General features: G+C 39.8%; 43 protein-coding genes and 2 pseudogenes (1 of these 45 running past the window's edge). 41 read left to right on the top strand and 4 right to left on the bottom strand.

The features are described 5' to 3' along the window. The 15 genes from NMM19_RS06065 to NMM19_RS05995 all read left to right on the top strand — a co-directional run. Positions 1 to 326, top strand: the 3' portion of a protein-coding gene (locus tag NMM19_RS06065) for a hypothetical protein (RefSeq protein WP_254730581.1). Its footprint begins 316 nt before the window's first position; the window shows 326 of its 642 coding nt (coding positions 317-642); its start codon lies off the left edge, out of view; it ends in the stop codon at positions 324 to 326. A gap of 9 nt (positions 327 to 335) precedes the next feature. Further along, positions 336 to 1385 (top strand): hypothetical protein, encoded by a 1050-nt coding sequence (locus tag NMM19_RS06060; protein ID WP_254730578.1) that lies wholly within the window; start codon positions 336 to 338, stop codon positions 1383 to 1385. Between the two features lie 110 nt (positions 1386 to 1495). Beyond that, positions 1496 to 4474: a type I restriction endonuclease subunit R gene (locus tag NMM19_RS06055; protein ID WP_254730575.1), complete on the top strand. Its 2979-nt coding sequence runs from the start codon at positions 1496 to 1498 to the stop codon at positions 4472 to 4474. 112 nt (positions 4475 to 4586) lie between these two features. Next, positions 4587 to 6200, top strand: coding sequence for a ribonuclease Y (locus NMM19_RS06050; protein WP_254730572.1), 1614 nt, complete (start codon positions 4587 to 4589; stop codon positions 6198 to 6200). Between the two features lie 135 nt (positions 6201 to 6335). Further along, on the top strand, positions 6336 to 6962 hold the full coding sequence (gmk, locus tag NMM19_RS06045; protein WP_000775049.1) for a guanylate kinase: 627 nt from the start codon (positions 6336 to 6338) through the stop codon (positions 6960 to 6962). A 24-nt stretch (positions 6963 to 6986) separates the two neighbouring features. After that, positions 6987 to 7301, top strand: a complete 315-nt coding sequence (gene rpoZ, locus NMM19_RS06040; RefSeq protein WP_006149960.1) for a DNA-directed RNA polymerase subunit omega — start codon at positions 6987 to 6989, stop codon at positions 7299 to 7301. Positions 7302 to 7385: 84 nt separating this feature from the next. Next, on the top strand, positions 7386 to 9782 hold the full coding sequence (locus tag NMM19_RS06035) for a primosomal protein N' (RefSeq protein ID WP_254730569.1): 2397 nt from the start codon (positions 7386 to 7388) through the stop codon (positions 9780 to 9782). 11 nt (positions 9783 to 9793) lie between these two features. Beyond that, the gene (fmt, locus tag NMM19_RS06030; protein ID WP_178894682.1) at positions 9794 to 10729 is read left to right on the top strand and encodes a methionyl-tRNA formyltransferase; all 936 of its coding nucleotides are present in this window, start codon (positions 9794 to 9796) and stop codon (positions 10727 to 10729) included. Further along, complete coding sequence (gene rsmB, locus NMM19_RS06025; protein WP_178894683.1) at positions 10722 to 12035, top strand: 16S rRNA (cytosine(967)-C(5))-methyltransferase RsmB; 1314 nt, start codon at positions 10722 to 10724, stop codon at positions 12033 to 12035. Before fmt ends, rsmB begins: the two co-directional genes overlap by 8 nt. A gap of 15 nt (positions 12036 to 12050) precedes the next feature. After that, positions 12051 to 12788: a Stp1/IreP family PP2C-type Ser/Thr phosphatase gene (locus tag NMM19_RS06020; protein WP_178894684.1), complete on the top strand. Its 738-nt coding sequence runs from the start codon at positions 12051 to 12053 to the stop codon at positions 12786 to 12788. After that, positions 12785 to 14635 carry a Stk1 family PASTA domain-containing Ser/Thr kinase gene (gene pknB / locus NMM19_RS06015; RefSeq protein WP_178894685.1) on the top strand — a complete coding sequence of 617 codons (1851 nt, stop codon included), beginning with the start codon at positions 12785 to 12787 and terminating at the stop codon, positions 14633 to 14635. The genes NMM19_RS06020 and pknB overlap by 4 nt, the downstream gene beginning before the upstream one ends. 100 nt (positions 14636 to 14735) lie before the next feature. Beyond that, positions 14736 to 15494, top strand: coding sequence for a threonine/serine exporter family protein (locus NMM19_RS06010; protein WP_178894686.1), 759 nt, complete (start codon positions 14736 to 14738; stop codon positions 15492 to 15494). Between the two features lies 1 nt (position 15495). Beyond that, positions 15496 to 15945, top strand: a complete 450-nt coding sequence (locus NMM19_RS06005; protein WP_178894687.1) for a threonine/serine exporter family protein — start codon at positions 15496 to 15498, stop codon at positions 15943 to 15945. 162 nt (positions 15946 to 16107) lie between these two features. Next, the gene (locus NMM19_RS06000; RefSeq protein ID WP_178894688.1) at positions 16108 to 17280 is read left to right on the top strand and encodes a hydroxymethylglutaryl-CoA synthase; all 1173 of its coding nucleotides are present in this window, start codon (positions 16108 to 16110) and stop codon (positions 17278 to 17280) included. Then, positions 17280 to 18554 (top strand): hydroxymethylglutaryl-CoA reductase, degradative, encoded by a 1275-nt coding sequence (locus tag NMM19_RS05995; protein WP_178894689.1) that lies wholly within the window; start codon positions 17280 to 17282, stop codon positions 18552 to 18554. The genes NMM19_RS06000 and NMM19_RS05995 overlap by 1 nt, the downstream gene beginning before the upstream one ends. 150 nt (positions 18555 to 18704) lie before the next feature. Here the strand turns inward: NMM19_RS05995 and NMM19_RS05990 are convergent, their stop codons facing one another. Continuing rightward, complete coding sequence (locus NMM19_RS05990) at positions 18705 to 19670, bottom strand: LacI family DNA-binding transcriptional regulator (RefSeq protein WP_178894690.1); 966 nt, start codon at positions 19668 to 19670, stop codon at positions 18705 to 18707. Further along, on the bottom strand, positions 19651 to 21105 hold the full coding sequence (locus NMM19_RS05985) for a sucrose-6-phosphate hydrolase (RefSeq protein ID WP_178894691.1): 1455 nt from the start codon (positions 21103 to 21105) through the stop codon (positions 19651 to 19653). The genes NMM19_RS05990 and NMM19_RS05985 overlap by 20 nt, the downstream gene beginning before the upstream one ends. Before the next feature lie 364 nt (positions 21106 to 21469). Here NMM19_RS05985 and NMM19_RS05980 point away from each other — a divergent pair, with 364 nt between their 5' ends. After that, complete coding sequence (locus NMM19_RS05980; protein ID WP_254730566.1) at positions 21470 to 23365, top strand: sucrose-specific PTS transporter subunit IIBC; 1896 nt, start codon at positions 21470 to 21472, stop codon at positions 23363 to 23365. 308 nt (positions 23366 to 23673) lie between these two features. Next, complete coding sequence (gene scrK / locus NMM19_RS05975; protein ID WP_178894693.1) at positions 23674 to 24561, top strand: fructokinase ScrK; 888 nt, start codon at positions 23674 to 23676, stop codon at positions 24559 to 24561. A 40-nt stretch (positions 24562 to 24601) separates the two neighbouring features. Here the strand turns inward: scrK and NMM19_RS05970 are convergent, their stop codons facing one another. Continuing rightward, a complete protein-coding gene (locus tag NMM19_RS05970) occupies positions 24602 to 25792 on the bottom strand; it encodes a cation diffusion facilitator family transporter (protein ID WP_254730563.1) in 1191 nt (396 codons plus the stop codon). Positions 25793 to 26275: 483 nt separating this feature from the next. Here NMM19_RS05970 and NMM19_RS05965 point away from each other — a divergent pair, with 483 nt between their 5' ends. The 16 genes and pseudogenes from NMM19_RS05965 to NMM19_RS05890 all read left to right on the top strand — a co-directional run bounded on the left by NMM19_RS05965 (position 26276) and on the right by NMM19_RS05890 (position 45227). Further along, positions 26276 to 27211: a glycosyltransferase family 2 protein gene (locus NMM19_RS05965; protein WP_178894695.1), complete on the top strand. Its 936-nt coding sequence runs from the start codon at positions 26276 to 26278 to the stop codon at positions 27209 to 27211. 37 nt (positions 27212 to 27248) lie between these two features. Beyond that, positions 27249 to 27530 carry a DUF6056 family protein gene (locus NMM19_RS05960; protein WP_254730560.1) on the top strand — a complete coding sequence of 94 codons (282 nt, stop codon included), beginning with the start codon at positions 27249 to 27251 and terminating at the stop codon, positions 27528 to 27530. Positions 27531 to 27604: 74 nt separating this feature from the next. Beyond that, positions 27605 to 28537, top strand: a pseudogene (locus NMM19_RS05955) (DUF6056 family protein). A gap of 223 nt (positions 28538 to 28760) precedes the next feature. After that, positions 28761 to 31445, top strand: coding sequence for a calcium-translocating P-type ATPase, PMCA-type (locus tag NMM19_RS05950; protein WP_254730557.1), 2685 nt, complete (start codon positions 28761 to 28763; stop codon positions 31443 to 31445). 107 nt (positions 31446 to 31552) lie between these two features. Further along, positions 31553 to 31963, top strand: coding sequence for a peptide deformylase (locus tag NMM19_RS05945; protein WP_254730554.1), 411 nt, complete (start codon positions 31553 to 31555; stop codon positions 31961 to 31963). Positions 31964 to 32008: 45 nt separating this feature from the next. Further along, positions 32009 to 32731: a peroxide stress protein YaaA gene (yaaA, locus tag NMM19_RS05940; RefSeq protein WP_254730551.1), complete on the top strand. Its 723-nt coding sequence runs from the start codon at positions 32009 to 32011 to the stop codon at positions 32729 to 32731. A 139-nt stretch (positions 32732 to 32870) separates the two neighbouring features. Further along, positions 32871 to 34157, top strand: coding sequence for a homoserine dehydrogenase (locus NMM19_RS05935; protein WP_254730548.1), 1287 nt, complete (start codon positions 32871 to 32873; stop codon positions 34155 to 34157). Position 34158: 1 nt separating this feature from the next. Continuing rightward, positions 34159 to 35028 (top strand): homoserine kinase, encoded by an 870-nt coding sequence (gene thrB, locus NMM19_RS05930; RefSeq protein ID WP_254730545.1) that lies wholly within the window; start codon positions 34159 to 34161, stop codon positions 35026 to 35028. Positions 35029 to 35152: 124 nt separating this feature from the next. Then, complete coding sequence (gene msrB / locus NMM19_RS05925; RefSeq protein ID WP_254730542.1) at positions 35153 to 36091, top strand: peptide-methionine (R)-S-oxide reductase MsrB; 939 nt, start codon at positions 35153 to 35155, stop codon at positions 36089 to 36091. A gap of 50 nt (positions 36092 to 36141) precedes the next feature. Further along, positions 36142 to 37866, top strand: a complete 1725-nt coding sequence (locus NMM19_RS05920; protein WP_254730539.1) for an ABC transporter ATP-binding protein — start codon at positions 36142 to 36144, stop codon at positions 37864 to 37866. Between the two features lies 1 nt (position 37867). Then, positions 37868 to 39616: an ABC transporter ATP-binding protein gene (locus NMM19_RS05915; protein ID WP_254730536.1), complete on the top strand. Its 1749-nt coding sequence runs from the start codon at positions 37868 to 37870 to the stop codon at positions 39614 to 39616. 121 nt (positions 39617 to 39737) lie between these two features. Further along, a complete protein-coding gene (locus NMM19_RS05910; protein ID WP_254730533.1) occupies positions 39738 to 40997 on the top strand; it encodes a TRZ/ATZ family protein in 1260 nt (419 codons plus the stop codon). 180 nt (positions 40998 to 41177) lie between these two features. Next, positions 41178 to 42273 (top strand): peptide chain release factor 2 gene (gene prfB / locus NMM19_RS05905; RefSeq protein WP_254730532.1). Its coding sequence is split into 2 segments (ribosomal slippage): positions 41178 to 41249 and positions 41251 to 42273, totalling 1095 coding nucleotides; the frame shifts between segments, so codons are not numbered across the junction. A 15-nt stretch (positions 42274 to 42288) separates the two neighbouring features. Next, entirely contained in the window at positions 42289 to 42981 is a 693-nt protein-coding gene (gene ftsE / locus NMM19_RS05900; RefSeq protein ID WP_004251332.1) for a cell division ATP-binding protein FtsE, read from the top strand. Continuing rightward, complete coding sequence (gene ftsX, locus NMM19_RS05895) at positions 42974 to 43900, top strand: permease-like cell division protein FtsX (protein WP_045615357.1); 927 nt, start codon at positions 42974 to 42976, stop codon at positions 43898 to 43900. The genes ftsE and ftsX overlap by 8 nt, the downstream gene beginning before the upstream one ends. A gap of 172 nt (positions 43901 to 44072) precedes the next feature. Continuing rightward, entirely contained in the window at positions 44073 to 45227 is a 1155-nt protein-coding gene (locus tag NMM19_RS05890) for an MFS transporter (protein WP_254730531.1), read from the top strand. A 238-nt stretch (positions 45228 to 45465) separates the two neighbouring features. Here the strand turns inward: NMM19_RS05890 and NMM19_RS05885 are convergent, their stop codons facing one another. Further along, positions 45466 to 46086 (bottom strand): TVP38/TMEM64 family protein, encoded by a 621-nt coding sequence (locus NMM19_RS05885; RefSeq protein ID WP_254730529.1) that lies wholly within the window; start codon positions 46084 to 46086, stop codon positions 45466 to 45468. A 155-nt stretch (positions 46087 to 46241) separates the two neighbouring features. Here NMM19_RS05885 and NMM19_RS05880 point away from each other — a divergent pair, with 155 nt between their 5' ends. The 8 genes and pseudogenes from NMM19_RS05880 (at position 46242) to NMM19_RS05845 (ending at position 57610) form a co-directional block, all read left to right on the top strand. Then, positions 46242 to 49232, top strand: coding sequence for a type I restriction endonuclease subunit R (locus tag NMM19_RS05880; protein WP_254730526.1), 2991 nt, complete (start codon positions 46242 to 46244; stop codon positions 49230 to 49232). A gap of 21 nt (positions 49233 to 49253) precedes the next feature. Further along, positions 49254 to 50105, top strand: coding sequence for a macro domain-containing protein (locus NMM19_RS05875; RefSeq protein ID WP_254730517.1), 852 nt, complete (start codon positions 49254 to 49256; stop codon positions 50103 to 50105). A 12-nt stretch (positions 50106 to 50117) separates the two neighbouring features. Beyond that, positions 50118 to 52808: a DUF4062 domain-containing protein gene (locus tag NMM19_RS05870; RefSeq protein ID WP_254730516.1), complete on the top strand. Its 2691-nt coding sequence runs from the start codon at positions 50118 to 50120 to the stop codon at positions 52806 to 52808. Then, positions 52801 to 54054: a restriction endonuclease subunit S gene (locus NMM19_RS05865; RefSeq protein WP_254730515.1), complete on the top strand. Its 1254-nt coding sequence runs from the start codon at positions 52801 to 52803 to the stop codon at positions 54052 to 54054. The genes NMM19_RS05870 and NMM19_RS05865 overlap by 8 nt, the downstream gene beginning before the upstream one ends. 14 nt (positions 54055 to 54068) lie before the next feature. Continuing rightward, positions 54069 to 54920 (top strand): annotated as a pseudogene (locus NMM19_RS05860) (HAD family hydrolase); the annotation flags it as partial. Between the two features lie 254 nt (positions 54921 to 55174). After that, on the top strand, positions 55175 to 56776 hold the full coding sequence (locus NMM19_RS05855; protein ID WP_254730511.1) for a type I restriction-modification system subunit M: 1602 nt from the start codon (positions 55175 to 55177) through the stop codon (positions 56774 to 56776). A gap of 80 nt (positions 56777 to 56856) precedes the next feature. Continuing rightward, positions 56857 to 57261, top strand: coding sequence for a YbgA family protein (locus NMM19_RS05850; RefSeq protein ID WP_254730509.1), 405 nt, complete (start codon positions 56857 to 56859; stop codon positions 57259 to 57261). Continuing rightward, positions 57245 to 57610: a TIGR02328 family protein gene (locus tag NMM19_RS05845; protein ID WP_254730505.1), complete on the top strand. Its 366-nt coding sequence runs from the start codon at positions 57245 to 57247 to the stop codon at positions 57608 to 57610. Before NMM19_RS05850 ends, NMM19_RS05845 begins: the two co-directional genes overlap by 17 nt. Positions 57611 to 57671 lie beyond the last annotated feature (61 nt).

Raw genomic sequence — 57671 nt, 5'->3', positions numbered from 1 at the left:
ATCCAAATTTAATGGAATATCTATTGAGTATTGTAGTTACTTCGGGGATTACATCATTAGATTTATCTCAATCTTTATATATTCAACTTTTTATTTTTGTTGTTGTTCAAATTTTATTATTGCTATATGTATTAAATAGTAGTGATCCTATTCCTAATTTATTATTAGTACTATGTAGAAAAGATATTGTATCTGTTGAGGATAGATTATTTATAATATGCGATAGAAGTATATTGAAACAAAGATTATATGGTTTAAAAAAAATAATACCATTTTCATCTAGAGATGCCAGAAATAGATTATTTGTGTTTAAAAAGGAAGGATAATTATTTTATATGCAAGAATTAAAAAATATATACTTGATTGCATGGAAGAACCAAAAGTTTTTTGATAGGAATGATAACCCAATTGGTAGCGTTTTATTGCCAGATCAAACGGCAGAGTTTTCTAAGATATGGGATAATATGAAATTTGGAGATTTTGCTACTTACGAGGAAGCAAAAGAGCAACTAGAAGAGTTTTCGGGAGGTATTATAAAGCAAAGTGTTCCTTATAAACAGAACTTAAATTCCAATCAAAATAGTTATTTCAAGGAAGAGTTTGAAATCCTATCTAATATACGTCGAGCAACAACGATGCCAACGACAAGAGCGTCGAATGTAACTAGTGAAGATGGTGATGAGGATTTAAGTGGTTTTCGGTTTTATGTACTAGAGTCTAGCGATGATAACGAGCAAACTACAGTGTATCATTTTGCTAGATTTAGGCCGAGATATCATATATTGAAAAATAAAAATCTACTTCATACTCATCTAGAGACTATAGATACCATCCATTCTAATGCCTCCTTCTCTTTAGATTCAGTGATTTTGATAGAGTCGTCAGTATTTGCATCTGCAATTTACAGTGAAAATGACTCAGAATCTAATATACAAATTTTTGTTCATAAACCAGAAGAATATGAAAATGCTTTTGTTTTAAAAAATTCATATTTTGAATATGCCAAAAAAACTTTTGATAGATTTAGAACTAGTGATGTTACTGTTAAAAGAACTATTTCTATGCAGGGAGTTTCTGTAAATTGGAAAGATGAAGAATTTAATCCAAATGAATTTTTTAATCAAAAAAATGTTAATATTGCAAAAAAATTTGCCAGAGATTCGGAAGATGATAAAAATTATGATATTAATCGAATTGTAGAAGCTAATGACAAATTGGAAAATAATGCTAGGAATGGTAATAAGCCTCTGGAAGTACTAAAGTCAGAAGATGGAATTGTTACAGGTTTGTTAGTAAATGAATCTTCAGTTGCGACACTTGCGGCTATAATGGATGGGCAGATTTGGACGAATGAAATCCATCAGGAGACACAAACAAACATCTAAATAACTATTTTATACCTCAGATTTATAATGACATTTAAAATTTTTAAGGAATGATTAGTATAATTTTTTTAATTAAAATAGAAAAAGTTAATCTTAGAAAGTGAGAAACTATGGCAAATTTGGGCTTGAAGGAGCGCTATGATTTCCAGCAGTGGATTATCAAAGACTTGAAAGAAAAAAATGGTTATATCCAGCGGGATGCGGCTCAGTACGACCCTCGGTTAGCCATGGATGTGGAACTCCTCTGGGCTTTTCTGATGGAAACTCAGGAGGAGACCATGGATTACCTCCTCAAAAAACTGAGTAAGGAGACAATCATCAATCTCATCAATACAGAAATCGTCAAGGGTGGTTTTTTGTTCGCCTTAAAAGAGGGTGTCTTTATTGAAAACAAGCAACTGCGTCTTCTCTATCGTAAACCTGCGACTAGTTTTAATGAAAAAGCCCTTCAGCAATACCAAGCCAATCGTTTGTCTGTGATTGAAGAAGTGGTTTATGAAGAAGATGATCGCATCGACCTTGTAATCTTTATCAATGGATTGGCTCTTTTTGCCATTGAACTCAAGTTCAATCCAAACGGTCAATCGGTCCAGGATGCTATCAAGCAACTCAAGGGTCGCAATCCCAAGAATAGACTCTTTCGTTTTGAGCAGGGAGTTTTGGCTTCCTTTGCTGTAGATACCTTGGAAGTCTACATGACCACCCAGTTAAAAGGCCAAGAAACCTACTTCCTACCCTTTAATATGGGGAAAGGAGAAGGGATTGAAACAGGAAGTGGGAACCCCCATAATCCAGATGGAGTGGACACAGAGTATTTATGGCTAGACGTCCTAGCCATGGACAGTATTCTCCAGCTGGTTGAGAGTTTCATCTTTTATGAAGTCGATAAGAGCAACTCTAAAAAGAAAACGCTTATCTTCCCAAGATATCATCAACGTAGAGCCGTTAGTCGCCTTCTGGAAGATATGAAGACCAATCATACGGATAACAATTATTTGATTCAACACTCAGCTGGTTCAGGAAAAACAAATACAATTGCTTGGCTTGCCCACAGCTTAGTGTCCCTTCATGATGACCAAAATAGAAATATCGTCGATACAGTTTTAATTGTCACAGACCGTATTGTAGTAGACCGTCAGTTACAAGATGCTGTTAGACAGATCAACCATAAGAACGGTGTCGTGAAAGTGATGGGTGATCGTGAGACATCGAGTGATTTAGCGGATGCCATTGCAGGGAATACAAAAATTATTGCAACGACAATCCATAAATTCGCACAGATCAATCAGTCGGATTGGATGTCTGTAGGCAATACCGCCAATAAGAAGTTTGCTATTTTGATTGATGAAGCTCATAGTTCGACGACAGGCTCTTATATGAGTTCAGTTAGTCAGGTCTTGACTGAAACGGATACAGAAAATGGAACTATCGATGAGGTTCAGGAAGTAACCGTTGCGGATGCGATTGAGCAGGAGATTGCGCGTACAGGTAAGCAAGATAACGTTTCAATCATTGCCTTTACAGCAACTCCTAAGGCGACTACCCTACAGTTGTTTGGCTCGACACAGCCAGATGGCTCGAAAGCTCCATTTGACGTCTATAGTATGAAGCAAGCAATCAATGAAGGCTTTATCTTGGATGTCCTCAACAACTACACGACCTATAAGACCTATTGCAAGCTAAATAAAGCTGTAGAAGAAGATCCTGAACTAAAAACTACTATTGCCAAACGTAAGATTGCTAAGTTTATTGAATTATCTGATGAAAACATCAATCAAAAAGTGGAGATTATCATGGATCATTTTATCAGTCATGATATTATGGCTGAATTAGGTGGACATGGGAAGGCAATGATTGTGACATCTGGACGTGAAGCTGCGGTGAAGTACCAACTAGCCTTTCAGAAGTATTTCGAAGACCATAGTATTACGAGCATTGGGACCTTGATTGCTTTCTCAGGTAAGGTAAATTATCGTGGTAAGGAGTACTCTGAATCACAGATGAATCGCTGTAAAGAAGATGCTTTAAAAGATCAGTTTAATACAGATGACTATCAGGTCCTGATTGTGGCCAATAAATACCAAACAGGGTTTGATCAACCTAAGTTGGTAGCCATGTATGTAGATAAGAAATTACGGAGTGTTGCGGCTGTTCAGACATTGTCTCGTCTGAATCGAATTTTCAGAGGTTACAACAAGAAGACCTTTATTCTTGATTTTAAAAATACTTATGAAGACATTCAATCTGCTTTTGCACCTTATTATCGCACAACGATTCTATCAGAAACGATTTCACCTCGAGATGTTTTAGATCTCGATAAAAAATTGGACGAGTATGGCATTTTAGATACGGAGGTTGTCCATGAGTTCAACCAATATCTGTATCAAGAGAAACGTTCTAGTCGAGATAAACAAAAAATGGTAGCCCTTCTAAACCAAGGTTATGAGAGAGTCAGACGCTACACTGATAAAGAGCAGTTATCTATTCGGAAGGTGATTCGAGGTTTCTTACGGATGTACACCTTCCTGATTCAAGCTACAGCTTATCAAAACGAGGTCTTACACGAGAGATACAATTATCTTCAACGCTTAGTGAAGATGATTGATGTTCGGATTGGTAGTGATGACTTTACAATCGCCGATAAGATAGTCGTTGATTATATGAAACATAAAAAGACAGGTTCATTTGTGGGAATTTCTGAATTGGATCAAAAGTATGAGGTGAACTTACCCAAACCAAGTTTAACATCAGTGACAGAAGACCAGGAAAAACGCTTGTCAGAAATTCTGGATGAAATAAATGAGCAGTTAGATTTGGATATTGAACCAGAAGTTGGAATAAGTGGTGCAGTCTCTATTCGTGAGTTACTAAAGAAAAATTCAAGACTCAAACAATCAGCACATGTTAACTCTCGAGAAGATTTTAAATTTGCTTTTGAAGAAGAGATTGATAATGCTCTGATAGACGGATATGAACAGAGTAAAGAACTATTTGGAGCCCTATTAAATAACGACTCTTTCAAGAAGAGATTAGCAAATATATTTATTGACGATGTGTTTAAAAGTTTGAAAGGTTCTGAGGAATTGTAGTTCTAAAATTCAAGAGAATATATTCAATTAAGGTTTGTTAAAAATATTTTTTTGTGGTAAAATGTATAAGAATGCATGTCATTCGGATAAACAAATAAATTGAGGTAAAAACATGGAAATTATGGCGATTGTTATAGTTGTTTTTGCCGTCATCATTGGTTTAGTCATTGGATATGTCAGCATCTCAGTCAAGATGAAATCATCACAAGAGGCTGCAGAGTTGATGCTTTTAAATGCTGAACAAGAAGCAACTAATTTACGAGGACAAGCTGAGCGCGAAGCGGATTTATTAATCAATGAAGCTAAAAGCGAAAGCAAATCCCTTAAAAAAGAAGCACTATTGGAGGCTAAAGAAGAAGCCAGAAAATACCGCGAAGAAGTGGACGCTGAATTTAAGTCAGAGCGTCAAGAACTCAAGCAAATCGAAAGTCGTTTGACGGAGAGAGCTACGAGCCTTGACCGTAAAGACGATAATTTGACGAACAAAGAAAAAACACTTGAACAAAAAGAACAAAGTATTTCTGATAGAGCAAAAAACCTTGATGCACGTGAAGAGCAACTAGAGGAAATTGAAAAGCAAAAGCAAGCTGAACTAGAGCGTGTCGGAAGTCTGACACAGTCAGAAGCAAAAGACATTATCTTAGCTCAGACAGAAGAAAACTTGACTAAGGAAATTGCTAGCCGCATTCGTGAAGCAGAGCAAGAAGTCAAGGAACGTTCAGATAAGCTTGCTAAGGATATCTTGTCCCAAGCAATGCAGAGAATTGCTGGTGAGTATGTAGCTGAGTCTACAAACTCAACCGTTCATCTGCCTGATGATACCATGAAAGGTCGTATCATTGGTCGTGAGGGACGAAACATTCGTACCTTTGAAAGTTTGACAGGGGTTGATGTCATCATTGATGATACGCCAGAAGTGGTAACCTTGTCAGGTTTTGATCCTATCCGTCGTGAGATTGCCCGTATGACGATGGAAACCTTGCTTAAGGATGGACGTATTCACCCAGCTCGTATCGAAGAGTTGGTTGAGAAAAACCGTCAAGAAATTGATAACCGTATTCGTGAATATGGTGAAGCTGCTGCCTATGAAATTGGTGCACCAAACCTTCACCCAGACTTGATGAAGATCATGGGTCGCTTGCAGTTCCGTACTTCATACGGACAAAACGTCTTGCGTCACTCGATTGAAGTGGCTAAGTTGGCTGGTATCATGGCTAGCGAACTTGGTGAAAATGCCGCACTTGCTCGTCGTGCAGGATTCCTTCACGATATCGGTAAAGCTATTGACCGTGAGGTAGAAGGCAGCCACGTTGAGATTGGTACAGAATTGGCTCGCAAGTACAAGGAGCATCCAGTTGTGATCAATACAATTGCTAGTCACCACGGAGATGTAGAGCCTGAAAGTGTAATCGCAGTTATCGTTGCTGCGGCGGATGCTTTAAGTGCAGCCCGTCCAGGAGCTCGTAGCGAATCACTTGAAAGCTACATCAAACGTCTTCATGATTTAGAGGAAATCGCGAATAGCTTTGAAGGTGTTCAGAATAGTTTTGCCCTTCAAGCAGGTCGTGAAATCCGTATCATGGTGAACCCAGGTCAAATCAAGGACGACAAGGTCACAATCTTGGCTCACAAAGTTCGTGAGAAAATTGAAAGTAATCTCGATTACCCAGGAAATATCAAGGTAACCGTGATTCGTGAACTTCGTGCAGTTGATTATGCAAAATAAATAAGAAAGAGCAGTTGAAAAATTACTGCTTTTTTGTTACACTAGATAGAAAGATTGTAGTAAGCAGAAATGCCTTCACAAAGAGAATTTTGATGAATTTTCGAGTCATTTCACAAACTATCCAAAGGAGACATCATGGCAGACCGTGGCTTACTAATCGTTTTTTCAGGTCCTTCTGGAGTTGGAAAAGGAACGGTTAGACGAGAAATTTTTGAGAGTTCTGAAAATCAATTCCAATATTCTGTATCTATGACAACGCGGGCGCAACGTCCAGGTGAAGTAGACGGTGTTGATTATTTCTTCCGCACACGTGAAGAATTTGAAGAATTAATTCGTCAAGGGCAAATGTTAGAGTATGCAGAGTATGTGGGCAATTACTACGGAACTCCTCTGACCTATGTCAATGAAACCCTTGATAAAGGGATTGACGTTTTCCTTGAAATTGAAGTGCAGGGAGCTCTTCAGGTCAAAAAGAAAGTTCCAGATGCAGTCTTTATCTTTTTGACACCACCAGATTTGGAAGAATTGCAAGATCGTCTCGTAGGCCGTGGTACAGATAGCGCAGAAGTGATTGCCCAACGTATCGAAAAAGCTAAAGAAGAAATTGCTTTGATGCGTGAGTATGACTATGCTATTGTCAATGACCATGTTCCTCTTGCTGCAGAACGTGTCAAACGTGTGATTGAAGCTGAACATTTCCGTGTGGATCGTGTTATCGGTCACTATCAGGATATGCTACCAAAGTCTCCGACTATTCGATAAACTATAGAAAACAGGTACAAACAAATGATGCTTAAACCCTCTATTGATACCTTACTTGACAAGGTACCATCAAAATATTCACTCGTAATCTTGTTAGCAAAACGTGCTCACGAATTAGAAGCTGGAGCAACTCCAACACAAGAATTCAAATCTGAAAAATCTACACTTCGTGCCTTGGAAGAAATTGAATCAGGGAATGTAACCATCCACCCAGATCCAGAAGGAAAACGCGAAGCTGTTCGTCGTCGTATCGAAGAAGAAAGACGATTGAGAGAAGAAGAAGAAAAGAAAATCAAAGAGCAAATCGCGAAAGAAAAAGAAGAAGGTGAAAAAATTTAAGGTTGGGGGGACTCAATCTTATTTTTTCTATTGCAAGAATACTCAATCAATTGAAACGATTTAAGAAGAGAAGGAGGTGAGGAAATGGCTATTGCAAAAATCATTGTAGATGTTCCTTTGATGCAGACGGACCAACCCTATAGTTACAAGATTCCTGAAGAATTTAAAGAGATGTTGGAAGTCGGCATGCGAGTCCACGTTCCATTTGGAAAGGCCAATCGCTTGATTCAAGGGATAGTTCTTGGAATTGAAGAAGAGTCTGATGCGGAAGTGGCAAACGATGACTTGAAAGAGATTGCCGAAGTGCTGGACTTTTCTCCTGTCTTAACGGAGGAACAACTCTGGCTAGCTGAAGAACTACGTAAGTCAGTATTCTCTTATAAAATTTCCATTCTTAAAGCTATGCTTCCTGGGTTTTTGAACTCTAGCTACGATAAAATCCTCTATCCTCTGGAAGGCTTGAGTCAAGAAGACAGACATCGTTTGTTTGGTTCGAAGGAGTCTCTAGCATTTTCATCTCTCGACCTAGAAAAGCAAGCTGAGATGATGCGGTTGACTCGAAAAGGTCTTTTAAAACTAGAGTACCAGGCTGTGGATCAGAAGAAAGTTAAGACGCAGTCTTGGGTTGAAGTGAATCTTGACAAATTAGAAAAGCTAGAAATCTCAAAGCGTGCCAAGAAGAAATTGGAACTGCGAGAATATTTATTAGTACATCCTGAAACAGTTCCTTTGGCTGATTTGTTAGAACATTACTCACGCGAACAAGTTAACTTCTTTGTGGAACATGGTGCTGTTACCATCGTTCAAAAGGAAGTCCAACGCTCAGCTGCCTACTTTGAAGGAATTGAATCCAGTCAATCTTTAGAGTTAAATCCAGAACAAAAAGAAGCCTGTGAGGCAGTTGTTGGAGCGATTGGGAAAGAACATCCTCCATTTCTTCTACAAGGAATCACAGGAAGTGGGAAAACAGAGGTTTACTTGCAGATTATCCAAGGAGCCTTGGATATGGGGAAAACAGCTATCGTTTTAGTCCCAGAAATCTCTCTGACACCTCAAATGACAGAGCGTTTCATTGCTCGTTTTGGTGATAAAGTAGCCATTCTCCATTCAGGTTTGTCCAATGGTGAAAAGTACGACGAATGGCGCAAGGTAGAGCGTGGAGATGCTCAGGTAGTCGTTGGGGCTAGATCTGCTATTTTCGCTCCTTTGAAAGATTTAGGCGTTATCATTATCGATGAAGAGCATGAGGCTAGCTACAAGCAAGACAGTAATCCGCGTTATCATGCTAGAGATGTGGCTCTTTTACGGGCTCAGTACAATCAAGCTGCTCTAGTCCTGGGTTCTGCAACACCGAGTCTAGAAAGCCGTGCGCGTGCTGGCAAGGGCGTCTATCAGCATCTGCGTCTAACTAAACGTGCCAATCCTTTAGCAAGTGTTCCTCAAGTCCAACTGATTGATTTCCGTGATTATATCGGACAAAATGAGGCGTCGAACTTCACACCACCTCTGATTGAGGCCATTCGAGATCGATTGGATAAAAAAGAGCAGGTGGTTCTCATGCTCAATCGCCGTGGCTATTCTAGCTTTGTCATGTGTCGGGAATGTGGTACTGTGGATACCTGTCCTAACTGCGATATTTCCTTGACGCTTCACATGGATACTAAAACGATGAACTGTCATTATTGTGGTTTTTCGAAAGAAATTCCCCATGTCTGTCCAAACTGTCAGAGTCGTAGTATTCGATACTATGGAACGGGAACTCAAAAGGCCTACGATGAGCTAGCAGAACTCTTTCCAGAGGCTTGCATTTTACGCATGGATGTAGATACAACTCGCAAAAAGGGCAGTCACCAAGCTCTACTTGAACAATTTGGCAAGGGTGAAGCGGACATATTACTAGGAACCCAGATGATTGCCAAGGGCTTGGATTTTCCAAATGTGACCTTGGTTGGTGTTCTCAATGCGGACACAGCCTTGAACCTGCCTGATTTCCGTTCTTCTGAGAGGACCTTCCAACTCTTGACCCAGGTAGCAGGTCGCGCCGGTCGTGCTGAAAAGGCAGGTCAGGTCTTGATTCAGTCCTATAATCCTCAGCATTATGCCATTCGTTTTGCCAAGGATCAGGATTACGAAGGTTTTTATGCCTATGAAATGGGCATCAGACGTCAGTTGGGTTACCCACCTTATTATTTCACTATTGGAATCACCTTATCTCATAAAAAAGAGGAAGAGGTTCTTAGACGTGCTTATCAAGTCATGGGCATTTTGCGGTCTGGTTTGTCGGATGCTAGTATCATCCTTGGACCAACGCCTAAACCGATCGCTCGTACGCATAACCTCTATCATTACCAAATTTTAATTAAATATCGTTTAGAAGATGAGTTGGCCTCGACCCTTAATCAGGTTTTGGCTCTAACTCAAGAACGTGAAAATAGCGAACTTCGTCTCAGTATTGACCACGAACCGCAACAATTTTTATAGAAGGAGAGAAGATGACAAAACTAATCTTTATGGGAACGCCCGAGTTTTCGGCAACCGTTTTGAAGGGGCTTTTGTCAGATGACCGCTACGAGATTGTAGCTGTTGTAACTCAGCCAGATCGTGCTGTCGGACGTAAAAAAGTCATCCAAGAAACCCCAGTAAAACAAGCAGCTAAAGAAGCAGGGCTTCCTATCTACCAACCAGAAAAATTATCAGGTAGTCCAGAAATGGAAGCTATCATGAACTTGGGTGCTGATGGAATTGTGACTGCAGCTTTTGGACAATTTCTCCCAAGTAAACTCCTTGATAGCATGGATTTTGCGGTCAACGTTCATGCTTCGCTTCTTCCAAAACACCGTGGTGGTGCTCCTATTCATTATGCCTTGATTCAGGGTGATGAAGAGGCAGGAGTAACCATTATGGAAATGGTCAAGGAAATGGATGCAGGAGACATGATTTCTCGTCGTAGCATTCCCATTACCGATGAGGACAATGTTGGAACATTGTTTGAAAAATTGGCCATTGTCGGCCGTGATTTGCTTTTGGATACTCTACCAGCTTATATAGCTGGTGAAATTCAGCCAGAACCACAAAATCCAAGTCAGGTTACATTCTCACCAAATATCAAACCTGAGGAAGAAAAGTTGGATTGGAACAAGACCAACCGTCAACTCTTTAACCAAATCCGTGGGATGAATCCATGGCCTGTTGCTCATACTTTCCTCAAGGGAGATCGTTTTAAGATTTATGAAGCCCTGCCAGTAGAAGGTCAAGGAAATCCGGGTGAAATTCTCTCCATCGGTAAGAAGGAGTTGATCGTTGCAACAGCAGAAGGAGCTCTATCTCTCAAACAGGTTCAACCAGCAGGAAAACCTAAGATGGACATTGCTTCCTTCCTTAACGGTGTGGGACGAACTTTAGCAGTAGGAGAACGATTTGGTGACTAAAGTAGAAACGGCTAGAAGTGTAGCCTTGAATGTACTTGAGGACGTTCTTGTCAATCAAGCATACTCCAATATCGCCTTAAATAAACACCTTAAGGGAAGTCAACTGTCAGTAGCAGATAAGGGGTTGGTGACAGAACTTGTTTATGGAACCGTAGCTCGTAAACTAACTTTAGAATGGTATTTGTCTCACTTTATTGAGGATAGAGACAAGCTAGACAGCTGGCTCTATGTTTTGCTTCTCATGAGCGTCTATCAACTCCAATACTTGGATAAGCTTCCTGATCATGCAGTGGTCAATGAAGCGGTAGAAATTGCAAAACTTCGTAAAAAGGGTAGCGAAAAACTAGTCAATGCTGTTTTGCGCCGTATTTTGCGTGAGGGTTTGCCTGATATTGACAGTATCAAGCGTAAGAACAAGCGTGATTCTATCGCCTACTCTTTGCCAGTTTGGTTGATTTCTAAGCTCAAGGAAGAGTATGGCGAAGAGCGAGCGCAAGCGATTTTTGAAAGTCTTTTACAACGTAACAAAGCCAGTATCCGTGTGACAGATTTGAGTCGCAAAGAGGAAATTAAAACTTTACTTGATGCCAGTGATTCGATTCTGTCAGCTGCTGGTTTGGTCAAGGAGCAAGGGCATTTTGCTAGTCATGATTTGTTTACTGAAGGGGCTATTACTATTCAGGATGAGTCTAGTCAGTTGGTTGCGCCAACACTAGATTTACAAGGAGATGAGCAGGTTTTAGATGCTTGTGCAGCTCCTGGCGGAAAGACAGCCCATATGGCGTCTTATCTAATGACAGGTCAGGTAACGGCTCTGGATCTCTACGACCATAAACTCACTTTGATTCAAGAAAATGCGGAGCGTTTAGGTGTAGAGGACCGTGTTCAAACGCAAAAACTGGACGCTCGAAAAGTGCATGAGTTTTTTGGCAAGGATCAATTTGATAAGATTTTAGTCGATGCCCCGTGCTCAGGGATAGGACTTTTACGTCGAAAACCAGATATCAAATACAACAAAGACACTGCTGATTTCACGTCATTACAGGAAATTCAGTTGGAAATATTAGGTAGTGTTTGTCAAACGCTACGTAAAGGTGGTATAATAACTTATAGTACCTGCACTATTGTCTCTGAAGAGAACTTTCAAGTTGTTCAAGCGTTTTTAGAAAGTCATCCAGAGTTCGAGCAGGTTAAACTAGAACACGAATGCAAGGATATCCTGAAAGATGGCTGCATCCTCATTACTCCAGAGTTGTATGGGAGTGATGGATTCTTTATCAGCCAATTTCGCAAGATATCCGATTAGGAAGGAACTGACACAATGGAGATTTCATTATTAACAGATGTTGGTCAGAAACGTACAAATAATCAAGACTATGTTAATCACTTTGTCAACCGTGCCGGTCACACAATGATTATCTTGGCTGACGGGATGGGAGGACACCGAGCTGGTAATATTGCTAGTGAGATGGCAGTAACAGATTTGGGTGTAGCCTGGGTTGATACTCACATCGATACCGTGAATGAAGTTCGTGAATGGTTTGCTGAACATCTAGAGATTGAAAATCAAAAGATTTACCAATTAGGTCGAGATGAAGCATATAAGGGGATGGGTACTACTCTAGAAGCCCTTGCAATCATTGATAATCAAGCTATCTATGCTCATATTGGCGATTCCCGTATCGGATTGGTTCGTGGTGAAGAATACCATCAATTAACGAGTGACCATTCTTTGGTGAATGAATTGCTCAAGGCAGGTCAATTAACACCTGAAGAAGCTGAAGCACATCCACAAAAGAATATCATCACCCAGTCTATCGGACAAAAAGATGAAATTCAACCTGATTTAGGAATTGTAAGCTTGGAACCAGGGGACTATATCGTTATGAACAGTGATGGTCTCACGAATATGATTTCAGGAAGTGAAATCTATGACATCGTGACAAGTGATATTTCACTTGAAGACAAGGCGGCAACCTTAGTACGTTTTGCAAACAATGCCGGAGGGCTTGATAACATTACTGTTGCCTTGATTGCGATTGAGGAGGAATCAGAATGATCCAGATCGGCAAGATATTTGCCGGACGATATCGGATTATCAAACAAATTGGCCGCGGAGGGATGGCAGATGTCTACCTGGCCAAAGATTTGATTCTGGATGGGGAAGAAGTTGCTGTAAAGGTTCTGAGAACCAACTATCAGACAGATCCTATCGCTGTTGCACGTTTTCAGCGTGAAGCGCGTGCGATGGCAGACTTAGATCATCCTCATATCGTTCGAATTACGGATATCGGTGAAGAAGACGGTCAGCAGTACCTAGCTATGGAATATGTAGCGGGTCTTGACCTCAAACGCTATATCAAAGAACACTATCCTCTCTCTAACGAGGAAGCTGTTCGTATCATGGGGCAGATTCTCTTAGCTATGCGTTTGGCACATGCAAAGGGAATTGTTCACCGTGATTTGAAACCTCAAAATATTCTCTTGACTCCTGATGGCACTGCAAAAGTTACAGACTTTGGGATTGCGGTGGCCTTTGCAGAAACAAGTTTGACACAGACCAACTCTATGTTAGGTTCTGTTCACTATCTATCACCTGAACAGGCGCGTGGTTCAAAGGCGACCATACAGAGTGATATTTATGCCATGGGGATTATTTTCTTTGAAATGTTGACAGGTCATATTCCTTATGATGGCGATAGTGCTGTTACCATTGCACTTCAGCATTTCCAAAAACCACTTCCTTCTGTCATTGCAGAAAACCCATCAGTGCCACAATCCTTGGAAAACGTAGTTATAAAAGCGACAGCTAAAAAGTTAACAGACCGTTACCAAACTGTCTCAGAGATGTATGTTGATTTATTGAGCAGTCTTTCTTATAACCGTCGCAATGAACCAAAGCTAGTATTTGAAGACACAAGTAAAGTTGATACAAAAACTTTACCGAAAATCTCACAGTCTACTTTAACAGGGATTCCTAAAGTGCAACCGAAGGAAGAGAGTCATCAGAGCCAAAAGCCGACCCAAAAGGCAACTAATAAAGAAACCGTTGCAAAACCAGTCAAGAAACGTCGTTTCAAAGCAAGATATTTTGTGCTTTTAGCTAGTTTTATACTTGTTATGGCTTCTCTATTTTGGATTGTATCGAAAACACCAGCAACTGTGGAAATTCCAAAAGTTGCAGGACAAACTGTAGCAGAAGCCAAGGAAAATCTTAAAAAAGCTAATTTTGAAATTGGCGAGGAAAAGACTGAAGCTAGTGATACTGTCGAAGAAGGTCGAGTTATCCGAACAGATCCAGATGCTGGCTCGGCACGAAAAGAAGGAACAAAAGTTAATCTTATTATCTCTTCAGGTCAGCAATCGTTTAAGATTGGAAATTATATTGGACGTAAATCTACGGACGTCATTGCAGAATTGAAAGGTAAAAAAGTTCCTGAAAATCTCATCAAGATTGTAGAAGAGGAATCAAGTGAAACAGAGGCGGGCCTTGTTATGAGACAGAGTCTGCCAGAAGGAACCACTTATGATCTTAGTAAGGCGACAGAGATTACCTTGACAGTAGCCAAGAAGGTAACTAGCGTTCCTATGCCAAGTTACATTGGATCAAGTCTTGAATTTACCAAGAATAACTTAATTCAGATAGTAGGTGTAAAAGAGGCTAATATTGAAGTGGTAGAGGTCTCTACAGCACCAGAGGGAACTGCTGAGGAAACTGTAGTCAGTCAAAGTCCAAAACCAGGTGAAGGTGTGGATCTGAATACTACTCGTATCAAGATTTCTATCTATAAACCGAAAATAACAACAACAAATCCTACAGTAAGCAATCCTAGTCGTGCAGAAACATCTCCACAGATTAGAGAACCACAGGCTAATCAAAACACTACAACGTCAGATTTGCATTGAGGGGGATAACTAGTCAATCTTTGTCGCAGTTTTTGTGACAAAGATTTTTTTTCCTTCAAATTTATGATAAAATAGTAAGGAGTTTAAAAAGGAGGGGAACATGGACGAATCAAAAAAACTGAATGCAGTCATTGATGTCATTATGTTAGCAGGAACAATTCTGCTTCGCAATGGATCAGAAATCTATCGTGTCGAAGACACCATGATTCGAATCGCTCATTCACAAGGCATCATGGATTGTAATGTTTTGGCCATGCCTGCAGCTATTTTTTTCTCCATTGAAAATACAAATATCTCTCGAATGAAACGAGTAACCTCCTCTGCTTATAATATTGAGAAGGTTTGTGATGTTAATCAGATTTCACGGCAGCTTGTATCAGGGCAGCTTGATTTGGAGACAGCCTTTATTCAACTCAAGCAATTAAATGCTAAGGCATCTCCCTACACCAATGTTCAGCTAACTGCTGCAGCGACCCTTAGTGCTCCCTTCTTCTCGATCATGTTCGGTGGGAATGCCTACGATGCCATTGGTGCAGGAGTAGCAACCATATTTGCTTTCACCTGTTCTCTTTACGTAGAAAAATTTATTCGTATTCCCTTTATGACAGCTTTTGCAGGTGCTCTTGTTTTTGGCTTGATTGCGCAATTTTGGGCGCGCTATTCTGGATTGCCTTCTACAGCTGATTTGGTCATTGCAGGTGCGGTTATGCCCTTTGTACCTGGAATTGCCCTGACTAATGCCGTTAGAGATATTATGACCAATCACATTAACTCTGGTATGAGCAAGATGTTTGAATCTTTGCTGGTTACCCTTGCCTTAGGGGCAGGCACCTCTGTCGCCCTCGTACTCATGAACTAATATGACTCTAACAACATTTTTATTGCAGGCTCTAGCTAGTCTGCTAGCAATTATCACTTTTTTAATCGTTTTAAATGTCCAGCGTTCCATGCTTATCCCTGGTGGAGTTTTGGGAATGTCAATCTGGCTCCTCTATCTAATACTCAAGGAGCCAACTAATGTCATTTTGGCAACCTTTATTGCTGCGGTGATTGGTTCTTGTGTTAGCCAGATTATGAGTATTCTCTACAAAACTCCAGCAGTGGTTTTTGCCCTAGCTATTCTGGCACCACTAGTGCCAGGTTATCTGTCCTATCGAACCACTTCCTTCTTCGTTACAGGTGACTACGGCCATGCCATTTCTAGTGCCATGTTAGTCATGATGTTGGCCCTTGTTATTTCAATAGGAATGGCAAGTGGGACAGTCATACTCAAGTTGTATTACTATCTCAAAAAGAATCGAGCTAGCTAAGACTCGATTTTTTCGTTGGTAGAGTGGCTGAAAGAACATGGATAGGAAGATGGAAATGAACTTGATTTGGGGAATCAAGTCTTTTTTCGCTCATTTGACCTCAATTATGATAAAATAGAGGTGGACGAATTTTTACAATGAATGATAAAAATAGAGGTAAATATGACAATCGGTATTGATAAGATTGGTTTTGCGACCAGTCAATACGTTTTGAAATTACAAGATTTAGCAGAAACCCGAGGAATTGATCCTGAAAAATTGAGTAAAGGACTCCTTTTAAAAGAATTGAGTATCGCTCCTTTAACAGAGGATATTGTTACCTTGGCTGCTAGTGCAGGGAATTCTATCCTGACTGAAGAAGAGAAGCAAGAGATTGATATGGTTATCGTAGCGACAGAGTCTGGGATTGACCAGAGTAAAGCTGCAGCTGTCTTTGTACACGGTTTGCTTGGAATTCAACCTTTTGCTCGTAGTTTTGAAATCAAGGAAGCTTGCTATGGTGCAACTGCGGCTCTTCACTATGCTAAGTTACATGTAGAAAATTCTCCTAAATCAAAGGTTCTGGTGCTTGCTAGTGATATTGCAAGATATGGTGTCGAAACTCCTGGAGAACCAACTCAAGGTGCAGGATGTGTTGCTATGTTAATTAGCCAAAATCCACGTGTGATGATTTTCAACAATGATAATGTTGCACAAACTCGTGATATCATGGATTTTTGGCGTCCAAACTATTCGACAACACCATTTGTAAATGGGGTTTACTCAACGCAACAATATCTTGATAGTTTAAAAACGACTTGGGAAGAGTATCAAAAGCGTTATGACTGTAATTTGAACGATTTTGAGGCTGTATGTTTCCACTTACCTTATCCGAAGCTAGCTCTCAAGGGTTTGAAGAAAATTCTCGACAAATCCTTGCCTCAAGAGAAGAAGGACTTGCTTCAAAAGCACTTTGATGAATCTATTATTTATAGCCAAAAAGTTGGGAACATTTATACAGGTTCACTCTTCTTAGGTCTCTTGTCTCTTCTTGAAAATTCTGATAGTCTTAAAGCAGGAGACAAGATTGCTCTCTATAGCTACGGAAGTGGTGCTGTATCTGAGTTCTTCAGTGTGGAATTGGTTGAAGGCTATGAAAAGCAATTGCAGAAAGGTCGTTTAGATTTGCTAGACCAACGCCAGTCTGTGAGTGTCGCTGATTATGAACGAATCTTCTTTGAGGAAGCAAACTTGGATGAGTCAGGTTCTGCAACCATGTCTGGCTATGAGGGACAGGACTATGCTCTGGTTGAGATTGTAGAACACCAACGTCGCTACAGCAAGGTTGAAAAATAATGAAAAAAAATTGGAATGGATTTGCTAAAAAATCAATTCAAGAGCGCCTTGAGTTCGTTAAGTCTCAGGCGCTTACTTCTATGGAAGCCCAAGAAAGTCTTGAGCAAAATGAAAATCTTAGTATAGCAGTTGCGAACCAACTGAGTGAAAATGTAGTGGGGACCTTCTCACTACCCTACTCAGTAGTGCCAGAAGTACTGGTAAACGGTCAAGAGTACACAGTTCCTTATGTGACCGAAGAGCCATCTGTTGTTGCTGCAGCTAGTTTTGCTAGTAAGATTATCAAACGTGCGGGTGGTTTTACTGCTCAGGTTCATCAACGCCAAATGATTGGTCAGGTAGCTCTTTATCAGGTTCCAGATAGGGATAAAGCATGTCAGGCTATTTTGAGTCAGAAAGCAGAGCTACTCGAACAAGCAAACCAAGCCTATCCATCTATTGTCAAACGTGGTGGTGGAGCCAGAGAGCTAACAGTTGAGAAAATTTCTGGTGAGGCTGACTTTTTAGTGGTTTATCTTCATGTGGATACTCAGGAAGCCATGGGAGCTAATATGCTCAATACCATGCTTGAAGCTTTAAAACCTAGCTTAGAGGCTTTAAGTCAAGGGCAAAGTTTAATGGGCATTCTATCCAACTATGCCACGGATTCTCTAGTAACTGCAACTTGTCGGATTGCCTTTCGTTATTTGAGTCGCCAGAAGGATGAAGCGCGTGAACTAGCTGAAAAAATGGTTTTAGCCAGCCAGTTTGCTCAAGCAGATCCTTATCGAGCAGCAACCCATAACAAAGGTATCTTCAACGGAATCGATGCTCTCTTGATTGCAACAGGAAATGATTGGCGTGCCATCGAAGCAGGAGCGCATGCCTATGCGAGTCATGATGGTGTTTATCGAGGTCTCAGTCGTTGGACTATGGATTTGGAAACAGAAGAGCTAATCGGAGAGATGACTATGCCGATGCCGGTTGCGACCAAAGGTGGATCAATTGGTCTTAATCCTCGTGTAGTCCTCAGCCATGAGTTGCTAGGTCATCCATCAGCTAAGGAATTGGCCCAAATTATCGTGTCAATTGGTCTTGCACAAAACTTTGCGGCTCTTAAAGCTCTTGTCAGTACAGGTATTCAGCATGGACACATGAAACTTCAGGCAAAATCGTTAGCGCTTTTAGCAGGTGCGACTGAGGCAGAAGTATCCAAGTTAGTAGAAAGCTTGATTGCTGAAAAAACTTTTAATTTAGAAAAAGCACAAACTCTTTTGAAAAACTTAAGATCATAAGAAAAACTCAGGCTAATCAAGTCTGAGTTTTTTGTTTATACTCAATGAAAATCAAAGCACAAACTAGGAAGCTAGCCGCAGGTTGCTCAAAACACTGTTTTGAGGTTGTAGATGGAAGCTGACGTGGTTTGAAGAGATTTTCGAAGAGTATTAAATACTTTTACCTGGTAAGAGACTAACTGGTAAGAAATAACCAGTCGTAGCAACTTCTTTCCCCTCAATTTTTTGAAGTAGTAAATCGACTGTCAGGCGAGCAATTTCTTCCAAGGGTTGTTTAATGGTAGTGAGGTGAGGATAGAAATTCTCGATAAAATAAGTTCCATCGTAGCCAATAACCTTAAGTTGTTCTGGAACAGAAATACCAAGTTCCTGAGCGATTTTCATCACCAAGATGGCTGTCAAATCATCCGATGCGAAAATCGCATCTGGTTTTTGTTTGGTCAGGATATTTTTAATTTCCATTTCCTTACGAAGGGGCGAAAAGTCACTGGAAACATTGATAATAGGAGCCTTGGGTAAGATAGAAGCAAAGCCTGCATGACGAAGTCCAGTTGGTGAGTTGGAGTTATCATTACCTGTAATCATAATAACAGATTTAGCTCCAGTTTTAGCCAAAGTCTGAGCGGCTAGGACACCACCAGCATAGTTGTCAGAAGAAACGACAGGGATATCTGGTGATAGGTTCCGGTCAAATGAAATGATTGGAGCGGTTACGCGATTGTAATCCTCAATCCCAAGGTTGTGACTTCCCGAAATGATACCGTCCACCTGATTGGCTTCCAACATTTCGATGTATTCACGTTCTTTTTCCGAATCGTGTTCACTATTACAAATGATTGTCTTGTAACCTTTTTTGAATAGTTCGTGTTCCAATTTGTCAATCAATTCAGCATAGAACACATGGCTGATTTTAGGGAAAATCAAACCGATTAACTTGGCTGATTTTCCTTGAAGACTTCGAGCTAAGTTATTGGGTTTATAGCCCAGCTCACGCATAGCATCATTAACCTTTTGAATGGTTTTTTCTGAAAGATAACCCTTTTTGTTGATGACACGTGAAACAGTAGTAGGGCTGACGCCAGCTAATTTTGCGACATCAGTTAGTTTTGCGACCATATTCTAATTCGTAGTATGTTCCAGTTGGGTTTCCAGATTTAATGAGAATTCCATTTTGATCTGCATGCGGGAATACACGACCAGAAAATACTTTTTCTCCTTTATTAATGAAAATTTCAAAGACTGAATTGTCGATGAAGATATTTACGGTAGTAGCTTGATTATCAATTGGACATGAGCGAGTAGTTCCAAATTCTTGAGCGTATTGCTCACCTGCCTGACTGCGGTCAATGGTTACTTGGCCATTGACAAGATCGAAATTGATAGAGAGCCCCTTGCCGTCGTTATCAGCAAGAAGGATGATTTCACTTTGGCTATTAGCCTCTAAGTTTAGTTCAAGTTCGTAGGTGTTCTTAGTTTCAGAACGATTTGAAAATTCCTCTTTTGAAGCACGGAGGTCCTTGATGGCTGCTACAGGATACTGATAGAGTTTGCCCTCTTTAATGGTTAATTCTTTGACCAATGAGAAAGTTCCTTGGTGATCAAAGCGATCAGATGGATAAGACACATCTGGTAAACCAAGCCAACTTACTGCCAGGGCACGTCCATCAGGAGTGTTAAAAGCTTGAGTAGCATAGGCTTCAAAACCATAATCAAGATTGTGAAGTTCAGAAACATCAACCATACGAGCATTTTCTGGGTCAAAGGAAGCACCGATTTTATACATATTTGGATAGATATTGTCATAGTCAAGAACCTTTTTATCCAAACCTTGTGGACAGTAGAGAAGAACTGGCTGTTCCCCAACAAAGACTAGGTTTGGGCACTCCATCATATAGGCAGTACGGTCATTGTTGAAGTTCAAATCACCCACTTCTTGCCAGTTTGTATAATCGTTATCGACCGCTTTGTAGAGACGGACAAATCCTTTTTTCTCCAAGTCCTGACCGCCGACGATAGCATAGTATTGTCCTTTAAAGTTAAAAATTTGTGGATCACGGAAGTGGTCAGTAGCATCAGCTGGTTGATCAATTAAGATTTTATCAATCTTTTCGATTTTTCCATCCTTATCCATTAAGGCACCGATTTGATAAGGGTGACGTACCCAGTTTTCGTCACGAACATTTCCTGTATAAAATAAGAACAGTTGATCGCCAAACTGCATAGCAGATCCTGAGTAAGCGCCGTGGCTATCAAGTGGAGTATCAGGTAAGATTTTAACACCAGTTTCAGTAAAGTGAACCAAATCGTCACTTTCAAGCTGAACCCAAGATTTTAAACCATGAGCTGCACCAAAGGGGAAGTTTTGGTAAAAGACAACCCACTTGCCATCAAAGTAAGAAAAACCGTTCGGGTCGTTGAGAAGACCTTGCTTGGGTTCGATGTGATAGCTTGTATGCCATGGTGACTGCGCCATCTTTTCTTGGATTTGTTTTATTTCTTCTTGTGTCCAATCTTCATAGCGTCTATAACGACGCTCGGTAGTCCATTCCATTTATATTCCCTCCATAAATTCTACTATCTTTATAGTAAACGTTTCCTTATAAAAAAGCAAGTCTTTTATCATAAAATTAAGAAAAAAATGTCAAACGATTGACAGGAAATAGAAGTTAAATTTTATGAAAATTGATGAAAATATGAAAGTTTTTGAAAACTTTTTAGCAAAAACCTTTTAATAATAGGTATTTATCGAAGAAATACTATTCAAAAATATCAAAAACAGTCAAAAAACAAAAAAACAAATAATTTTTTCTGCAAAACGCTTGACATATTTTTAAAACGTGATAGAATAATACTCGTAGGGCGAATAAATCGCTTTCAAACATTTTACAAAATTTTTTATAAGGAGATTTTTGCAAATGACGAATACAGAAATTGCAAAAAAAGTCATCGAAGCCTTAGGTGGACGTGAGAACGTTAATAGTGTAGCTCACTGTGCGACTCGTCTTCGCGTTATGGTTAAAGATGAAGCGAAAATTAACAAAGATGCTATCGAGAACTTGGAAAAAGTTCAAGGTGCTTTCTTTAACTCAGGTCAATACCAAATCATCTTTGGTACTGGTACAGTAAACAAGATGTACGATGAAGTCGTAGCTCTTGGTTTGCCAACTTCTACAAAATCTGAAATGAAAGCAGAAGCTGCAAAACAAGGAAATTGGTTCCAACGTGCTATCCGTACATTCGGTGACGTCTTCGTTCCAATCATTCCAGTTATCGTAGCAACTGGTCTCTTCATGGGTGTTCGTGGTCTCTTGACTGCTCTCGGAATGACACTTCCACAAGATGTGACAACTTACACTCAAATCTTAACTGACACAGCCTTTATCATCTTGCCAGGATTGGTTGTTTGGTCAACCTTCCGTGTATTCGGTGGTAACCCAGCCGTTGGTATCGTCCTTGGTATGATGCTCGTATCTGGCTCACTTCCAAATGCCTGGGCTGTTGCTTCTGGTGGTGAAGTAACTGCAATGCAGTTCTTCGGATTTATCCCAGTTGTAGGTTTGCAAGGTTCAGTTCTTCCAGCCTTCATCATCGGGGTTGTCGGAGCTAAATTTGAAAAAGCTGTTCGTAAAGTTGTTCCAGACGTTCTTGACCTATTGGTGACACCATTCGTAACACTTTTGGTTATGTCAATTCTTGGTTTGTTTATTATCGGACCAGTCTTCCACGTTGTTGAAAACTACATCCTCATTGGAACTAAAGCTATTCTTAACTTGCCATTCGGACTTGGTGGTTTCTTGATTGGTGGAGTTCACCAATTAATCGTCGTATCAGGTGTTCACCACATCTTCAACTTGCTTGAAGTTCAATTGCTTGCTGCTGACCATGTTAACCCATTCAACGCTATCATTACTGCAGCTATGACTGCTCAAGGTGCTGCGACAGTAGCCGTTGGTGTGAAAACTAAAAATCCTAAACTTAAAACACTTGCTTTCCCAGCTGCTCTTTCTGCCTTCCTAGGTATTACTGAGCCTGCTATCTTCGGGGTTAACTTGCGTTTCCGTAAGCCATTCTTCCTTTCATTGATTGCTGGTGCAATCGGTGGTGGATTGGCATCTATCCTTGGACTTGCTGGTACTGGTAATGGTATCACAATCATCCCTGGTACAATGCTTTACATTGGTAACGGACAACTTCTACAATACCTTCTTATGGTAGCTGTATCATTTGCACTTGGTTTCGCTCTTACTTACATGTTTGGTTATGAAGATGAAGTAGAAGAAGCTGCAGGTGCTATTACTGAAGCTGAAACAGATCGTTTGACTGAAGAAGCAGTTACTGGTGCTGTTGTTGCACCGAGCGAAGGTGTTATTCAAACACCAATCGTTGGTGATGTCGTTGCTCTTTCAAATGTGAATGATCCAGTCTTCTCAAGTGGAGCTATGGGACAAGGTATCGCTGTAAAACCTAGCCAAGATGTTGTCTACGCACCAGCTGATGCTGAAGTGACAATTGTCTTCCCAACAGGACATGCTTATGGCCTAAGAACAGCTAACGGAGCCGAAATCTTGATCCACGTTGGTATCGACACTGTTTCAATGAACGGTGAAGGATTCAACCATAAAGTTGCTCAAGGTGACAAGGTTAAAGCTGGAGATGTTCTTGGAACGTTTGACTCAGCTAAGATTGCTGCTGCAGGTCTTGATAACACAACAATGGTTATCGTGACAAACACTGCGGACTTTGCTTCAGTAAATCCAGTTGCTTCTGGATCAGTTGCTAAGGGAGATGCAATCATCGAAGTTAAAGCTTAATACTCTTCAAAAATCAAATTCAAACTGCGTCATACTTGCTTTGCCGTATGTATGTGTTACTGACTTCGTCAGTTCTATCTACAACCTCAAAGCTGTACTTTGAGCAACCTGCAGCTCGATTCCTAGTTTGTTCTTTGATTTTCATTGAGTATACTACTGTCGATTTAATAAATCAAAAAAACGAACAAATGTCATGTTTGTTCGTTTTTGCTTGAATGGTAAAATTTACAGAGGAAAATCTAAAATATAGAGCAACTTTCCTTCTGGAAATATGCTATAATAGAGAAAATAAAAACTAGAGGTTTATCATGACAAAACTATACGGAAGCTTGGAAGCGGGCGGTACAAAATTTGTCTGTGCTGTCGGTGATGAAAACTTTAACGTTGTAGAAAAAGTACAATTTCCAACAACAACTCCTATCGAGACAATCGATAAAACTATCGAGTTCTTTTCAAAATTTGAGAACCTTGCAGGCCTTGCCATTGGTTCATTTGGTCCTATTGATATCGATAAAAACTCAAAAACTTACGGATTTATCACAACAACTCCAAAACCTAACTGGGCAAATGTCGACTTGCTTGGTGCCCTCCGTCGCGCTCTAAACGTGCCTATGTATTTCACAACAGACGTAAACAGTTCTGCCTACGGTGAAGTGGTAGCTCGTAACAATGCCGGCGGTCGTATCGAAAACTTAGTGTACTACACAATCGGTACAGGTATCGGAGCAGGTGTTATCCAACGTGGTGAGTTTATCGGTGGTGTTGGTCACCCTGAGATGGGTCATTATTATGTGGCTAGACACCCAATGGATATTGAAAAAGAATTTAAAGGTGTTTGTCCTTTCCATAATGGATGTTTGGAAGGTTATGCAGCTGGTCCAAGTTTGGAAGCTCGTACAGGTGTTCGTGGGGAAAACATTGAACTCAACAACTCTGTCTGGGATGTTCAAGCCTACTACATTGCTCAAGCTGCAGTGAACGCAACTGTAACTTTCCGTCCAGATGTCATCGTCTTTGGTGGTGGGGTTATGGCTCAACAACACATGCTTGACCGTGTACGTGAGAAATTCACAGCCCTTCTCAATGGTTACCTACCAGTTCCAGATGTGCGTGACTATATCGTAACACCAGCTGTTGCTGGTAATGGTTCAGCGACACTCGGAAACTTTGTTCTTGCTAAGAGCGTTGCTAAATAAGAATAAAAAAGGAGGTCGGGATACATCCCGGCCTCTTTCTTTAATCTTTTTCTATTTTGGTTTCCTGATGGAAAATATTTTGCCAAGTTTCGTGACGGCGCCAGATACTGGTATGAATGGTATCACCGACTTGATAGCGGATGAGTTTAGTCTTTTGACTGATAGAAGTTAAATGAAGCTCCTTAATAGCAGAGGTCAATTCTTTTTCAGCCTTATAGGCTCCTTTGTCTAATTCTTGTCCGTCTTGGCGGATATAAATGAAGTCTTCTGCAAGTAACTCTTCCAGTTGATTTCCTTGGTCAATCAGTTGCTCTCTCATGAGCAATTTTTTATAGACATTATCTAGGATTTCATCCTCAGGGATTGGTGCTGGTTCAATATGAATGTCAGTATCAAAGACACCAAATCGTTCTGATAACATAGATTCGACCTGATCCGCAATTTCGTGGCTCTCGAAAACAGAGAGGTCTGGGTTCATCTCAAGTGTAATGTCCAGATAAATATTGCTTCCGTAAGTACGACCGCGTTGGGACTTGACCTTGCTAATCTTAGGAATTTCCATGATTGCTTTTTGGTAATCTTCTAGCAAGTGCTCATCAAAGCCGTCCGAAAGACTGAAGGATGACTCAATAAAAATGTCATAGGCAGTCTTGAGGATAAAGAAGGTAATGATAATAGCGACCAACTTATCAACTATAGGATAGTTGAAGCTACTAGCCAGGATAGCGATAGAAGTTCCAAGAGAAGTTACAGCATCTGATAGATTGTCCTTAGCAGCCGCTTTAAGCGCCTTAGATTTAGACTGCTTGCTCAGATGGGTATTGTAGAGATAAACGGCGAACATGATGATGGCAGAGATGACTCCCAGAGTCGCACCAAGTGGGTCAATGACCGTTTGTTCTCGGCTGAGTATTTTTTGGATGGTGTCACGTAGAACATCAAAGCCAACGTAAAACATGATGATGGAAGTGATGAGACTTGCCAAGTCCTCGATTTTCCAGTGACCGAAGCGATGATCTCTATCTGCGGGTTGGCGAGCCAAACGAATCCCGATGAGAAGGGCTACATTTCCAACGATATCTGAAACGTTATTAAAACCATCAGCCACCAAACTGGATGAATGGAGGAGGTGTCCGGTCGCTAGCTTAGCTGCAGACAAGAAAAGATAAGTCAAAATGCTGATAATGGCACCACGCTCAGCCAATTTTAAGTTTGAAACCGATTGATTCATCTAACTCCCCTTCTAGCATTTTAGTATTCTTTCATTATACTGGTTTTCCAAGGAAATTTCAAATGGAGGAAGTAAGGAAATTGATAGAATAGAACATGAAATACTTTTTTAAAAAAAGAAAACATGCTAAAATGATATTCGAATATTTGTATTTTTTATATAAAATATTAGCAGATAACATTGGAAATTAGGTGAAATATTAATTATCATTCTAGCACTTAATCTTGTTGCTGAGATAGGTAACTATACAGTGTAGTTGTAATAGGTAGAATTTTTCACACTCTTATTGCTATTAATAAAGAAGTTTGATATATTAAAATGAGATAAACGATAAATCTCTATAATTTTTTTTTAACAGGAATCTGCTCACCGGTTGTAATTATTTTAGATATTATTATGCGTATATGATGATTATTACTTAGTTACTGCCCTTAATTTACATCAAAGAAAAGAAAGATTGAATAATAGAAAGGTTTTAGAATAATGACAATTTCTATAGTAATTCCTTGCTTCAATGAAGAAGAATCTGTCCCGATTTTTTTCAAAGAAGTTGAAAAAATTGCTTTGCAAATCCATGAAGATATAGAATATATTTTTGTTGATGACGGTTCAAAAGATGGAACGCTATCAGTTTTAAAAGAACTAAGTGGTGTATGTGACCGAGTCAATTATGTATCTTTTTCACGCAATTTTGGTAAAGAGGCAGCTCTATATGCTGGATTGAAGCAAGCAAAGGGAGATTATGTTGCAGTAATGGACGCGGATCTTCAGGATCCACCAGAGTTATTAGTTCAAATGAAATCTATACTAGATGAAGATGAAGATATTGACTGTGTAGGTAGCTATCGTGTTAATCGTAAGGGAGAACCATTTATCCGTTCGATTTTTGCAAAATTATTTTATCGAATCATTAATAAAATCAGTCAGTTGAATATTGTTGATGGTGCTCGTGATTTTCGCTTGATGCGTCGTCAAATGGTAGAGGCTATATTGGAGCTATCTGAATATAATCGTTTCTCTAAAGGTATCTTTGCTTGGGTTGGTTTTAGAACAAAATATATAGAATATAACAATGTTGAACGGGTGGCAGGAAATACTTCGTGGAGTTTCTGGTCTCTGTTTAAATACTCACTGGAAGGGATAATTAACTTTTCAGATGCTCCACTCAATATATCCTTTTTCATGGGTGGATTCGTGTGTTTAGTATCCTTTATCTTAATGTTTTTAATTGTAGTTAGAACTTTGATAATGGGAAATCCTACTTCAGGCTGGACCTCAATTATGACAATTATCCTTTTCTTAGGAGGACTTCAATTGCTTTCTATAGGTATTGTGGGTAAATATATTGGAAAAATATTTCTAGAGACCAAAAAAAGACCCATTTATTTGGTAAAGGAGAAAACTCATGAAAGTTTGTAGAAAGTCTTTAGTTAGTTAGTTAGTTAGTTATCTATTGGTGTGTAGCTTAATTTTTATTTTGATTTACATTCTAAATCATTTCACATTATACACTTCAGATGATTTTGTTTATAGATACATTTATAAAGATTCTCTACCGACTGGAAATGAGGAAAAAATCAAAAATATTTTTGATTTAGTTACATCTCAGGTAAATCATTGGGCAATATGGAACGGTCGCTTTACAGGGCATAGTATTGTTCAAATTTTTATGCAATTTGATAAAGTATATTTTAATATTTTTAATTCTATTGTTTTTGTATTACTTGTAGTATTATAGAGCAGTTAAGTTCTAATTTAATTAAGGTAAATTCTAAAAATAGTTGTGTCTTTTTCCTGATTTTATTGTTTTTTATGCTTTGGTGGTTTTTACCAGAAATTGGGAAAACGATTTTGTGGATATCAGGTTCAGGAAATTATCTATGGACAGCACTCATAGATTTATTTTGGTTCTATCTATTTACAAAGAAAGATCTTCATATAAAAGTTTTACCTTTTACAGTATTGCTAGCCTTTTTCATGGGGGCAGGGAATGAAAATACTTCTCCAGCATTTATTCTCTGGGGTATACTATATTTTACATTTCATATATTGAAAGATAATTTTCCAAAGTGGAAAATTATTGAAATTGTTAGTGCTACAGTAGGTTACTTTTTAATGATTTCTTCGCCTGGATCTCGTCATAGAGCAGGTGAGATTGCAATTTTTGATAATCTTAAAGGAAAGATATTTGAATTAGTCAAATTATCTTTTGGAAAATACGAAGTCTTATATTTAATGATTGCAATATTAGTCGGTTATTTATTGGTCAGCAAACTGATAAAAAAAGAACAATTTATCGAAGTATGTTTTGTAATGCTAGCCCATTTTGCTTGTATATATAGTCTCATTGCTAGTAATGAGAAACCAGATAGAGTTTTCTTTGGAGCAAGTATTCTTATTTGTTTAGCAGTTATTCAGCTAATAAAATTAACACTTGACAATATAAAATCATTAGAAAAACTTCTAGTTGTTTATGTAATAGTAGTAGCCATTAAATTTGGTATTTCCTATAATAATGTTGTTTGAGATAATTATGAAACGTATATTCAAGTTCAGCAGCAGTATACAGAGTTAAGAAATGCTCAAAAAATGGGTCAAGACAAAGTTGTATTAAAATTTTTTAAGCAACCTAGATATTTATATAATGCCTATCTTGGGACGAACAATTTACATCCAAACAGTGATGCTTGGTTTAATCAATGGATGGCAGTCTTTTTTGGTGTTAAAAGTGTAGAAGGAGAATAATAGTTACCTAGAATTCCATTGAATTGTTTGGATTTTCTTTCATTTATTGTATAAAGTAAGATTTTCTGATATAATAGAACTACTCAAGGGAGTAGCTGGCGGTTAACCGCGATAGTGTCGTCATTCCGAATTATTTCCGGCACTATATTAAACAGCGAGACTTGTTTTTTTAAAAAACAGGTCTCTTTTTTTGTAAAAAGAGGCCAAAAAGGAGGAGACTGTTTTGTCAAAAGAACAAAATAAAGATTTGTTTTACACGCAATCTTCTGAGGAAGTCCTAAAGAACTTGGACTCATCTATCGAAGGTTTGTCAACTGCTCAAGCTCAAGAACGCTTAGCGACTTATGGTCGTAATGAGTTGGAAGAGGGCGAAAAACGTAGCCTACTAGCTAAATTCCTTGATCAATTTAAGGATTTGATGATTATTATCTTGCTTGCGGCAGCGGCACTTTCTGTCATTACAGAAGGAATGGACGGTTTAACAGATGCCATTATCATCTTGGCCGTAGTTGTCCTGAATGCAGCCTTTGGTGTTTACCAAGAAGGTCAAGCAGAAGCAGCGATTGAGGCTTTGAAAAATATGTCTAGCCCAATGGCCCGTGTTCGTCGTGATGGTCATGTCATTGAGATCGACTCAAAAGAATTGGTGCCTGGGGACATCGTCTTGCTTGAAGCTGGAGATATAGTTCCTGCTGATATGCGCTTGCTGGAAGCGGCGTCTCTTAAAATCGAAGAAGCTGCTCTTACTGGTGAATCTGTACCAGTTGAAAAAGATATTACTCAAGTAGTTGAAGCAGACGCTGGTATTGGGGACCGCGTTAATATGGGTTACCAAAACTCAAATGTAACTTATGGTCGTGGTATTGGTGTCGTGACCAACACTGGTATGTATACAGAAGTTGGTAAGATTGCAGATATGTTGGCTAATGCCGATGAGACTGAAACACCATTGAAGCAAAGCTTGGAACAATTATCTAAAGCCTTGACTTACTTAATCGTTGTGATTGCTGTCATTACTTTCTTGGTTGGTGTCTTCGTTCGTGGAGAGCATCCATTAGAAGGCTTGATGGTGGCGGTTGCTCTTGCGGTTGCTGCGATTCCAGAAGGTCTCCCTGCCATTGTAACCATCGTTCTATCTTTGGGAACTACAACCCTTGCAAAACGTAATTCGATTGTCCGCAAATTACCAGCGGTTGAAACGCTTGGTTCAACAGAAATCATCGCATCTGATAAAACAGGTACCTTGACTATGAACCAAATGACTGTTGAAAAGGTTTATACCAACGGTCAATTGCAAAGCTCTGCAACAGAAATTGCGGCTAGCAATAATACCCTTCGTATCATGAACTTTGCTAATGATACCAAGGTGGACCCATCTGGTAAATTGATTGGTGATCCAACGGAGACAGCTCTTGTACAGTTTGGTTTGGACCACAACTTTGATGTTCGTGAAGTCTTGAAGGATGAGCCACGTGTGGCTGAATTGCCATTTGACTCAGACCGTAAACTCATGTCTACCATTCATAAGGAATCAGATGGTTCTTACTTTATCGCTGTCAAGGGAGCCCCTGACCAATTGCTCAAACGTGTGACTCGTATTGAAGTCAATGGGGAAGTTCGCCCAATCACAGAAGAAGACAAGAAAGCTATTCTTGCCACCAACAAAGACTTGGCTAAACAAGCCCTTCGTGTCTTGATGATGGCTTACAAGACAAGTAACGAAATTCCAACCTTGGAATCTGAAATTGTTGAATCTGACCTCATCTTCTCTGGTTTGGTCGGCATGATTGACCCTGAGCGTCCTGAAGCAGCAGAAGCTGTCCGTGTCGCTAAAGAAGCAGGTATCCGTCCAATCATGATCACGGGTGACCACCAAGATACAGCTGAAGCCATTGCCAAACGTCTTGGAATCATCGATCCAAATGATACAGAAGACCACGTCTTTACAGGGGCTGAGTTGAACGAACTCTCTGATGAAGAATTCCAAAAAGTTTTCAAGCAATACTCTGTTTACGCTCGTGTATCACCTGAACACAAGGTTCGTATCGTGAAAGCATGGCAAAAAGAAGGTAAAGTTGTTGCCATGACAGGTGATGGGGTTAATGATGCACCATCACTTAAGACAGCTGATATCGGTATCGGTATGGGGATTACTGGTACAGAGGTTTCTAAGGGAGCTTCTGATATGGTCCTTGCCGATGACAACTTCGCAACCATTATCGTAGCGGTTGAAGAAGGACGTAAGGTCTTCTCAAATATCCAAAAATCAATTCAATACCTCTTGTCTGCCAATATGGCTGAGGTCTTCACTATCTTCTTTGCAACCCTCTTTGGTTGGGATGTGTTACAACCAGTGCATCTTCTCTGGATTAACTTGGTAACAGATACGCTACCAGCCATCGCTCTTGGTGTTGAACCAGCTGAGCCAGGGGTTATGACTCACAAACCTCGTGGACGTAAATCTAACTTCTTTGACGGTGGTGTCTTCGGAGCTATCCTTTATCAAGGTATCTTCCAAACCATGCTCGTTCTTGGTGTCTATGGCTGGGCAATTCTCTTCCCAGAGCATCAAGTTCAAACTGAGATCCACGCAGATGCCCTTACCATGGCCTTTGCAACTCTAGGTTTTATCCAATTGCTCCATGCCTTTAACGTCAAGTCTGTTTACCAATCAATCTTTACGGTTGGACTCTTCAAAAACAAAACCTTTAACTGGTCAATCCCAGTTGCCTTCATCCTCTTGATGGCTACGATTGTAGTTCCAGGATTTAACAGCCTCTTCCACGTTTCACATTTGAGCTTGACTCAATGGTTGGCGGTTATTATAGGTTCACTCTTGATTGTTGTTCTTGTTGAAATTGTTAAAGCAATTCAACGTGCACTTGGTAAAGATAAAAACGCCATTTAAACATTGAAAAGTCATCTTCGGATGGCTTTTTTGCTTTTATATAAGATAAACGGAGATAGATTTTATGCTATAATCAAGTAGAATGATAAAGATGGAGGAAATAGTAGTTGGAAAAGAAAATTGTCAAAGATATGATGTTTTTATCGCAGGTATCCCAGCCTGCGAGTCAAGAGGATTTGCCTCTAGCAAAGGATTTGCAGGACACCTTACTGGCTAACCGTGAAACCTGTGTTGGACTAGCAGCCAATATGATTGGGGTACAAAAGCGAGTCATTATCTTTAACTTTGGCATGATTCCCATGGTTATGTTTAATCCGGTTCTCAAATCTTTTGAAGGACCATACGAGACCGAGGAAGGATGTTTGTCTCTAACAGGTGTAAGACCGACAACCAGGTATGAAAAAATTACCGTATCCTATAGAGATGTTCATTGGCAAGAGCAGACCATTTCCCTGACAGGCTTTCCGGCTCAGATCTGTCAGCATGAACTCGACCATTTAGAAGGTCGCGTTATTTAGACTCAAATCCTTGGTGCTCCTAGAAAAATATGCTACACTAACACTATGAAAATTCTAATCCCAACCGCAAAAGAAATGAATACCGAAATCCCTAGTTTAGAGGCTAAACCATTGTGTCCTGAGAGTCAGGCTGTTCTGGATGAATTAGCTAGATATTCTGCCCAAGATTTAGAGAGTTTTTATAAAATCTCTGCCGAAAAGGCGCAAGAGGAGTATGACCATATCCAAGCCTTGAAAAATGGAACGGCTAGAAACTATCCTGCCTTGCACCTCTTTGATGGGCTCATGTATCGCAACATCAAACGGGACAATCTAACCCAAGCGGAGCAAGCCTATCTGGAGAAACACCTCACGATAACATCAGCTCTCTATGGTGTGATCCCGGCCTTTGCACCCATCGCTCCTCATAGACTAGATTTTATGATGAAGCTCAAAGTTGGTGGCAAAAGTCTTACAAAACATTGGCAGACGGCTTATGAAGAGTCGGTGAGGGAGGAAGATTGCATCTTTTCACTCTTGTCTTCTGAATTTGAAAATGTCTTTCCAAAAGAAATCCGAGAGAAGATGGTGACCTTTAAGTTTATGGAAGACAAAGATGGAAAACTAAAAATCCACTCAACCATTTCAAAGAAAGCTAGAGGCGCCTTCTTAACAGCCTTGATGGAAAATCAGGTAACTTCGGTAGAAGAGATCAAAAAGCTTAGCTTTGCAGGTTTTAACTATAGAAATGATCTGTCTAGTGACAAGGAATTGGTTTTTGTAAAATAGATTGAAAATAGCGTCTGTCCTAGGTTGTATCGGGGCAGGCTTTTTAGGATTTGGTCTTTCTATTTTTAGTTTAGAATGGTAGGAATTTTCGCACAATTTTGGTATAATAGGACTATTAGAAAATTTCGAGGAGACAAACATGTCAGTTAAGATTGCTTTACTTGGATTTGGTACAGTAGCCAGTGGTGTACCATTCTTGCTAAAGGAAAATAGAGAAAAAATCGTTCAAGCAGCCCAGTCAGAAATTGAAGTGGCTAAAGTTTTGGTCAAAGACGATCAAGAAAAAGCACGCTTGCTTGAAGCGGGAAATGATTTTAATTTTGTAACAAATATCGATGAAATCTTGTCAGACAAAGACATCACGATCGTTGTTGAGTTGATGGGACGTATCGAGCCTGCAAAAACCTTTATCACTCGTGCTTTAGAAGCAGGTAAACACGTCGTAACAGCCAACAAGGACCTTTTGGCAGTGTATGGTGCAGAATTGCTTGAAATTGCCAAAGCTCACAATGTTGCTCTCTACTACGAAGCAGCTGTTGCAGGAGGAATTCCAATCCTTCGTACCTTGGTTAACTCACTAGCATCAGATAAAATCACTCGTGTTCTTGGTGTTGTCAATGGAACATCAAACTTCATGATGACTAAAATGGTAACCGAAGGTTGGTCTTACGAGGATGCTTTGGCAGAAGCCCAACGACTTGGCTTCGCTGAAAGCGACCCAACCAATGATGTGGACGGGATTGATGCAGCCTACAAGATGGTTATCCTTAGCCAGTTTGCTTTTGGGATGAATGTCAAGTTTGAAGATGTTGGTCACCAAGGAATTCGCAACATCACTCCAGAAGATGTGGCAGTAGCTCAAGAACTTGGTTATGTTGTGAAATTAGTTGGTTCTATCGAAGAAACAGCTTCTGGAATCGCTGCTGAGGTTACACCAACCTTCCTTCCTAAAGAACACCCACTAGCAAGTGTTAACGGTGTTATGAATGCTGTCTTTGTGGAATCTATCGGTATCGGCGAGTCTATGTACTACGGACCGGGTGCAGGTCAAAAACCAACTGCAACAAGTGTTGTGGCTGATATTGCCCGTATCGTTCGTCGTTTGAATGATGGAACAATTGGAAAAGCCTTTAATGAATACAGCCGTCCAGTGGTCTTGGCTAAGCCAGAAGATGTCAAAGCCAACTACTATTTCTCAATCTTGGCTCCAGACTCAAAAGGTCAAGTCTTGAAATTGGCTGAACTCTTTAACGCAGAAGATATTTCCTTCAAGCAAATCCTACAAGATGGCAAGCAAGAAGGTAAGGCTCGTATTGTCATCATCACTCATAAAATCAACAAGGCGCAACTTGAAAATATTACAGCAGCTTTGAAGCGTGTATCTGAGTTTGAACTTCTCAATACCTTCAAGGTTTTAGGAGACTAAGATGAAGATTATTGTACCTGCTACAAGTGCTAATGTGGGTCCAGGTTTTGACTCTGTTGGTGTAGCTGTAACTAAGTATCTAGAAATTCAGGTTTGTGAAGAACGTGAAGAATGGATGATTGAGCACCAACTAGGTAAATGGATTCCACGTGACGAACGTAATCTTTTGCTGAAGATTGCTCTACAGATTGTTCCAGACCTACAACCTAGACGTTTGAAGATGGTCAGTGATATTCCGCTTGCACGTGGACTAGGTTCTTCTAGTTCAGTCATCGTTGCAGGGATTGAGCTGGCAAATCAACTCGGGAACTTGAAGCTAAGCAAACATGAAAAATTACAGTTGGCGACTAAGATTGAGGGACACCCTGATAATGTTGCACCTGCTATCTATGGAAATCTCGTCATTGCTAGCTCAGTCGAAGGCCAGGTTTCAGCAGTTGTGGTGCCCTTCCCAGAGTGTGCTTTCTTAGCTTATATTCCAAACTATGAATTGCGTACTCGCGATAGTCGCGGTGTCTTGCCTAAGAAACTTTCTTACAAAGAAGCTGTTGCAGCAAGTTCTATCGCCAATGTGGCTATTGCAGCCCTACTGACTGGAGATATGGTCAAAGCAGGCCAAGCTATTGAGAGTGACCTCTTCCACGAGCGTTACCGTCAAGAACTGGTGCGAGAATTTGCGACCATCAAAAAAGTTGCCAAGAAAAATGGTGCTTATGCAACCTACCTCTCTGGAGCTGGTCCGACTGTCATGGTCTTGGCTGACCCTGACAAGATGCCAAAGATTAAGGCAGAGCTTGAAAAGCAACCTTTCAAAGGCAAGCTTCATGATTTACAAGTAGACACAGAAGGCGTTCGCGTCGAAGCAAAATAAATTTAGCAATAGGATGGGGAAACTCTCTATTAGAGGGCTTCCTGTCCTTTTTTTGAAAATGAAACATGGGATATGAAATGTTTCCCGTGTTTAGCGACCGACAGACGGTCAAGGAGGATTTGAAATGGCAGAAATATATCTAGCAGGCGGTTGTTTTTGGGGCTTGGAAGAGTACTTTTCACGTATTTCTGGAGTGCTGCAAACCAGTGTTGGTTATGCCAATGGTCAGGTAGAAACCACCAATTATCAACTAATCAAAGAAACAGATCATGCAGAGACTGTACAAGTTATCTATGATGAAAAAGCAGTCTCGCTCCGTGAGATTTTGCTTTATTATTTCCGAGTCATTGATCCATTATCTGTCAACCAACAAGGAAACGACCGTGGTCGTCAGTACCGCACAGGGATTTATTATCAAGATGAAGAGGATTTGCCAACCATCCATACGGTCGTTCGAGAACAAGAGCTTCTCATCGGTCGTAAAATAGCGGTAGAAGTGGAGAAACTCCGTCACTATATCCTGGCTGAGGACTATCACCAAGACTACCTCAAGAAAAATCCTGGTGGTTATTGCCACATTGATGTGAGGGATGCTGAGAAACCACTGATAGATGCCGCCAACTATGAAAAACCTAGTCAGGCAGTTTTACGAGAAAGTTTATCAGAAGAGTCCTACCGAGTTACCCAAGAGGCTGCGACGGAAGCTCCCTTTAGCAATGCCTATGACCAAACTTTTGAGGAAGGAATTTATGTAGATATCACGACTGGCGAGCCCCTCTTCTTTGCCAAGGATAAGTTTGCCTCAGGCTGTGGTTGGCCAAGCTTTAGCCGTCCTATTTTCAAGGAACTCATTCATTACTACCAGGACTTGAGTCATGGTATGGAGCGAATCGAAGTTCGTTCACGTTCAGGAAATGCTCACTTGGGACATGTCTTTACAGACGGACCTCAGGAACTAGGTGGTTTACGCTATTGTATTAATTCTGCATCCTTACGATTCATTGCTAAGGATGAGATGGAAGAGGCTGGCTATGGCTACCTACTTCCATATTTGAACAAGTAGAAAAGATGGTGGTTTTCCCACCTTCTTCATTTTGAAAATAGAAGGGACACATGAAACAATTACTTTCTTACTTTAAACCCTACCTGAAAGAGTCTTTCCTAGCACCCTTGTTTAAGTTGTTAGAGGCTGTCTTTGAACTTTTGGTTCCCATGGTGATAGCTGGGATTGTCGACCAATCCATCCCTCAAAAAGATCAGGGTCATCTCTGGCTGCAAATGGGTCTCCTCTTTGTTTTTGCAGTTATCGGCGTTTTGGTAGCTTTAGTAGCCCAGTTTTACTCAGCCAAGGCAGCAGTCGGCTTTACTAAGGAGTTGACCAATGACCTTTATCGTCATATTCTTTCCTTGCCTAAGGATAGTAGAGACCGTTTGACAACTTCGAGTTTGGTGACGCGCTTGACTTCAGATACCTATCAGATTCAGACAGGGATCAATCAATTTTTACGCCTCTTTTTAAGGGCGCCTATTATTGTTTTCGGTGCCATTTTCATGGCTTATCGCCTCTCGCCTGAATTGACTCTATGGTTCTTGGTCATGGTTGCCATTTTGACCTTTGTCATTGTCGTGTTATCACGCTTGGTCAATCCTCTCTACAGTAGTTTGAGAAAGAAAACTGACCAGCTAGTTCAGGAGACGCGCCAACAGATACAAGGGATGCGTGTGATTCGTGCTTTTGGCCAAGAAAAACGAGAGATTGAGAATTTCCAACGACTCAACCAAATCTATACGGCTATCCAAATGAAAACAGGCTACTGGTCTAGTCTATTGACCCCCTTGACCTATTTGATTGTCAACGGAACTTTGCTGGTGATTATCTGGAATGGTTATATTTCTATTCAGGGAGGCTGGCTCAGTCAGGGAGCCTTGATTGCCCTGATCAACTATCTCTTACAAATTTTGGTAGAGTTGATTAAACTAGCCATGCTGATTAATTCACTCAACCAGTCTTATATATCAGCTAAGCGTATTGAGGAAGTCTTCGCTGAAAAACCTGAAGATATTCATACTGAACTTAAGGCAGGAAGGGTTTCTGGAAATCAAGTTTTACACGTCCAAGACTTGACCTTTACTTATCCAGATGCAGCTCAGCCTTCGCTAAGGGATATTTCTTTTGATATGCAGCAAGGAGAAATTCTTGGGATCATCGGAGGAACTGGTTCTGGTAAGTCAACCTTGGTACAGGTTTTACTTGGTTTGTACAAACCAGATAAAGGAACAGTGGGCCTCTATCAGGCTGGACATGGCTCTCGGGATCTGGCTCAATGGCGGTCCTGGATAGCCTATGTCCCTCAAAAGGTTGAACTTTTTAAGGGAACGATTCGTTCCAATTTGACCTTGGGTATGGAAGAGCCTGTCTCTGACCAAGAACTTTGGCAGGCTTTGGAAATTGCTCAGGCCAAGGACTTTGTCAGTGAAAAGGAAGGTCAGCTGTATGCAGAAGTCCAAGCAGGCGGTCGTAATTTTTCAGGTGGACAAAAACAACGTTTGTCGATTGCCCGGGCAGTCTTGCGTCGAGCACCTTTTCTTATCTTGGATGATGCGACTTCGGCTCTTGATACCATTACTGAGTCCAATCTTCTGAAGGCTGTTCAGGAAAACTTGCCTGATACTAGCTTGATCTTGATTTCCCAACGAACTTCGACTTTGAAGATTGCTGATCAAATTCTTCTCTTGGAGAAAGGTCAGCAATTAGCGCTTGGAAATCATGAGGAATTGATGAAGACTAGTCAAGTCTATCGTGAAATCAATGCATCCCAACATGGAAAGGAGGATTAGAATGAAAGGCAAACACGCAAGTCAAACCCTCAAACGTTTGGCAAAAGATTTAGCTGCCCATCCCGTTCTTCTTTTCCTAGCTTTCTTGGGAACCATTGCTCAGGTAGCCCTATCAATCTATCTGCCAATCTTGATTGGAGAGGTGATTGACCAAGTTCTAGTGACGGGCTCGTCTCAGATATTCTGGCAGATTTTCCTCCAGATGATTATAGTGGTGATTGGAAATACTCTAGTACAATGGGCCAATCCCCTCCTCTATAATCGACTGATTTTCTCCTATACCAGAGATTTGCGCGAAAAAATCATTGAAAAACTCCATCGTTTACCGATTGCCTTTGTAGATAGACAAGGTAGTGGGGAAATGGTCAGCCGTGTAACGACAGATATTGAACAATTGGCAGCGGGTCTGAATATGATTTTCAACCAATTTTTCATAGGAGTTTTGATGATTTTGGTTAGTATTCTTGCCATGCTCCAAATCCATCTATTGATGACTCTCTTGGTTCTGCTCTTAACACCTCTATCTATGGTCATTTCACGCTTTATCGCTAAGAGATCCTACCATCTCTTTCAAAAGCAGACAGAGACTAGGGGGATTCAGACTCAGTTGATAGAAGAATCGCTCACCCAACAGAATATTATCCAGTCCTTCAATGCCCAGGAAGAATTTATCGAGAGACTTCATGAGGCAAATGATAACTACGCAGGTTATTCTCAGTCAGCTATCTTTTATTCTTCGACAGTCAATCCTTCGACCCGTTTTGTCAATGCCCTCATTTATGCCCTACTAGCTGGTGTTGGAGCCTTGCGCATCATGGCAGGTTCCACTTTGACAGTTGGACGTTTAGTGACCTTTTTGAACTATGTGCAGCAGTACACTAAGCCTTTTAACGATATTTCATCTGTCTTGGCCGAGTTGCAAAGTGCCTTGGCTTGTGCAGAACGTGTTTATGCTGTTCTAGAAAGTCCTGAGGTTACAGAAACTGGTCTGGAAGAATTGAACAGCGACCAAGTCAAAGGAGCTATTTCCTTTAAACATGTTTCTTTTGGTTACAATCCTGAAAAGATCTTGATTAAGGACTTATCTATTAATATCCCAGCTGGTAGCAAGGTTGCTATCGTTGGGCCAACGGGCGCTGGTAAGTCTACCCTTATCAATCTCCTCATGCGTTTTTATCCGATTAATTCAGGAGATATTTTGCTAGATGGTCGCTCCATTTATGACTATACTCGAGCATCCCTTCGACAGCAGTTTGGAATGGTGCTCCAAGAAACCTGGCTCAAGCAAGGGACCATTCATGACAATATTGCTTTTGGAAATCCTGAAGCAAGCCGAGAGCAGGTCATCGCAGCAGCCAAGGCAGCTAATGCGGACTTCTTTATCCAGCAGTTGCCACAGGGTTATGATACCAAGCTTGAAAATGCAGGGGAATCCTTATCTGTTGGTCAGGCTCAGCTCTTAACCATTGCCCGTGTCTTTCTAGCCATTCCTAAGATTCTTATCTTAGATGAAGCAACTTCATCCATCGATACCCGTACCGAGATTCTGGTTCAGGATGCCTTTGCCAAACTCATGAAAGGACGGACAAGCTTCATCATTGCCCACCGTTTGTCGACCATTCAGGATGCTGATTTGATTCTTGTCTTGGTGGATGGAGATATTGTCGAACATGGTAGCCATCAAGAACTCATGGCGAGAAAAGGCAAATACTATCAAATGCAAAAAGCAGCAACCTTTAGTCCAGAATAAGTGGGCAATCCTTTATAATGCCAATGAACAAACAAGAAAAGTTGCCTTCGGGTGACTTTTTTGTTACAATAGCTAGAAAAATTATCCAGTATGAATACTTATATAGAAAAGGAGCCTATGAATGAAAGTCTTTCAGCATGTAAATATTGTGACTTGTGACCAAGATTTCCACGTTTATTTAGATGGGATTTTAGCTGTTAAAGAATCCCAAATCGTCTATGTCGGTCAAGAGAAACAAGAAATCTTAGATCAAGCTGAACACCTTATAGACTATCAGGGTGCCTGGATTATGCCTGGTTTGGTTAACTGCCACACCCACTCTGCTATGACTGGCTTGAGAGGGATTCGTGATGATAGCAATCTCCACGAATGGCTAGAGGACTATATCTGGCCAGTAGAAGCAGAGTTCACACCAGAGATGACTACAAAGGCCGTCAAAGAGGCGCTGACAGAAATGCTCCAGTCAGGAACGACAACCTTCAATGACATGTATAATCCTAATGGAGTGGATATAGCTAAGATTTATGAGGTAGTCAAGGCTTCCAAGATGCGTTGCTATTTCTCTCCAACCCTCTTTTCTTCAGAAATGGAGACTACTGATGAGACTGTTGCCAGAACACGATCTGTTATCGAGACAATCAAAGGCTATCAGGATCCCAATTTCAAGGTTATGATAGCTCCGCATTCACCCTACAGTTGTAGTCGAGAATTGCTGGAAGCTAGCTTAGAACTAGCAAAAGAAGAAGACATTCCCCTTCATATCCATGTAGCTGAGACCCAGGAAGAGTCAGGCATTATCCTGAAACGTTATGGCAAACGTCCAATAGCCTTTCTAGATGAACTTGGCTATTTAGATCATCAGGCTGTATTTGCTCACGGTGTAGAGTTAAATGAAGCAGAAATTACCCGTTTGGCAGATTCACAAGTCGCTATCGCCCACAACCCTATCAGTAATCTCAAGCTAGCCTCAGGTATTGCACCGGTTGTCCAACTTCAGAAAGCTGGAGTACCAGTCGGTATCGCAACGGACTCGGTTGCTTCTAACAATAACCTTGATATGTTTGAGGAAGGTCGCACCGCAGCCCTTTTACAGAAAATGAAGAGTGGAGATGCTAGCCAATTTCCTATTGAAACAGCCCTCAAGTCTCTGACGATTGAAGGAGCTAAGGTGTTGGGAATGGCAGATGAGATTGGTAGTCTAGAAGTCAGCAAGCAAGCAGATTTTCTCGTCATCCAACCGCAAGGAAAAATCCATCTCCAACCTCAAGAAAACATGCTATCTCACTTAGTTTATGCTGTCAAATCCAGTGATGTTGATGACGTCTACATTGCTGGTAACCAAGTCGTAAAAGACGGTCAAGTGCTGACTGTTAACTTGTAAAAAGTAGTATAAATTCTCTAAATCTCATGGGAAAATTCTTGTGAGATTTTCTAGTTTTGCTTATGGAATTGCAGGTTTGACTTCTTACAGAAATCTATTGATACTAAATTTTAAAAAACACCGATTAGATAAATAAGAAAAATTGTGGTATAATAAAACGATACAATTAAAGGAGTATGTATGGACATTTCAGAAATTCGTCAAAAAATTGACGCAAATCGTGAAAAATTAGCTTCTTTTAGGGGGTCTCTTTGACCTCGAAGGTTTAGAGGAAGAAATTGCCATTTTGGAAAACAAAATGACAGAACCTGATTTTTGGAACGATAATATTGCGGCTCAAAAAACGTCGCAAGAATTAAACGAACTCAAAAATACCTATAATACCTTCCACAAGATGGATGAGTTGCAGGATGAAGTTGAGATTTTACTAGACTTTTTGGCAGAGGACGAATCTGTGAAGGATGAGTTGGTCGAAAAACTCGATGAGTTAGCTCAGATGATGACCAGCTATGAAATGACCCTTCTTTTGTCAGAGCCGTATGATCACAACAATGCTATCCTTGAAATCCATCCGGGTTCAGGGGGAACAGAGGCTCAAGACTGGGGCGATATGCTCCTTCGTATGTATACTCGCTATGGAAATGCCAAAGGCTTCAAGGTTGAGGTCTTGGACTACCAAGCAGGTGATGAGGCAGGAATCAAGTCAGTAACCTTGTCTTTTGAAGGACCAAATGCTTATGGTCTTCTCAAGTCAGAGATGGGAGTTCACCGTTTGGTCCGAATCTCACCATTTGACTCTGCTAAACGTCGCCACACCTCATTTACTTCTGTAGAAGTCATGCCAGAGTTGGATGATACCATCGAAGTTGAAATCCGTGAGGATGATATCAAGATGGATACCTTCCGTTCAGGAGGAGCAGGTGGACAAAACGTCAACAAGGTTTCAACAGGTGTCCGCTTGACTCACATTCCGACAGGGATTGTCGTAGCATCAACTGTTGACCGTACTCAGTATGGGAACCGTGACCGTGCTATGAAGATGCTTCAGGCAAAACTCTACCAGATGGAGCAAGAAAAGAAAGCTGCTGAGGTAGATTCGCTCAAGGGTGAGAAAAAGGAAATTACATGGGGAAGTCAAATTCGCTCCTATGTATTTACGCCTTATACAATGGTAAAAGATCATCGTACAAACTTTGAAGTAGCGCAGGTCGATAAGGTTATGGATGGAGACCTAGATGGTTTCATCGATGCTTATCTGAAATGGCGTATTAGTTAAAAGAAAGGAAGTCACATGTCAATCATTGAAATGAGAGATGTTGTCAAAAAATACGACAACGGGACAACAGCCCTACGTGGCATCACTGTAAATATCGATGCAGGAGAATTCGCCTACATCGTAGGACCTTCAGGTGCTGGTAAATCAACTTTTATCCGTGCCTTGTATCGTGAGGTCAAAATTGACAAAGGAAGCTTGCAAGTCGCAGGTTATAACCTGGTTAAGATTAAAAAGAAAGATATTCCGTTCTTGCGTAGAAATGTCGGAGTAGTCTTTCAGGATTACAAACTTTTGCCAAAGAAAACCGTTTATGAGAACATTGCATACGCAATGGAGGTTGTCGGCGAAAGCCGTCGTAACATCAAAAAACGTGTTATGGAAGTCTTGGACCTTGTCGGTTTGAAGCACAAGGTTCGTTCATTCCCAAATGAGCTTTCAGGTGGTGAGCAACAACGTATCGCCATTGCGCGTGCTATCGTAAACAATCCTAAAGTATTGATTGCCGACGAACCAACAGGTAACTTGGACCCAGATAACTCATGGGAAATCATGAACCTCTTGGAACGTATCAATCTCCAAGGGACAACTGTTTTGATGGCGACCCACAACAGCCAAATCGTAAATACCTTGCGCCACCGCGTTATTGCCATCGAAAATGGTCGCGTGGTACGTGATGAAGCGAAAGGAGAGTACGGATACGATGATTAGTAGATTTTTCCGCCATCTGTTCGAAGCTTTAAAAAGTTTAAAGCGTAATGGATGGATGACCATTGCTGCTATCAGTTCAGTAATGATTACCTTGACCTTGGTTGCTATTTTTGCGTCAGTTATCTTCAATACTGCAAAATTGGCAACGGATATCGAAAACAACGTCCGAGTCATGGTTTATGTTCGTAAAGACGTTGAAGACAACAGTGAAACCATTGTAAAAGAAGGCCAGACAGTCACGAACAATGACTACCACAAGGTCTATAATGCCCTCAAAGCCTTGCCAGCTGTTAAAAATGTAACCTTCTCAAGTAAAGAAGAACAGTACCAAAAGCTGACTGAAACCATGGGTGACGAGTGGAAGGTGTTTGAAGGAGATGCAAACCCTCTTCATGATGCCTACATCGTAGACACCAATTCACCAAGTGATGTAAAACCAGTAGCTGAAGAAGCTAAGAAAATCGAAGGTGTCTCTGAAGTTCAAGACGGTGGTGCCAATACGGAACGTCTCTTCAAGTTGGCTTCCTTCATCCGTGTTTGGGGATTAGTCATCGCAGGACTCTTGATCTTTATCGCAGTCTTCTTGATTTCAAATACTATCCGTATCACTATCATTTCACGTAGTCGTGAGATCCAAATCATGCGTTTGGTTGGTGCGAAAAACGGCTATATCCGTGGCCCATTCTTGCTAGAAGGTGCCTTTATCGGATTGTTGGGAGCAGCTCTTCCATCAGTTTTGGTTTACTTTATCTATAACCGAGTATTCCAATCAGTCAACCCATCCTTGGTTGGACAAAACCTATCTTTGATTACACCAGATATCTTTATCCCAGTGATGATTGGTCTCTTGTTCCTCATCGGAATCTGTATCGGTTCACTTGGTTCAGGAATCTCAATGCGTCGATTCTTGAAAATCTAAGTTAAATAACTTGATAAAACACAAAAAAAGTGGGATGTCATCAAGACTTCACAGAGCTTGATGCCCCGCTTTTTCTTTTGGTCTTGGGGCTCAGTCGCTTGCCAATTTTGGGTAAAGAGTGTATGATAGGAAAGGACCTTTTTTACTAATATGAATAATGAATGAGGAAAAGATGAAACAATTTTTGGAAAAAGTGAGTATACTCTCCCTATCGTTAGTATTAATCACATCATTTTCAATTTCGAGTGCCCTGCCAGCCATGTTTGACTATTATCAGGGCTACTCAAAAGGCCAGGTCGAGCTCTTGGTCAGCCTTCCATCCTTTGGAATTATGGCTATGCTCTTATTGAACGGAGTTCTTGAGCGTATTTTCCCTGAACGTCTCCAATTGACTCTGGGACTTTTGATCTTGTCAATCAGCGGAATCGCTCCCTTCTGGTATCAGGGCTATTACTTTGTCTTTGCTACACGTCTTCTCTTCGGGATTGGAGTGGGGATGCTGAACGCCAAGGCCATCTCTATCATCAGTGAACGTTACCATGGCAAGACTCGTATCCAAATGCTGGGTTTTCGTGGATCAGCTGAGGTAGTGGGTGCTTCTATCTTGACATTGGCAGTTGGACAGCTCTTGGCCTTTGGATGGACTGCAACCTTCCTAGCCTATGCAGCAGGTCTAGTGGTTCTCGTACTCTTTCTTCTCTTTGTCCCTTATGGAAAAGGAGAAGCTCATGAGTCCAAGCAAAAGACAGAAGAAGCAGCCAAACTAACTCGCTCCATGCTACAGCTGATTTTCTTCCTTGCTATTGGTGCTGCTGTCATCGTGTGTACAAATACTGCCATTACTTTCCGTATTCCTAGTCTCATGATTGAAGCAGGATTTGGAGATGCTCAGTTGTCTAGTCTGGTACTTAGTGCCATGCAGTTGATCGGTATTTTAGCAGGAATCAGCTTTTCTTACCTCATCTCTGCCTTTAAGGAAAAGCTTCTATTGGTCGCAGGTGTTACCTTTGGGATCGGTCAAATCATCATTGCCATAGCACCATCACTCTGGGTGGTTGTTGCAGGATCGATTATTGGAGGCTTTGCCTACAGTATTGCTTTGACGACAGTCTTTCAGTTGATATCTGAGCGAATCCCAGCAAAACTCCTCAACAAAGCAACTTCTTATGCTGTTTTGGGATGTAGTTTTGGTGCCTCCTTAACACCTTTTGTTCTTTCAGGAATTGGCTTAGTAACAACGAATGGTCGAATGACCTTTATTATTCTAGGAGCATGGATGATTGCGACATCAGTCCTTGTTTCTCTCCTATTGAAAAAAGAAGCTTAATAAAAAGAGGCTGAGAAAAAATCTTTACAATCAGAAAAAACGCATATTATCAGGTGTTGAATACTTGATACTATGCGTTTTATTTTTTTCATTTTCTGATAATACTCTTCGAAAATCTCTTCAAACTGCGTCAACGTCGCCTTGCCGTACTCAAGTACAGCCTGCGGCTAGCTTCCTAGTTTGCTCTTTGATTTTCATTGAGTATAAAATTGAGTTTTTGATCAACTTTTTTTAGTGATCAGGCGAACATTTGCCAAAAGTAATCAATGATGTAGGTCAAGCCGTATGTGTAAACGACCAGGGTAAATGGCTTGGTCAGGACAATGATGGTCATGTAACGCTTGAAGCTCATCTTGGTTAGAGCTGCCAGCATACAGAGAAAGTCCGCTGGACTAACCGGCCAAATCATCATAAAGATAAAGAATCGATCAAAGCGATTGCCCTTGTCTAGCCAACCGATGTACTTATCATAGGTACGCTTGCTGACGACAGACTGAACAAAGGGTGCTCCGTAGAGGCGAACCAGGTAAAAGATAACGGCGCAACCAATAACGATTCCAATATAGTTATAAATAGTTCCAATAATGTGACCGTAGATAAAGACACCTGCCACAGAGGTTAGAGCACCAGGAATGATGGGAACGACCGTCTGCAATATCTGTAAAAAGATAAAAAGTGGTGGTCCCCAGATACCGGCCTGTTGGATAAAGGCAGATAGGGTTTCCTTGGAATGCAAAACGCCAGCCTGATAGGCCCAGATACAGAAAATCAAAGTACCAACTCCACCGATGATGGAAGAAATATTAATTGCTTGCTGTAGAAGGGGAGAAACAGCTTTCATTTGTTTATCGTGTGACATGTAAACTCCTCTTGTTTAGTATGATTCTACTATACCATATTTTAAGGAGAAAGACTATATGGTTTTTCTGAGGGAAGTAGGATTAGCAAGGCGTTTTCTGCCTGTAATATGATATAATGATAGGAAGAATGCGGTTTCCAAAAGGAGAAATATAGATGCAGGTAAAACCAGAACTGGAAATAGAAAAACAACTGATTAACCAGCTGGTAACTGGTGAAAGCCAATGGACTTATAGAGAAGACCTAAAAACAGAAGAACAACTATGGGACAATTTCTTTGAGAAACTAGCCCAAAACAACGTTGCTTTGCTGGCAGACCATCCCTTGACAGAACAGGAAAAACGTCAGATTCAGAACCAACTAAACTTTGTCAGCTACTATGATGCGGCTAAGTGGTTGGTCGGTGAAAATGGCATTGCCAAGGTTGAGGTTCAAAGAGAAGATGCAAGTCTAGGTACCATCCGTTTGTCAGTCATTTGGCGTGACAATATCGCAGCAGGAAAGTCTAGCTACGAAGTTGTCAATCAAGTCCAGCGAGAAAAAGTAAATCCTATGGACCAAGACCGTAGACTGGATGTTACTCTTCTTATCAATGGCTTGCCTATGATTCAGATCGAGCTCAAGAGTTCCCAAGCAGCCTTCATCGATGCCTTTCATCAGATAAAAAAATATGACCGTGAAGGGAAATTCCGTGGTATCTACTCTAGCTTGCAGATGTTTGTTGTGACCAATAAAGTTGACACACGCTATATTGCTGCAGCTCGTGAAAATAAACTTAACAAGCAATTTCTAACTAAGTGGGTGGATAAGGACAATCATCCTGTGACAAATCTGACCAGCTTTGCCCACGAAGTCCTTTCTATCCCTCGTGCCCATCAGATGGTCATGCAGTATTCTGTTATTGACGATAGCAAGAAATCTCTCATCCTTTTGCGTCCCTATCAGATCCATGCCATCGAAGCGGTGCAGGAAGCATCTCGCCAGCAAGCATCTGGCTATGTTTGGCATACGACAGGTTCAGGAAAGACCTTGACCTCTTATAAGGTAGCTCGCAATCTCCTGCAAATTCCATCTATCCAAAAGACGATTTTTGTCGTTGACCGCAGGGACTTGGACCAACAAACCACTTCATCCTTCCTCTCATATGCGACCAATGATGTCATTGATATCGATGAGACAGACAATACACATGATTTGATCAAGCGCTTAGGAAGTAATGATAAGCGTGTCGTGGTAACTACCATCCAGAAAATCACTACCATGATGCGCAAGTTTGATCAAGGTCTTTACCAACGAGATGCGGACAAAATCAAGGGTCTCCGAGTGGCTTTTGTCGTGGATGAATGCCACCGTGCCGTGACACCACAAACACAAAAAGACATTAAAACCTTTTTCCCTCAGTCTCTCTGGTATGGATTTACAGGCACGCCCATCTTTAAGGAAAATAAACGCCAGCAGGTCGGCGACCTCGCCCAAACCACCCAACAACAGTATGGAGACCGTCTCCATGAGTATACGGTCAAGGAAGCCATCCATGATGGAGCTGTCCTAGGCTTTAAGGTGGACTATCGCAATACCCTCATCACAGACCAGGCTGAAAATGAGTTACCTGATAGTGTCTATGAGAATGAGGAGCACATGCTGGAAGTCTTGGATGCTATTATCAATAAATCCCGTCAACAACTAGGATTCCAAAAAGGAGTCGGCAATACCTACAATGCCATCCTCACTGTCAAGTCTATCCCTCAAGCCCAAGCCTACTATGACCTCCTCAAAAAAGTCAAGGCTGGTCAGACACGAGTCAAGGTATCTGAGAGAGTCAAGATGGTACTTCCAGACTTTCCAAAGGCGACCATCACTTACTCCGTTACGGAGAATGAAGAAGACTCAAGAGCCAACCAAGACCACATGAAGCAAGTCCTAGAGGACTATAACCAAGAGTTTGATACTCACTTTACTATGGCGGACCTTCGTGGTTTTAATACCGATGTCAATAACCGCCTTGCCCGTAAGCAAGACAAGTATCTCTATCGCAATGAGCAGTTGGACTTGGTTATCGTTGTCAATCGTCTCTTAACAGGATTTGATGCCCCTTGTCTATCGACTCTCTTTATCGACAGAAAGCCCATGCAACCGCAGGACTTGATTCAGGCCTTTAGCCGAACCAACCGTATCTTTGATTCTAGTAAGACCTATGGTCATATCATCACCTTCCAAAAGCCTCTAGCTTTTAAGGAAGCAGTCGATAATGCCCTCAAGCTTTACTCAAATGGTGGTGAAAATGATGTCCTAGCCCCTAGCTGGGAAGAAGAAAAGAGAAACTTTTTGAGAAGTTGTAGCGAATTCCAAAATCTTATCACCGATGACCCGGTAGAAGGACTCCAACTCGAACAAATCTCTACGCCTCAGTTAAGAAAAATTGCCAAAGCCTATCAAGGATTTGATAAATACTTGGCTTCTATCCGAGTTTATAAAGAGTATGACGAGAAAGAAATCTATGCAGAGACTGGACTAACTGCAGAAGAATTGGAAAACTATCTAGGCTTCTATCAAAATATCCTTGCCGAACTTAAAAGTCGTTCAGAAGATGGTGATGAGGATGGGGAGCCACTGGATATCCACTACGAACTGGAGTCTATCCAAGTCGATGAGATTAACTATGCCTATATACTGACCTTGATCCAAAGCCTGATCGAGCAAGAGCAGAGTCAGGAAAAGAGTCTCAGTGCACAGGACAGAGAAGCAGTGGATACCTATATCCAAAGTCTGGAGAAGACCAATCCAAACCTTGCCCAGATCATCTCAGAGCTTTGGCAAGAAGTACAGGCAAATCCTGACCGCTACAGAGGTCAGTCCATCGCCAATATCCTTGACCAGATGATTGAGGCAGTCATCCAGCAGCATATCCAAGACTTTAGTAAGACCTGGTATGTGGGCGAAGATGAACTCCGCTACTATGTCAATCACTACCGCAAGGGTGCTAAAAAACAACTAGGAGAAAGCCAACTGACTAAGAGTCAGCGCTACAAGGACTATAAAGTTGAGGTGTCAGATGCCCTCAACCCACTCCTCTATAAAAAACAAATCAAAGAAGCCTATACCCAACTGATCGAAGAAGTGATTGAGCCACTCAGAGTGGGGAGATAGGAGAAGGGAAGTAAAATACATTTGATAAAAAAATCATTTAAATTATCGTGCAAGTATTTTTTTAGTTTTTTATCCTTGTTATCATTATTGGCGACTTTCATAAATATCAGTGATATTTATGAAAGTAATAATCTAATAAGCCATATAATTAAAGTTATAATAACTTTAATTATATTATATGCCTTAAGCTTCGTTTGTGCATTTTTATATTACTATTTCAAAAGGAGAGTAATATATTTTAAATATAATAGGTTTGTAGTTTCAGGAACATATGGAAATATACTAGATTACATTGGCGCTAATAAAGTTAATTTAATAGTTCCTGTAAATAGTTGTTTTGATACCAAAATAGATGATTCAGTTATTTCTGCCAATTCACTTCATGGGCAAGTTATTAATTTTTTATACGATAATAATTTAGTATCACAGTCGGATCTCTATAAGAAGATTAAGCGTAGTTTGAAAGAACAGAATATATCATCAGTAAATATTAGTAATGATGTAAAAGAAGGTGGAAAATCAGTAGGAAATTATAAAAGGTACCCTATCGGAAGTACTGCTTTTGTGGATATTGGTAACGTTAGATATCATTTTATAGCATTATCTATTATAGAAAATAATAAGAATGCTAAAACTAGTGATCAAGACTATCTTATAGTTTTGAATGCAATAGTTGATAATTGTTTTAGGAATTCTAATGGTAATCCAATATATCTACCCTTGATTGGTTCTGGTTTGTCAAAACTAAATTATAATCATCAGCAACAATTAGAATTTATGGTTAAATACTTCATGCTTCGTAAAACAAAATTAACATCTGATGTCGAAATCGTAATCCGAAAGGAAGATGGAGATACAATTTCTATATTATAATTTAGGTGAGAGATGAGTACGAATAAGGTAAAAGATCCGATTATAGTTTTTATTAGTTCTAAATGCGATGGGAAGTATAGAGAGATGCGTAAAAGACTCTCTAAACTCATTAATGATTCGCCTTTAATGAATTCAATTTGTTATGAAGAAGAGGGAAGTCGCAGTGTTAAATCGGAGGAATTTTATGTAAATCATGTAAAGTCTTGTGATGTATGCTTGATTATCATTGATAATGAAGATGGAATCAGTCCTTCGGTTTTGAAGGAAATTGACACTGCAAAGAAGCATAATAAAAAATGTTTATATTTCTTTTGTACTGAAAATTCTAGTGAAAAGACTCAATTACAGGAAGATCTTTATGCCAAAGAAAAATTTTCAGAAATACCCGTGTTTGATCAGATCCCTGAAAAAGTAATTGAATCAATTGTTGGAGATATTATTTTTTATTATCGTAATAAAAATAGTGATACTGTTGATTACAAAATTTCTGACATCAATACAGATAAGTATTCTTCAACAATTCTTGATATTTCAAAAGAATCAAAAGTGTTATGTGAATATCTTTTCAAAGTGTTTCAGTTGAACTTATCACAAAATGAAAATAAAATATCAAACATTGAGCAGGAGATAATAAAGTTTTTCCAATTTGTTTTTAATAAACATAAATTCTTAGAAATTAATTTGGATATTCTAGAGGAGTATTTTGTTTCAAAAACTGAAGAGGAATTAAAAGAAATCCTAACTCAAAGATTCAATGCTTTAAAACTATATTTTAGGGGTGATCTAAATGGTGCAATATCCATTCTATCTGATAGTTTAGTGAAAGCAACTGACGATGTAAATATTCCAAAATGGATAGTTAACAATATAGCAATAGATTTAAGAAATGTTCAAAATGAGAAAGGGAATTATGAAAATAGATGGCCAATTTCAAATACTGGTCAGGAGTATATAAATAAATCAAAAGAGCCTCTTTACTTCCCATTGTTAGATAGAAGAGAGAAAATGTTTTTTGAGCAAATAGACAAATTTCATGCAGATAATTTATATTCAGAATCTGTAAAGAGTTATAATCTATGTAATATTGGACTATTTCAATGGATATCGGAATCATTTATATTATCATTGGGTTATGCCTCTATTACTCATATACAATATGCAAAAAATTTGATGAAAGTGCTTTTAAGAACACTCACCGAAATGTATGATGATTATGAATTTAAAATAGAATTATTTGTCTTAGCAGTAACTTCTTCGGACAAAGAACTAGCGAATTTCTTGCTTAAATCTAAACAGGTAATAGGAACAATAAGTTCAGAAGAAATTGAGTATACTATAGGATTGATTCGTAATATTGAATTTTTCAATAATCGTTTGCGTTCTCAATGCTACTTATTACGTTATTTTTCAGATTATATAAATGATTCTATAATTGCTTCGTTCCTTATGGAATTTAAAGGAGAGGTCATAAAATGGTTGAATCAAGATAATCGTGAGTTGAATTTGGAAAAGCCGATTTTTGATTCTTTAAAACAGGTAATAACACGTTTTAATTATGAAGATACTATTGTAATTTTAAACATAATTTTTGAAAAAAAACTAATTCGATTTTACGATAGCGCATTTTCTCTATTATCTAGAATGGACTATCGTGGACTAACAAACCAAACTCAGAAAAAAGTTGGAAATTATTTTATATTTAAAAATAATGAATATCAATTAGATACATATGGAAGTTATAGTAATGCTTTGATTAATTATTTAAGAAATTCTACTATTGATAATACCAATTTATTAAGGTATATTGAAGATAATAATTCTGTATTAATGGAGAAAATCAATCTTGAATTGGAACACAATACTATTCCTGAAAAATATATTGACAAGTATATTGAGGATATAATCAGTTTTAATAGAACTCAAGGAAAAAATGGGATATTTACGTTTTCGGCAGTAAATAATTTCCAAACAATATTTAATATTATTAAGTTAGATAATGTAAAATTATCTGAAGAGACTTTTAATAGACTTATTGATGTTTGTAAGCAGACTATTATTTCAGATAATCAAATATTAAGTGATAAATATTCTTCATTTAACCTTTTATTTCAAATCTATTTTTCTCAAATTCATGACCATAATTGGGAAAAACTAACAGATGTATTTCAATCAAATAGAAATACATTACTAGTACAAAGTGATTTAATTGACGAAAATCCAATTATTTTATCTATTCAACTGAATGTAATGAAAAGTATTTGTGATGGTAACTATAATCTTGTTATCAACGATATACTCAAACTATCTGATGAAAATATAATTGAAATTAAGAGGCTAGTATCATTCCTAAAAACAATTTTCGAATTTAATAAGTTTTCTCCGAATAATGAATTTATTATGTTTTGTACTTATTTTTGTTTAAACATGACCAAACATTATTCTAGAAATATTAAGATGAATGCAACAGATTTGTTGATTAAACTAACTAAATATGAAATAGTTAATCAGATTATATTAAATCAACTATCAAATATGATGGATTGTTCTAACTCCGATATCAAGCTAGTTATAGTAAAAAATATAGATAAAATTAATTCAAATGGTAATTATAAAGAATATATTATAGAGAAGGCAAAATTAGATAATCACTATTTAGTAATTAAGTATGCAAATGAATATAGAATGGAAAATTCTAATGAATAATTTTAAAATTCCCAAAATTAGATTTATGAATTTTAATGACAAGTGGAACTATAAAACACTTGATGAAATATCAAATTCTATCGAATATGGTTTAAATGCTTCTGCAAAGAATTTTGATGGTATTCATAAATATCTTAGGATTACAGATATAGATGATTCTTCTAGATTATTTTTAACTGATAAACTTAGTTCTCCAGATGTCAATTTTACTGAAGAGGACTATGAAAACTATAAATTGCAGAAGAATAATCTCCTATTCGCACGTACTGGTGCAAGTGTTGGCAAAACATATCTTTATAGAGAATCAGATGGTGAAGTCTATTATGCTGGATTCTTAATTAGAGCAAGATTACATGATTCATATGATGGGAATTTTGTTTTTCAACAGACGCTTACCGATAAGTATAAGCGATTTATTGAAATCACTTCTCAACGGTCAGGTCAACCTGGGGTTAATGGGAAAGAATATGGAGAGTGGAAGATTGGCATGACATCCTATCCTGAACAATCCGCCATCGGATCTCTTTTCCGCACCCTCGACGATCTTCTGACTAGCTACAAGGACAATCTTGCTAACTACCAATCCCTCAAGTCAACCATGCTCTCCAAGATGTTTCCAAAAGCTGGAAAGACTGTACCTGAGATTCGTTTGGATGGATTTGAAGGTGAGTGGGAGAATTTAAGACTAGGTGACTGTGCAATAATTAAAGGAAGGTTAGGTTGGAAAAGTCTAAAACAAGAAGAATATACTGAAGTTGGACCAAGTATGATTGCTGGTAAACATATAAAAAATGGAGTAATTGATTGGGGAGAAGTCGACCATATACCACAGTGGAGATATGATGAATCTCCAGAGATTATGTTAGAGAAAGGAGATATCATTTTTTCAAAAGATGGCTCTCTTGGAAACCCTGCTTTAGTTTCGAATTTGAAAGGGGAAGCAACGATTAATTCAACAATGATGTTAGTACGGTTGGATAAGAAAGTTTCTTCTCAGTTTTTCTATCAGGTTTTGACGAGTTCTGTATTTCAAAAATTAATTTATCTAAAGGTATCGGGTAGTAGTATACCTCATCTATTTCAAGCAGATATGCAAGATTTTAGGTTTTTTGCTCCTTGTATAGAAGAACAACAAGCCATCGGTGCTTACTTTTCAAACCTCGATAACCTCATAGTTGCTCACCAAGATAAAATTTCTCAGCTAGAAACACTGAAAAAGAAACTCTTGCAGGATATGTTTATATAAAGGAGTGCAGTAAAATGTCAAAAGTAAAATCAGAAACTCTAAAGAAAGAAGAAAAACCTGTAGTAGCAATTTGCTATGATTTTGATAAAACCCTGTCTCCTGATGATATGCAAGCCCAAGGATTTATACAGAAGCTCGGGTATGAAATCAGTGAATTTTGGAAGAAATCCAATGGTTTTGCCAAGGCTAATAATATGGACAAAAATCTTGCCTATATGTTTACGATGAAAACAGAATCTGAAGGGACAGTCCTATTTACAAAGACAGAGTTAGCTAAGTTTGGTTCAGAGGTAGAACTATTCCCAGGAGTCGAAGACTGGTTTGAGCGTATTCGAAAATATGGTGAAGAAAATGGAGTTATTGTAGAGCATTACATCATTTCATCTGGTTTGAAAGAAATGATAGAGGGGACTTCAATAGCTAAAAATGGTGCTTTTAAGAAAATTTATGCAACTTCTTTTTATTGTGATGAAAAGGGTGTCGCGGTCTGGCCTGCTCAAGTTGTTAACTACACCAATAAGACTCAATTTCTTTTTAGAATTACCAAAGGTATTTTAGATGTCAATGACGATGCAGTGAACGATTTTGTTACTGAAAGTGAATTACGAGTTCCTTTTAGAAATATGGTTTATTTAGGGGATAGTGATACAGATATTCCATGTATGAAGCTTGTCAAAACAAGAGGTGGCTACTCTATCGGTGTATTCAATCCAAGAACCAATGACAGAAAGAAAGTTCACAAGATGACTCAGGATAATCGTATTGATTATTTTGTTCCAGCTGACTACTCAGAAAATACAGAACTTGATAAACTAATCAAGACGATTATTAAAAAGACAGCTTATAATGAATTGTTAGAAAACAAGAAAAATGCTAATAAAATTGAAGCAAACTCCAAAAAGCCAAGAAGAAAGCCAAAACTAAGGTAATTGTTTTAAAAGGCTCTGATTTCCTATCTATCGAAAATCTTGGATTTTATAACCCTCGAAAAAATATCGTTTATCAACTTCCTGTCTCTGATATTCCTTTAGATTTGATTCAAACGATTGAGAATGAAGTGATTTGTTATAAATGATTGCTTGTTTAAAAAAATTAATTGCAAAACTTAGAAAGAAACACTATGGAAACAACACAAACGTCCCAGTCGCTCTACCAAGCCCTGTGGAACTCAGCGGATGTTCTCCGCTCCAAGATGGATGCTAATGACTACAAGTCCTATCTCTTGGGCATGGTCTTTTATAAGTATCTGTCAGACAAGATGCTCTTTTTCGTGGCGGAGACTATGGAAGAGGGGACTGATAGCCTTGAGGATGCTCTTGAGGTCTATCGCAACTACTACGAGGATGCGGAGACCCATGAGGATCTGGTCTCTGTCATGAACGATGAGCTCAACTATATCATCAAGCCAGACTTGACCTTTACAGCTCTGGTAGCACGTGTTAATGAGGGGACTTTCCAGCTAGAAGACTTGGCTCAAGGTTTTCGTGATATTGAGCAGAGTGACGACCTCTATGAAAATCTCTTTGAAGATATCGACCTCTACTCTAAAAAGCTAGGGGCAACTCCACAAAAGCAAAACCAAACGGTAGCAGCAGTCATGAAAGAGTTGGCTGTGCTGGATGTGGCTGGTCATGCGGGTGATATGCTGGGGGATGCCTATGAGTATCTGATCGGTCAGTTTGCGACTGACTCGGGCAAGAAAGCTGGTGAGTTCTATACGCCTCAGCCTGTTGCCAAGCTCATGACTCAGATTGCCTTTTTAGGTCGTGAAGACCAGGAAGGTTTTACCATCTATGATGCGACTATGGGATCCGGCTCTCTCTTGCTCAATGCCAAGAAATACTCTCATAAACCGCAAACCGTTGTCTACTTTGGTCAGGAGCTCAATACTTCGACCTATAACCTAGCTCGGATGAACATGATTCTACACGGTGTGCCAGTTGAGAATCAATTTCTCCACAATGCCGATACACTGGATGAAGACTGGCCAACTCAAGAGCCGACCAACTTTGATGGGGTTCTCATGAACCCTCCATACTCTGCCAAATGGTCAGCAAGTTCTGGCTTTATGGCTGACCCTCGTTTTTCTCCTTTTGGGAAACTGGCGCCCCAATCCAAGGCTGATTTTGCCTTTCTCCTACATGGATATTACCACCTCAAGCAGGATAATGGAGTTATGGCCATCGTCCTTCCCCACGGTGTTCTCTTCCGTGGAAATGCGGAAGGAACCATTCGTAAGGCCTTGTTAGAAGAAGGGGCTATTGACACAGTTATCGGTTTACCTGCCAATATCTTCTTTAATACCAGCATTCCGACTACGGTTATCATTCTCAAAAAGAACCGTACCAATCGTGATGTCTACTTTATCGATGCTTCTAAGGAGTTTGATAAGGGGAAAAATCAAAATATCATGACGGATGCCCATATCGAGAAGATTCTGGAAGCCTACAAGTCTCGTGAGGAGATTGATAAGTTTGCCCACCTAGCAAGCTATGAAGAAATCGTCGAAAATGATTATAACCTCAATATCCCTCGCTACGTAGATACCTTTGAGGAAGAAGAAGTAGAGCCATTGACAGACATCGTCAGCAAGATTAACAAGACAAATGAAGCTATCGAAAGCCAAACCGCTTCTCTACTTGAAATGCTGAATCAACTCCACGGAACCACACCAGAAGCTGATGCTGAACTCAAAGAGTTTTTGAAAAACTTTAAAGGGTGATGGGGAAGTTAATTCGCTCATTTTATAGATACAACTTTGTTTCCGTATTTCCTGGGAACTAGTAGAAAGTTAGGAGAAATATGGAAAACAACAACCAACGTGCCCTTTGTCAGCAACTCTGGGCGGAAAATAAATACCTTGTTTTGAGCCATTCCAGCAATATTTACAAGGATATTCGCCAGTATCTCAAGCAAGAAGTGGTGGAGCTGAGTCAGGTTCAAGAGATGATTGACCGTGCCTGCCAAATTCCAGAACACAGGGGTCAGGTTTGCAATGCCTTTCAGCATATTTGGGGCTATTTTAAAAAGCAAGCCAGCCTTGATGAGCGCAAAGACTATATGCTCTTGTTGGATCGCTATCGCTTTGGTCAGGCTTCCAAGCAAGACTTGATTGCTAGAACTAGAGATTTGCTTGAACGCTATCCAAATGCTTATCTGCAAGATTCGACCTTGTTGAAAGGAGACTCCCATGAGACTTTGGCATGAGGACTTGATTCCACAACTTCCCCGTCCGCAGCTCTTGGGGCAACATCGAGAGTGTTGCGCTCTGCGTGGCAATGGCTGGGGCAGAAAGCATGCGACGGTTGATTATGTCTTTACCCACTCGCCTTATCGTCTCTATGCCTATCATCGTTTGATCATGGAGGAGATGGCTAGCCGTGGCTATAATGTCAGTTCAGAGTGGTTAGATAAGAACTACCGTGGCAAGACCTGTCCTTCCTATGAAGACTTAGCAGAGGAAAGGCTGAAAAGTCCTATCTATAGCGAGCATGACACAGCCTACTATGAGGAGTGTCTGTCTAATCTCCGAGAGAAGGGGATTGAGCTGGAGTGATAATAAGAATTATAACTCTTTTCGTAATCTTTTCGAATAATAAAAATGAGACCTTTAGAAT

Source organism: Streptococcus sp. CF8_St5-17, assembly GCF_024295665.1.
Lineage (GTDB): Bacteria > Bacillota > Bacilli > Lactobacillales > Streptococcaceae > Streptococcus.
This window is presented reverse-complemented; position numbering and strand designations above follow the sequence as displayed.

What these genes read in the sequence shown, in the direction of transcription:
- NMM19_RS06060 (WP_254730578.1), top strand. Translation starts at nt 336, where the DNA reads ATGCAAGAATTAAAAAATATATACTTGATTGCATGGAAGAACCAAAAG.
- NMM19_RS06055 (WP_254730575.1), top strand. Translation starts at nt 1,496, where the DNA reads ATGGCAAATTTGGGCTTGAAGGAGCGCTATGATTTCCAGCAGTGGATT.
- NMM19_RS06050 (WP_254730572.1), top strand. Translation starts at nt 4,587, where the DNA reads ATGGAAATTATGGCGATTGTTATAGTTGTTTTTGCCGTCATCATTGGT.
- gmk (WP_000775049.1), top strand. Translation starts at nt 6,336, where the DNA reads ATGGCAGACCGTGGCTTACTAATCGTTTTTTCAGGTCCTTCTGGAGTT.
- rpoZ (WP_006149960.1), top strand. Translation starts at nt 6,987, where the DNA reads ATGATGCTTAAACCCTCTATTGATACCTTACTTGACAAGGTACCATCA.
- NMM19_RS06035 (WP_254730569.1), top strand. Translation starts at nt 7,386, where the DNA reads ATGGCTATTGCAAAAATCATTGTAGATGTTCCTTTGATGCAGACGGAC.
- fmt (WP_178894682.1), top strand. Translation starts at nt 9,794, where the DNA reads ATGACAAAACTAATCTTTATGGGAACGCCCGAGTTTTCGGCAACCGTT.
- NMM19_RS06020 (WP_178894684.1), top strand. Translation starts at nt 12,051, where the DNA reads ATGGAGATTTCATTATTAACAGATGTTGGTCAGAAACGTACAAATAAT.
- pknB (WP_178894685.1), top strand. Translation starts at nt 12,785, where the DNA reads ATGATCCAGATCGGCAAGATATTTGCCGGACGATATCGGATTATCAAA.
- NMM19_RS06010 (WP_178894686.1), top strand. Translation starts at nt 14,736, where the DNA reads ATGGACGAATCAAAAAAACTGAATGCAGTCATTGATGTCATTATGTTA.
- NMM19_RS06005 (WP_178894687.1), top strand. Translation starts at nt 15,496, where the DNA reads ATGACTCTAACAACATTTTTATTGCAGGCTCTAGCTAGTCTGCTAGCA.
- NMM19_RS06000 (WP_178894688.1), top strand. Translation starts at nt 16,108, where the DNA reads ATGACAATCGGTATTGATAAGATTGGTTTTGCGACCAGTCAATACGTT.
- NMM19_RS05995 (WP_178894689.1), top strand. Translation starts at nt 17,280, where the DNA reads ATGAAAAAAAATTGGAATGGATTTGCTAAAAAATCAATTCAAGAGCGC.
- NMM19_RS05990 (WP_178894690.1), bottom strand. Translation starts at nt 19,670, where the DNA reads ATGGTCGCAAAACTAACTGATGTCGCAAAATTAGCTGGCGTCAGCCCT.
- NMM19_RS05985 (WP_178894691.1), bottom strand. Translation starts at nt 21,105, where the DNA reads ATGGAATGGACTACCGAGCGTCGTTATAGACGCTATGAAGATTGGACA.
- NMM19_RS05980 (WP_254730566.1), top strand. Translation starts at nt 21,470, where the DNA reads ATGACGAATACAGAAATTGCAAAAAAAGTCATCGAAGCCTTAGGTGGA.
- scrK (WP_178894693.1), top strand. Translation starts at nt 23,674, where the DNA reads ATGACAAAACTATACGGAAGCTTGGAAGCGGGCGGTACAAAATTTGTC.
- NMM19_RS05970 (WP_254730563.1), bottom strand. Translation starts at nt 25,792, where the DNA reads ATGAATCAATCGGTTTCAAACTTAAAATTGGCTGAGCGTGGTGCCATT.
- NMM19_RS05965 (WP_178894695.1), top strand. Translation starts at nt 26,276, where the DNA reads ATGACAATTTCTATAGTAATTCCTTGCTTCAATGAAGAAGAATCTGTC.
- yaaA (WP_254730551.1), top strand. Translation starts at nt 32,009, where the DNA reads ATGAAAATTCTAATCCCAACCGCAAAAGAAATGAATACCGAAATCCCT.
- NMM19_RS05935 (WP_254730548.1), top strand. Translation starts at nt 32,871, where the DNA reads ATGTCAGTTAAGATTGCTTTACTTGGATTTGGTACAGTAGCCAGTGGT.
- thrB (WP_254730545.1), top strand. Translation starts at nt 34,159, where the DNA reads ATGAAGATTATTGTACCTGCTACAAGTGCTAATGTGGGTCCAGGTTTT.
- msrB (WP_254730542.1), top strand. Translation starts at nt 35,153, where the DNA reads ATGGCAGAAATATATCTAGCAGGCGGTTGTTTTTGGGGCTTGGAAGAG.
- NMM19_RS05920 (WP_254730539.1), top strand. Translation starts at nt 36,142, where the DNA reads ATGAAACAATTACTTTCTTACTTTAAACCCTACCTGAAAGAGTCTTTC.
- NMM19_RS05915 (WP_254730536.1), top strand. Translation starts at nt 37,868, where the DNA reads ATGAAAGGCAAACACGCAAGTCAAACCCTCAAACGTTTGGCAAAAGAT.
- NMM19_RS05910 (WP_254730533.1), top strand. Translation starts at nt 39,738, where the DNA reads ATGAAAGTCTTTCAGCATGTAAATATTGTGACTTGTGACCAAGATTTC.
- ftsE (WP_004251332.1), top strand. Translation starts at nt 42,289, where the DNA reads ATGTCAATCATTGAAATGAGAGATGTTGTCAAAAAATACGACAACGGG.
- ftsX (WP_045615357.1), top strand. Translation starts at nt 42,974, where the DNA reads ATGATTAGTAGATTTTTCCGCCATCTGTTCGAAGCTTTAAAAAGTTTA.
- NMM19_RS05890 (WP_254730531.1), top strand. Translation starts at nt 44,073, where the DNA reads ATGAAACAATTTTTGGAAAAAGTGAGTATACTCTCCCTATCGTTAGTA.
- NMM19_RS05885 (WP_254730529.1), bottom strand. Translation starts at nt 46,086, where the DNA reads ATGTCACACGATAAACAAATGAAAGCTGTTTCTCCCCTTCTACAGCAA.
- NMM19_RS05880 (WP_254730526.1), top strand. Translation starts at nt 46,242, where the DNA reads ATGCAGGTAAAACCAGAACTGGAAATAGAAAAACAACTGATTAACCAG.
- NMM19_RS05870 (WP_254730516.1), top strand. Translation starts at nt 50,118, where the DNA reads ATGAGTACGAATAAGGTAAAAGATCCGATTATAGTTTTTATTAGTTCT.
- NMM19_RS05865 (WP_254730515.1), top strand. Translation starts at nt 52,801, where the DNA reads ATGAATAATTTTAAAATTCCCAAAATTAGATTTATGAATTTTAATGAC.
- NMM19_RS05855 (WP_254730511.1), top strand. Translation starts at nt 55,175, where the DNA reads ATGGAAACAACACAAACGTCCCAGTCGCTCTACCAAGCCCTGTGGAAC.
- NMM19_RS05850 (WP_254730509.1), top strand. Translation starts at nt 56,857, where the DNA reads ATGGAAAACAACAACCAACGTGCCCTTTGTCAGCAACTCTGGGCGGAA.
- NMM19_RS05845 (WP_254730505.1), top strand. Translation starts at nt 57,245, where the DNA reads ATGAGACTTTGGCATGAGGACTTGATTCCACAACTTCCCCGTCCGCAG.